This window comes from Chenggangzhangella methanolivorans (genome assembly GCF_042648545.1).
Classification (GTDB): domain Bacteria; phylum Pseudomonadota; class Alphaproteobacteria; order Rhizobiales; family Methylopilaceae; genus Methylopila; species Methylopila methanolivorans.
The window spans coordinates 774,237-827,363 of record NZ_JBHRXS010000003.1; the positions used below are offsets into that span (position 1 = coordinate 774,237).

59 protein-coding genes and 3 tRNA genes are annotated in these 53,127 nt (G+C 69.3%); 31 read left to right on the forward strand and 31 right to left on the reverse strand.

Going from position 1 to position 53,127, the window contains the following annotated elements; all coding sequences use genetic code 11:
- Positions 1 to 40: 40 nt before the first annotated feature.
- From ACFOWB_RS03960 to ACFOWB_RS03970, 3 genes are all read right to left on the reverse strand, one after another.
- Positions 41 to 520 (reverse strand): tellurite resistance TerB family protein, encoded by a 480-nt coding sequence (locus tag ACFOWB_RS03960; protein ID WP_261401230.1) that lies wholly within the window; start codon positions 518 to 520, stop codon positions 41 to 43.
- Between the two features lie 95 nt (positions 521 to 615).
- Positions 616 to 691 (reverse strand) — tRNA-Thr (locus ACFOWB_RS03965).
- A gap of 94 nt (positions 692 to 785) precedes the next feature.
- A complete protein-coding gene (locus ACFOWB_RS03970; RefSeq protein ID WP_261401229.1) occupies positions 786 to 1,064 on the reverse strand; it encodes a BolA family protein in 279 nt (92 codons plus the stop codon).
- Between the two features lie 134 nt (positions 1,065 to 1,198).
- Here ACFOWB_RS03970 and ACFOWB_RS03975 point away from each other — a divergent pair, with 134 nt between their 5' ends.
- The 5 genes from ACFOWB_RS03975 (at position 1,199) to ACFOWB_RS03995 (ending at position 6,562) form a co-directional block, all read left to right on the forward strand.
- Positions 1,199 to 1,834: a J domain-containing protein gene (locus ACFOWB_RS03975; RefSeq protein WP_261401228.1), complete on the forward strand. Its 636-nt coding sequence runs from the start codon at positions 1,199 to 1,201 to the stop codon at positions 1,832 to 1,834.
- Positions 1,835 to 1,913: 79 nt separating this feature from the next.
- Positions 1,914 to 2,909, forward strand: a complete 996-nt coding sequence (cobS, locus tag ACFOWB_RS03980) for a cobaltochelatase subunit CobS (protein ID WP_261401227.1) — start codon at positions 1,914 to 1,916, stop codon at positions 2,907 to 2,909.
- 12 nt (positions 2,910 to 2,921) lie between these two features.
- Positions 2,922 to 4,817, forward strand: coding sequence for a cobaltochelatase subunit CobT (cobT, locus tag ACFOWB_RS03985; protein ID WP_378145792.1), 1,896 nt, complete (start codon positions 2,922 to 2,924; stop codon positions 4,815 to 4,817).
- Entirely contained in the window at positions 4,814 to 5,782 is a 969-nt protein-coding gene (locus ACFOWB_RS03990) for an esterase-like activity of phytase family protein (protein ID WP_378145795.1), read from the forward strand. Before cobT ends, ACFOWB_RS03990 begins: the two co-directional genes overlap by 4 nt.
- A gap of 522 nt (positions 5,783 to 6,304) precedes the next feature.
- Entirely contained in the window at positions 6,305 to 6,562 is a 258-nt protein-coding gene (locus tag ACFOWB_RS03995; protein ID WP_261401224.1) for a hypothetical protein, read from the forward strand.
- 105 nt (positions 6,563 to 6,667) lie between these two features.
- Here the strand turns inward: ACFOWB_RS03995 and ACFOWB_RS04000 are convergent, their stop codons facing one another.
- The 4 genes from ACFOWB_RS04000 to ACFOWB_RS04015 form a co-directional block, all read right to left on the reverse strand.
- Complete coding sequence (locus tag ACFOWB_RS04000) at positions 6,668 to 7,210, reverse strand: DUF3617 domain-containing protein (RefSeq protein WP_261401223.1); 543 nt, start codon at positions 7,208 to 7,210, stop codon at positions 6,668 to 6,670.
- Positions 7,211 to 7,401: 191 nt separating this feature from the next.
- Positions 7,402 to 8,295 carry an SDR family oxidoreductase gene (locus ACFOWB_RS04005; RefSeq protein WP_261401222.1) on the reverse strand — a complete coding sequence of 298 codons (894 nt, stop codon included), beginning with the start codon at positions 8,293 to 8,295 and terminating at the stop codon, positions 7,402 to 7,404.
- The gene (queG, locus tag ACFOWB_RS04010; RefSeq protein ID WP_378145798.1) at positions 8,292 to 9,422 is read right to left on the reverse strand and encodes a tRNA epoxyqueuosine(34) reductase QueG; all 1,131 of its coding nucleotides are present in this window, start codon (positions 9,420 to 9,422) and stop codon (positions 8,292 to 8,294) included. Before queG ends, ACFOWB_RS04005 begins: the two co-directional genes overlap by 4 nt.
- 19 nt (positions 9,423 to 9,441) lie before the next feature.
- Positions 9,442 to 10,437: a complex I NDUFA9 subunit family protein gene (locus tag ACFOWB_RS04015; RefSeq protein ID WP_378145800.1), complete on the reverse strand. Its 996-nt coding sequence runs from the start codon at positions 10,435 to 10,437 to the stop codon at positions 9,442 to 9,444.
- A 130-nt stretch (positions 10,438 to 10,567) separates the two neighbouring features.
- Here ACFOWB_RS04015 and ACFOWB_RS04020 point away from each other — a divergent pair.
- From ACFOWB_RS04020 to ptsN, 7 genes are all read left to right on the forward strand, one after another.
- Positions 10,568 to 10,652, forward strand: a tRNA-Leu gene (locus ACFOWB_RS04020).
- 113 nt (positions 10,653 to 10,765) lie between these two features.
- Positions 10,766 to 11,380, forward strand: coding sequence for a ribonuclease D (locus ACFOWB_RS04025; RefSeq protein WP_261401221.1), 615 nt, complete (start codon positions 10,766 to 10,768; stop codon positions 11,378 to 11,380).
- A 64-nt stretch (positions 11,381 to 11,444) separates the two neighbouring features.
- Positions 11,445 to 12,032 (forward strand): LptA/OstA family protein, encoded by a 588-nt coding sequence (locus ACFOWB_RS04030; protein ID WP_261401220.1) that lies wholly within the window; start codon positions 11,445 to 11,447, stop codon positions 12,030 to 12,032.
- Positions 12,033 to 12,060: 28 nt separating this feature from the next.
- Positions 12,061 to 12,912, forward strand: a complete 852-nt coding sequence (gene lptB / locus ACFOWB_RS04035; RefSeq protein ID WP_378145803.1) for an LPS export ABC transporter ATP-binding protein — start codon at positions 12,061 to 12,063, stop codon at positions 12,910 to 12,912.
- Positions 12,913 to 13,026: 114 nt separating this feature from the next.
- The gene (rpoN, locus tag ACFOWB_RS04040) at positions 13,027 to 14,535 is read left to right on the forward strand and encodes an RNA polymerase factor sigma-54 (protein WP_261401218.1); all 1,509 of its coding nucleotides are present in this window, start codon (positions 13,027 to 13,029) and stop codon (positions 14,533 to 14,535) included.
- 148 nt (positions 14,536 to 14,683) lie between these two features.
- The gene (gene hpf / locus ACFOWB_RS04045; protein WP_378145806.1) at positions 14,684 to 15,265 is read left to right on the forward strand and encodes a ribosome hibernation-promoting factor, HPF/YfiA family; all 582 of its coding nucleotides are present in this window, start codon (positions 14,684 to 14,686) and stop codon (positions 15,263 to 15,265) included.
- An 86-nt stretch (positions 15,266 to 15,351) separates the two neighbouring features.
- Complete coding sequence (gene ptsN, locus ACFOWB_RS04050) at positions 15,352 to 15,816, forward strand: PTS IIA-like nitrogen regulatory protein PtsN (RefSeq protein ID WP_261401216.1); 465 nt, start codon at positions 15,352 to 15,354, stop codon at positions 15,814 to 15,816.
- A 75-nt stretch (positions 15,817 to 15,891) separates the two neighbouring features.
- On the opposite strand, the gene ACFOWB_RS04055 is transcribed toward ptsN, so the two are convergent.
- Both ACFOWB_RS04055 and ACFOWB_RS04060 read right to left on the reverse strand, forming a co-directional pair.
- On the reverse strand, positions 15,892 to 16,161 hold the full coding sequence (locus ACFOWB_RS04055; protein ID WP_261401215.1) for a BQ00720 family protein: 270 nt from the start codon (positions 16,159 to 16,161) through the stop codon (positions 15,892 to 15,894).
- Positions 16,162 to 16,164: 3 nt separating this feature from the next.
- Entirely contained in the window at positions 16,165 to 16,623 is a 459-nt protein-coding gene (locus ACFOWB_RS04060; protein ID WP_261401214.1) for an Hsp20 family protein, read from the reverse strand.
- A 290-nt stretch (positions 16,624 to 16,913) separates the two neighbouring features.
- On the opposite strand from ACFOWB_RS04060, the gene ykgO reads away from it, so the two are divergent.
- The 4 genes from ykgO to ACFOWB_RS04080 all read left to right on the forward strand — a co-directional run bounded on the left by ykgO (position 16,914) and on the right by ACFOWB_RS04080 (position 20,184).
- Positions 16,914 to 17,039, forward strand: coding sequence for a type B 50S ribosomal protein L36 (ykgO, locus tag ACFOWB_RS04065; RefSeq protein WP_020186918.1), 126 nt, complete (start codon positions 16,914 to 16,916; stop codon positions 17,037 to 17,039).
- 78 nt (positions 17,040 to 17,117) lie between these two features.
- The gene (locus ACFOWB_RS04070) at positions 17,118 to 17,780 is read left to right on the forward strand and encodes a tetratricopeptide repeat protein (RefSeq protein WP_378145810.1); all 663 of its coding nucleotides are present in this window, start codon (positions 17,118 to 17,120) and stop codon (positions 17,778 to 17,780) included.
- Positions 17,777 to 18,730 carry an alpha/beta fold hydrolase gene (locus tag ACFOWB_RS04075; protein WP_378145812.1) on the forward strand — a complete coding sequence of 318 codons (954 nt, stop codon included), beginning with the start codon at positions 17,777 to 17,779 and terminating at the stop codon, positions 18,728 to 18,730. Before ACFOWB_RS04070 ends, ACFOWB_RS04075 begins: the two co-directional genes overlap by 4 nt.
- A gap of 83 nt (positions 18,731 to 18,813) precedes the next feature.
- Complete coding sequence (locus ACFOWB_RS04080; protein ID WP_378145814.1) at positions 18,814 to 20,184, forward strand: anion transporter; 1,371 nt, start codon at positions 18,814 to 18,816, stop codon at positions 20,182 to 20,184.
- A gap of 10 nt (positions 20,185 to 20,194) precedes the next feature.
- Here the strand turns inward: ACFOWB_RS04080 and ACFOWB_RS04085 are convergent, their stop codons facing one another.
- A complete protein-coding gene (locus ACFOWB_RS04085) occupies positions 20,195 to 22,363 on the reverse strand; it encodes a S8 family peptidase (RefSeq protein ID WP_378145816.1) in 2,169 nt (722 codons plus the stop codon).
- A 205-nt stretch (positions 22,364 to 22,568) separates the two neighbouring features.
- Here ACFOWB_RS04085 and ACFOWB_RS04090 point away from each other — a divergent pair.
- Positions 22,569 to 22,644: transfer RNA gene (locus ACFOWB_RS04090), tRNA-Phe, on the forward strand.
- Positions 22,645 to 22,780: 136 nt separating this feature from the next.
- The gene (locus ACFOWB_RS04095) at positions 22,781 to 23,128 is read left to right on the forward strand and encodes a hypothetical protein (protein ID WP_261401206.1); all 348 of its coding nucleotides are present in this window, start codon (positions 22,781 to 22,783) and stop codon (positions 23,126 to 23,128) included.
- 5 nt (positions 23,129 to 23,133) lie between these two features.
- Here ACFOWB_RS04095 and ACFOWB_RS04100 read toward each other — a convergent pair whose 3' ends face one another.
- Together ACFOWB_RS04100 and ACFOWB_RS04105 are read right to left on the reverse strand one after the other, a co-directional pair.
- Positions 23,134 to 23,739 carry an alpha-ketoglutarate-dependent dioxygenase AlkB gene (locus tag ACFOWB_RS04100; protein WP_261405746.1) on the reverse strand — a complete coding sequence of 202 codons (606 nt, stop codon included), beginning with the start codon at positions 23,737 to 23,739 and terminating at the stop codon, positions 23,134 to 23,136.
- Between the two features lie 17 nt (positions 23,740 to 23,756).
- Positions 23,757 to 24,644: a methyltransferase domain-containing protein gene (locus tag ACFOWB_RS04105; RefSeq protein ID WP_261401205.1), complete on the reverse strand. Its 888-nt coding sequence runs from the start codon at positions 24,642 to 24,644 to the stop codon at positions 23,757 to 23,759.
- Positions 24,645 to 24,896: 252 nt separating this feature from the next.
- Here ACFOWB_RS04105 and ACFOWB_RS04110 point away from each other — a divergent pair, with 252 nt between their 5' ends.
- Positions 24,897 to 25,586, forward strand: a complete 690-nt coding sequence (locus ACFOWB_RS04110; protein WP_378145818.1) for a hypothetical protein — start codon at positions 24,897 to 24,899, stop codon at positions 25,584 to 25,586.
- Positions 25,587 to 25,594: 8 nt separating this feature from the next.
- Here ACFOWB_RS04110 and ACFOWB_RS04115 read toward each other — a convergent pair whose 3' ends face one another.
- On the reverse strand, positions 25,595 to 26,374 hold the full coding sequence (locus ACFOWB_RS04115; protein ID WP_378145820.1) for a hypothetical protein: 780 nt from the start codon (positions 26,372 to 26,374) through the stop codon (positions 25,595 to 25,597).
- Positions 26,375 to 26,661: 287 nt separating this feature from the next.
- Here ACFOWB_RS04115 and dnaK point away from each other — a divergent pair, with 287 nt between their 5' ends.
- From dnaK to ACFOWB_RS04130, 3 genes are all read left to right on the forward strand, one after another.
- The gene (gene dnaK, locus ACFOWB_RS04120) at positions 26,662 to 28,587 is read left to right on the forward strand and encodes a molecular chaperone DnaK (protein WP_378145822.1); all 1,926 of its coding nucleotides are present in this window, start codon (positions 26,662 to 26,664) and stop codon (positions 28,585 to 28,587) included.
- Positions 28,588 to 28,701: 114 nt separating this feature from the next.
- Positions 28,702 to 29,838, forward strand: coding sequence for a molecular chaperone DnaJ (dnaJ, locus tag ACFOWB_RS04125; protein ID WP_261401203.1), 1,137 nt, complete (start codon positions 28,702 to 28,704; stop codon positions 29,836 to 29,838).
- A gap of 101 nt (positions 29,839 to 29,939) precedes the next feature.
- Positions 29,940 to 30,563, forward strand: coding sequence for a class I SAM-dependent methyltransferase (locus ACFOWB_RS04130; protein WP_261401202.1), 624 nt, complete (start codon positions 29,940 to 29,942; stop codon positions 30,561 to 30,563).
- Positions 30,564 to 31,122: 559 nt separating this feature from the next.
- On the opposite strand, the gene ACFOWB_RS04135 is transcribed toward ACFOWB_RS04130, so the two are convergent.
- Complete coding sequence (locus tag ACFOWB_RS04135; RefSeq protein WP_378145826.1) at positions 31,123 to 31,695, reverse strand: ActR/PrrA/RegA family redox response regulator transcription factor; 573 nt, start codon at positions 31,693 to 31,695, stop codon at positions 31,123 to 31,125.
- Between the two features lie 174 nt (positions 31,696 to 31,869).
- Positions 31,870 to 32,409 (reverse strand): translation initiation factor IF-3, encoded by a 540-nt coding sequence (gene infC / locus ACFOWB_RS04140; RefSeq protein ID WP_261405745.1) that lies wholly within the window; start codon positions 32,407 to 32,409, stop codon positions 31,870 to 31,872.
- A 251-nt stretch (positions 32,410 to 32,660) separates the two neighbouring features.
- Here infC and ACFOWB_RS04145 point away from each other — a divergent pair, with 251 nt between their 5' ends.
- The 3 genes from ACFOWB_RS04145 to ACFOWB_RS04155 all read left to right on the forward strand — a co-directional run bounded on the left by ACFOWB_RS04145 (position 32,661) and on the right by ACFOWB_RS04155 (position 34,808).
- Positions 32,661 to 33,152: a YaiI/YqxD family protein gene (locus tag ACFOWB_RS04145; RefSeq protein ID WP_378145828.1), complete on the forward strand. Its 492-nt coding sequence runs from the start codon at positions 32,661 to 32,663 to the stop codon at positions 33,150 to 33,152.
- On the forward strand, positions 33,149 to 34,225 hold the full coding sequence (locus ACFOWB_RS04150; protein ID WP_378145830.1) for an MBL fold metallo-hydrolase: 1,077 nt from the start codon (positions 33,149 to 33,151) through the stop codon (positions 34,223 to 34,225). Before ACFOWB_RS04145 ends, ACFOWB_RS04150 begins: the two co-directional genes overlap by 4 nt.
- Positions 34,226 to 34,364: 139 nt before the next feature.
- Positions 34,365 to 34,808 (forward strand): hypothetical protein, encoded by a 444-nt coding sequence (locus ACFOWB_RS04155; protein WP_261401201.1) that lies wholly within the window; start codon positions 34,365 to 34,367, stop codon positions 34,806 to 34,808.
- Here the strand turns inward: ACFOWB_RS04155 and cysK are convergent.
- The 8 genes from cysK to ubiE form a co-directional block, all read right to left on the reverse strand.
- Positions 34,775 to 35,761 carry a cysteine synthase A gene (gene cysK, locus ACFOWB_RS04160; protein ID WP_378145833.1) on the reverse strand — a complete coding sequence of 329 codons (987 nt, stop codon included), beginning with the start codon at positions 35,759 to 35,761 and terminating at the stop codon, positions 34,775 to 34,777. The genes ACFOWB_RS04155 and cysK overlap by 34 nt on opposite strands.
- Positions 35,762 to 35,875: 114 nt before the next feature.
- On the reverse strand, positions 35,876 to 36,343 hold the full coding sequence (locus ACFOWB_RS04165; RefSeq protein WP_378145835.1) for an RrF2 family transcriptional regulator: 468 nt from the start codon (positions 36,341 to 36,343) through the stop codon (positions 35,876 to 35,878).
- 33 nt (positions 36,344 to 36,376) lie between these two features.
- Positions 36,377 to 36,841 carry a dUTP diphosphatase gene (gene dut / locus ACFOWB_RS04170; RefSeq protein WP_261401198.1) on the reverse strand — a complete coding sequence of 155 codons (465 nt, stop codon included), beginning with the start codon at positions 36,839 to 36,841 and terminating at the stop codon, positions 36,377 to 36,379.
- Positions 36,838 to 38,058: a bifunctional phosphopantothenoylcysteine decarboxylase/phosphopantothenate--cysteine ligase CoaBC gene (gene coaBC / locus ACFOWB_RS04175; RefSeq protein ID WP_378145837.1), complete on the reverse strand. Its 1,221-nt coding sequence runs from the start codon at positions 38,056 to 38,058 to the stop codon at positions 36,838 to 36,840. Before coaBC ends, dut begins: the two co-directional genes overlap by 4 nt.
- Positions 38,055 to 38,489, reverse strand: coding sequence for a type II toxin-antitoxin system VapC family toxin (locus ACFOWB_RS04180; protein WP_261401197.1), 435 nt, complete (start codon positions 38,487 to 38,489; stop codon positions 38,055 to 38,057). Before ACFOWB_RS04180 ends, coaBC begins: the two co-directional genes overlap by 4 nt.
- Positions 38,458 to 38,757: a FitA-like ribbon-helix-helix domain-containing protein gene (locus tag ACFOWB_RS04185; protein ID WP_261405744.1), complete on the reverse strand. Its 300-nt coding sequence runs from the start codon at positions 38,755 to 38,757 to the stop codon at positions 38,458 to 38,460. Before ACFOWB_RS04185 ends, ACFOWB_RS04180 begins: the two co-directional genes overlap by 32 nt.
- A gap of 61 nt (positions 38,758 to 38,818) precedes the next feature.
- On the reverse strand, positions 38,819 to 40,387 hold the full coding sequence (gene ubiB, locus ACFOWB_RS04190) for a 2-polyprenylphenol 6-hydroxylase (protein ID WP_261401196.1): 1,569 nt from the start codon (positions 40,385 to 40,387) through the stop codon (positions 38,819 to 38,821).
- A 193-nt stretch (positions 40,388 to 40,580) separates the two neighbouring features.
- A complete protein-coding gene (gene ubiE / locus ACFOWB_RS04195; protein WP_378145841.1) occupies positions 40,581 to 41,357 on the reverse strand; it encodes a bifunctional demethylmenaquinone methyltransferase/2-methoxy-6-polyprenyl-1,4-benzoquinol methylase UbiE in 777 nt (258 codons plus the stop codon).
- 101 nt (positions 41,358 to 41,458) lie between these two features.
- Here ubiE and mutM point away from each other — a divergent pair, with 101 nt between their 5' ends.
- Complete coding sequence (gene mutM, locus ACFOWB_RS04200; RefSeq protein ID WP_261401195.1) at positions 41,459 to 42,340, forward strand: bifunctional DNA-formamidopyrimidine glycosylase/DNA-(apurinic or apyrimidinic site) lyase; 882 nt, start codon at positions 41,459 to 41,461, stop codon at positions 42,338 to 42,340.
- A gap of 231 nt (positions 42,341 to 42,571) precedes the next feature.
- Here the strand turns inward: mutM and ACFOWB_RS04205 are convergent, their stop codons facing one another.
- Positions 42,572 to 43,024, reverse strand: a complete 453-nt coding sequence (locus ACFOWB_RS04205; protein ID WP_261401194.1) for a GFA family protein — start codon at positions 43,022 to 43,024, stop codon at positions 42,572 to 42,574.
- 113 nt (positions 43,025 to 43,137) lie between these two features.
- Here ACFOWB_RS04205 and ACFOWB_RS04210 point away from each other — a divergent pair, with 113 nt between their 5' ends.
- Positions 43,138 to 43,920: an enoyl-CoA hydratase gene (locus ACFOWB_RS04210; RefSeq protein ID WP_261401193.1), complete on the forward strand. Its 783-nt coding sequence runs from the start codon at positions 43,138 to 43,140 to the stop codon at positions 43,918 to 43,920.
- Positions 43,921 to 44,164: 244 nt separating this feature from the next.
- Here the strand turns inward: ACFOWB_RS04210 and coaA are convergent, their stop codons facing one another.
- The 7 genes from coaA to hisB all read right to left on the reverse strand — a co-directional run bounded on the left by coaA (position 44,165) and on the right by hisB (position 48,823).
- Complete coding sequence (gene coaA, locus ACFOWB_RS04215) at positions 44,165 to 45,121, reverse strand: type I pantothenate kinase (protein ID WP_261401192.1); 957 nt, start codon at positions 45,119 to 45,121, stop codon at positions 44,165 to 44,167.
- A complete protein-coding gene (locus ACFOWB_RS04220) occupies positions 45,121 to 45,441 on the reverse strand; it encodes a phosphoribosyl-ATP diphosphatase (protein WP_261401191.1) in 321 nt (106 codons plus the stop codon). The genes coaA and ACFOWB_RS04220 overlap by 1 nt, the downstream gene beginning before the upstream one ends.
- Positions 45,442 to 45,576: 135 nt before the next feature.
- Positions 45,577 to 46,359 (reverse strand): imidazole glycerol phosphate synthase subunit HisF, encoded by a 783-nt coding sequence (gene hisF, locus ACFOWB_RS04225; protein ID WP_261401190.1) that lies wholly within the window; start codon positions 46,357 to 46,359, stop codon positions 45,577 to 45,579.
- Positions 46,359 to 47,093, reverse strand: a complete 735-nt coding sequence (hisA, locus tag ACFOWB_RS04230) for a 1-(5-phosphoribosyl)-5-[(5-phosphoribosylamino)methylideneamino]imidazole-4-carboxamide isomerase (RefSeq protein WP_378145845.1) — start codon at positions 47,091 to 47,093, stop codon at positions 46,359 to 46,361. The genes hisF and hisA overlap by 1 nt, the downstream gene beginning before the upstream one ends.
- Positions 47,090 to 47,725: an imidazole glycerol phosphate synthase subunit HisH gene (hisH, locus tag ACFOWB_RS04235; RefSeq protein ID WP_261401189.1), complete on the reverse strand. Its 636-nt coding sequence runs from the start codon at positions 47,723 to 47,725 to the stop codon at positions 47,090 to 47,092. The genes hisA and hisH overlap by 4 nt, the downstream gene beginning before the upstream one ends.
- Positions 47,722 to 48,213: a DUF2628 domain-containing protein gene (locus tag ACFOWB_RS04240; protein WP_378145848.1), complete on the reverse strand. Its 492-nt coding sequence runs from the start codon at positions 48,211 to 48,213 to the stop codon at positions 47,722 to 47,724. The genes hisH and ACFOWB_RS04240 overlap by 4 nt, the downstream gene beginning before the upstream one ends.
- Before the next feature lie 16 nt (positions 48,214 to 48,229).
- Complete coding sequence (gene hisB, locus ACFOWB_RS04245) at positions 48,230 to 48,823, reverse strand: imidazoleglycerol-phosphate dehydratase HisB (protein WP_261401188.1); 594 nt, start codon at positions 48,821 to 48,823, stop codon at positions 48,230 to 48,232.
- 214 nt (positions 48,824 to 49,037) lie between these two features.
- Between hisB and ACFOWB_RS04250 the strand changes: the two genes are divergently transcribed.
- The 4 genes from ACFOWB_RS04250 to ACFOWB_RS04265 all read left to right on the forward strand — a co-directional run bounded on the left by ACFOWB_RS04250 (position 49,038) and on the right by ACFOWB_RS04265 (position 52,778).
- Positions 49,038 to 49,586, forward strand: coding sequence for a Dps family protein (locus ACFOWB_RS04250; protein WP_261401187.1), 549 nt, complete (start codon positions 49,038 to 49,040; stop codon positions 49,584 to 49,586).
- 220 nt (positions 49,587 to 49,806) lie between these two features.
- A complete protein-coding gene (gene hslV, locus ACFOWB_RS04255; protein WP_261401186.1) occupies positions 49,807 to 50,355 on the forward strand; it encodes an ATP-dependent protease subunit HslV in 549 nt (182 codons plus the stop codon).
- 203 nt (positions 50,356 to 50,558) lie between these two features.
- Complete coding sequence (hslU, locus tag ACFOWB_RS04260; protein WP_378145851.1) at positions 50,559 to 51,851, forward strand: ATP-dependent protease ATPase subunit HslU; 1,293 nt, start codon at positions 50,559 to 50,561, stop codon at positions 51,849 to 51,851.
- Positions 51,852 to 52,049: 198 nt separating this feature from the next.
- Positions 52,050 to 52,778 carry a hypothetical protein gene (locus ACFOWB_RS04265; RefSeq protein WP_378145853.1) on the forward strand — a complete coding sequence of 243 codons (729 nt, stop codon included), beginning with the start codon at positions 52,050 to 52,052 and terminating at the stop codon, positions 52,776 to 52,778.
- Positions 52,779 to 53,127 lie beyond the last annotated feature (349 nt).

Sequence of the window (53,127 nt, forward strand, 5' to 3'; positions counted from 1 at the left end):
CTTGCGAGAGACAGCCGTCCCGATACGGATCACCCGTCGTTCAGGCGGGCTCCGCGGCTCCGAGGGGCTTGGCGCGGGCGGCGATGCGGCGCTTGAGCTCCACGCGCTCGCGGTCCGAGACCCCGAGAAGGTCGGCGGCGCGCCAGACGATGTTGTCCTCGAGCTCGTGGGCGGCGCCGTCCGCGAACACGATCTCCCACATCATCTCGACCACGCCCGCGCGCCCTTGCGCGTCGAGCGAGCGCTTCAGCACGCTCGTGAAGCCATAGAGGTCGACGGCGTCGGCCTCGCGGCGACGGCCGGCCTCGATGAGCTCGGCGGTCTCGTGTTCGTCGAGCGCGAAGCGCGCCTTCAGGACGTCGTGCAGGGCGATTTTCTCGCTCTCGCTCGCGACGCCGTCGGCGGAGACGAGGTTGACGAGAAGCGCCGCGGCCGCGACCCGGTGATCGTCGAGCGCGAACTCGTCGTGCTCGGACGCGCCGGTGAGGTCGGAGAGGAGACGGCGAAGCTGATCGAGCATGGCTGGCGGTTCCGGAGGGCCGGCCTCCTAAACGCGCGCGGAGGCGCTTGGTTGCGCGAGCCCCAGGCCTAAGTTGTCGCAGCTGAAGAGGAATCTGGTGCCGCAAGAGGGACTCGAACCCCCGACCCCGTCATTACGAATGACGTGCTCTACCAGCTGAGCTATTGCGGCGCCGGCGCACGCTGTAGCGAAACCGCCGCCCGGACGCAAGAAGAGGAGACGGATCGGAAGATCTCTCGCCGCGAATTTTGCGGCCGCCGCCCGCTCAAGGCCGTCCCGGCTCCTCCGGAGCGCGCGCGTCGATCGCGAGCGCATGGACCGGGCCCTGGAGCTCGGCCGCCAGCAGCGCGTTGACCTGCCGGTGGCGGTCGACGCGGCTCATTCCCGAAAACGCGCCCGAAACGATGCGGACGCGGAAATGCGTCTCGCCCTCGGGGCGCGCGCCGGCGTGGCCGGCGTGGAGATGGCTCTCGTCCATCACTTCGAGCCGCTCGGGCTTCAGCGCTTCGGTCAGGGTCGCTTCGATGCGGGCGCGGACGCTCATCGGGATCTCCGGCTGTCGGGGCGTCGCGGACATGACGACGCCCGGGCGCGACGTCAAGACCGGCCTGCGCAAGCCCGTTCGGGCCGCCCGAATCCTTGTTCGGCATGCCAGGCGCGGCCATAATGAGCGTCGTGATGAAGCTCGATAGCCCATGGTTCGACCGGATCCGGGTTTCGCGTCCTTCCGAAGAGAAGCGCGCGGAGCCCGAGGTCGCGCAGTGCGACCATCCCGGCTGCCGTGCGGCCGGGCCCCACCGCGCGCCGAAGGGCCGCGGCCGCGAGAACGAGTACTGGCGGTTCTGCCTCGAGCATGTGCGCGCCTACAACCAGTCCTACAATTTCTTCCAGGGGATGTCGGACGACGACCTCAGGGCCTATGAGCGCGAGGCCCATGTCGGCCATCGCCCCACATGGCAGATGGGCCGGGGCGGCGCGTCGGCGGAGACGCGCAACCGCGCCGACCGCTCGCGCGGACGCAACCGCGGCTGGGCGAGCGGGTTCGAATTCGACGACGCCTTCCACATGTTCGACGAGGAGGGCGGCCCGCGCAGCCGTCCCGAACCCAAGCGCGAGCTGAAGAAGGTCGAGCTGAAGTCGCTCGAGGCCATGAACCTCTCCGCCGGCGCGAGCCCGGACGAGATCAAGGCGCGCTACAAGGAGCTCGTGAAGCGCCTCCACCCGGACGCCAATGGCGGCGACCGGAGCACGGAGGAGAAATTGCGCGAGATCATCCAAGCCTATAACTATCTGCGATCCGCCGGCCTTTGCTGACTGACGCACAACCGCGCGCTTCGACTGCGCGCCGCCGGGCCCCGCCGCGCGGGCCCTTTCGCCCGGCTTCGGAGGTCCAATGACTCTGCTCGACGCTCCCTCCGCCGAAGCGGCGCTCCCCGACATGAAGGTGTCGGCCCGCCAGGTCTTCGGGATCGACAGCGATCTCGAGATTCCGGCCTTCGGCGAGGCCCGCGGCGCGGTCCCGGACCTCGATCCCGACTACCTGTTCGACCACGACACCACGCTCGCGATCCTCGCCGGCTTCTCGCGCAATCGCCGCGTGATGGTCACCGGCTATCACGGCACCGGCAAGTCGACCCACATCGAGCAGGTGGCCGCGCGCCTCAACTGGCCCTGCATCCGCGTCAATCTCGACAGCCATGTCAGCCGCATCGACCTGATCGGCAAGGACGCGATCGTTTTGAAGGACGGCCAGCAGGTCACCGAATTCCGCGACGGCATCCTGCCCTGGGCGCTGCAGAACAACGTCGCGCTGGTGTTCGACGAATACGACGCCGGCCGCCCCGACGTGATGTTCGTGATCCAGCGCGTGCTGGAGCAGTCCGGCAAGCTCACGCTGCTCGACCAGCGCAAGGTCATCCGCCCGCATCCGGCGTTCCGCCTGTTCGCCACCGCCAACACGGTCGGCCTCGGCGACACCTCGGGCCTCTATCACGGCACCCAGCAGATCAATCAGGGCCAGATGGACCGCTGGTCGATCGTCACGACGCTGAACTATCTGGCGCACGACAAGGAAGTCGACATCGTGCTTGCGAAGTCGCCGCACCATCGCGACCAGCCGAACGGCCGCGACACGGTGTCCAAGATGGTGCGGCTCGCCGACCTCACGCGCCAGGCCTTCATCAACGGCGACCTGTCGACGGTGATGAGCCCGCGCACGGTGATCACCTGGGCCGAGAACGCCGACATCTTCGGCGACCTCGGCTTCGCGTTCCGCCTCACCTTCCTCAACAAGTGCGACGAACTCGAGCGCGGCCTCGTGGCCGAGTTCTACCAGCGCTGCTTCGGCAAGGAGCTGCCGGAAAGCGCGGTCAACGTCGTGATGAGCTGACGCCCGACCCCGGTGAGCATCTCCAACCGAAAGCCCGGCGAAAAGCTCGCGGCCCCGTCCGAACCGCTCAAGCGGTCGATCGGCGCGTGCCTGCGCGCCATCGCGGGCGATCCTGAAGTCGAGGTGACGTTCGCCTCCGAGCGTCCGGCGCTCATGGGCAACAAGGCGCGCCTGCCGGAGCCGCCGCGGCGGCTCGAGGGGCAGGACGTCGCGGTGCTGCGCGGCTACGCCGACAGCATGGCGCTGCGCCTGGCCTGCCACGACCAGACGACCCACGCCAAGCTCGCGCCGCAGGGCGCAGAGGCCCGCGCGGTGTTCGACGCCGTCGAGCAGGCGCGCGTCGAGGCGATCGGCTCGCGGCGGATGGAAGGCGCGGCCGACAATCTGACCGCGATGCTCGAGGACCGCTATCTGCGCGGGCCTTACGCCGAGATCACCGACCGCGCCGACGCGCCGCTGCAGGACGCCGTCGCGCTGATGGTCCGCGAGCGGCTAACCGGCCGCAAACCGCCGGAGGCCGCGCGCAAGATCGTGGAGCTCTGGCGCCCCGTCATCGAGGAGAAGGCCGGCGTCGATCTCTCGCGCCTCGACAAGCTGCTCGAGGACCAGAACGCCTACGCCCGCGCGATCCGCGACATGCTGTCCTCGCTCGACATGGGCGAGGAGCTCGCCTCCGAGCGCGAGCAGGGCGAGCAGGAGGGCGACGCCGACGGCGAGGAGCCGCCTCCCCAGGACGGCGAGGCCGCCGACGCCCCGCAGGACGCCGCCGACGGCGCGGACGAGGCCGAGACGGAAGCCTCCGCCGAGCAAGACGACGACGCCGAGCAGATGGAGGCGGCCGACGCGCCCCCGACCGACTCGCCCGACGACGACGAGCTCGGCGAGGCCGACGAGGCGACCGAGCCGTGGCGGCCGAAGGACGATCCGCGCAAGGATCGCGAGAAGCTCGAATATTCGGCCTTCACCACGAAATTCGACGAGGAGGCGCTCGCCGAGGATCTCTGCGATCCCGAAGAGCTCGCGCGGCTGCGCACCTATCTCGACAAGCAGCTCTCCGCGCTTCAGGGCGTGGTCGGGCGCCTCGCCAACCGGCTGCAGCGGCGCCTGCTCGCCCAGCAGAGCCGCGCCTGGGACTTCGATCTCGAAGAAGGCGTGCTCGACCCCTCGCGCCTCTCGCGCGTCATCACCGATCCGATGAGCGCGCTCTCCTTCATGCGCGAGCGCGACACCGACTTCCGCGACACGGTCGTCACCCTGCTGCTCGACAATTCCGGTTCGATGCGCGGGCGCCCGATCACGGTGGCTGCGACCTGCGCCGACATTCTGGCGCGCACGCTCGAGCGCTGCGGCGTGAAGGTCGAGATCCTCGGCTTCACCACCCGGGCCTGGAAGGGCGGACAGTCGCGCGAGCAATGGCTTGCGAGCGGCAAGCCGATGGCTCCGGGACGCCTCAACGACCTGCGCCACATCATCTACAAGGCGGCCGACGCGCCCTGGCGGCGCACGCGCAAGAACCTCGGCCTGATGATGCGAGAGGGGCTGCTGAAGGAGAACATCGACGGCGAGGCGCTCGAATGGGCGCACAAGCGCCTGCTCGGCCGGCCCGAACAGCGCAAGATCCTGATGGTGATCTCCGACGGCGCGCCGGTCGACGACTCCACGCTCTCGGTCAATCCCGGCAACTTCCTCGAAAAGCACCTGCGCCGGATGATCCATGAGATCGAGAACCGGTCTCCGGTCGAGCTGATCGCGATCGGCATCGGCCACGACGTCACGCGCTATTACAAGCGCGCCGTCACCATCGTGGACGCCGAGGAGCTCGGCGGCGTTATGACCGAGAAGCTCGCCGAGCTCTTCGACGAGGCCGCGCCCGCGCCGCGGCAGACGGACAGGCGGCGGCTCCATTGAGGCTGCTGGCCGTCGCCGCCCTCATCCTCGCGATCGGCGGCGCGGCCCAGGCCCAGAGCGCCGTCGAGGTGACGGCGACGCCGATCCCCGAATTCGATTTCCGCACCAAGGTCGGCGGCGCTTTCGGCTCGCTGGTCTATCTCGGCGGCGTGCAACTGAAATCCTCCGATCCCGACTTCGGCGGGTTGTCGGGCCTGAGGCTCTCGGCCGACGGCTCCCGTTTCACGGCGATCAGCGACCGCGGCAACTGGTTCACGGGCGCGATTGACTATGAGGGCTCGCGGCCGACCGGCGTCTCGAACGTCGAGATCGCTCCGACGCCGGGGCGCGACGGCAAACCCTTGCCGGACAGGCGCGGCTTCGACACCGAGGCGCTCGAGATCGAAGGTAGGACCGCCTGGGTCACGGCCGAGCGCGTCCACTGGCTGACGCGCTACGAGCTCGGCCCGGACGGGCGGCCGGAAGGGGCCGGAAAGGCGGTGGCGCTGCCGCCGGCCTCCGCCAAGGCGCCGTCGAACTCCGGCTACGAGGCGATGGCGCGGCTGGCTTCCGGCGAGATCGCGCTGATCGGAGAGAAGTTTCTCGACGACGACGGCGACAACCGCGGCTTCGTGGTCGGCGGCAAGAAGCCGTTCGAATTCTCGGTCGTGCGCTCGCTCGACTTCTCGCCCACCGACCTCGTCCGCCTGCCGGGCGGCGACCTCGTGCTGCTCGAGCGGCGCTACAAGCCGCCGTTCTCGCTCTCGATCCGGCTGCGGCGGCTGTCCGCCAAGGACATCGAACCCGGCGCGACGCTCGACGGCCCCGTGCTCATGGAGGCGAGCCTCGTTCAGCGCATCGACAATTTCGAGGCGCTCGGCGTTCACCGCTCGCCGGACGGGCGGACCGTGTTGACGCTTGTCTCCGACGACAATTTCTCGCCGCTGCAGAAGACCCTGCTGCTGCAGTTCGCGCTGCCTGACTGACGCGTCTGAAGGTCGGGCGAATTTCGTCCAGTTGATCGCCGATCGGATGAAGTCGCAGTGCCATATGCAAGAACTGCCTTCATCAATTTCATCCAAATTGTCACATATCCGGAACTATCCGCGCGCTCACGCGTTGTTTTGATGTTACAATTCGCGCCTCGTTTTCAGCGACCATGCGGGGACTCATGACTGGTGAAACGCACGGCGTCGGCCAACCGCCAAACGCGGCCGCGCCCTCGAAGTTTTTCTCATCGGATTCTGCAAGAGGCGTCAGCCGGCCTTGTAGGCTCGACCATGAGGTCGAACGACTTCGCGACGGCGTCCGGCCTGCATAACGCGTCGGGCCCGGCCGGGATTTCGCCTTGGGCGTGTTCGGCCCACATCTCGCTATCGCACCACTGAACCGCCGATCCGCGCAACGTCGCGGCGGCTCCAAACGCGCTTGCAGAAAGCCAAGCGTAAAACTCGCGCAAAATACTTTTGTGCAAAATTTGACCGGGGGCCAGAGTGTCGGAAAAGGATTTGCTGATCGCGATCGGGCAAGCGCTCTACGGGGTGTCGTTCTCATCCAACATGGCGCACGACACCCGATACTCGTCGCGCTCGATCCAACGATGGACTTCCGGACAACATCCGGTTCCCCAAGACATGTGGGTGGAGCTGGATCGGATCGCCGAATTCCGGCTCTTTCAGCTTGAAGGCCTGCGCGAGTTGCTGGCGCTCGAATGCGAAGCCGTGCGCGCCGACCGGCTCAAACGAAAAACATCCACGATGCACTGAGGGCGCGCGCGCCTCCCCCCGCTCCCATCCGGGAGCGACGCATGCGCTTGAGGTCGACGTCGGCTGCAAGCGGGGCAGGCAGGAGAGGCGTCGGCCGCCCCGCCCTCACTGCATCGGCTGCGGATCGGGCATGTCGCGCACGTTCATGATGCGACCGCCGCCAAGGTCGATGTCGCCGGGCTTCATGTCTCCAACGCACTCGCCGGCGTATTTCGCGCTGATCGTGGTCTGCTGGCTCGTGACGCCCTTCGGCGCGGCCGCCTGAACGCCGCGGGTGGCGTTCGATCCGCCCATCTGGACGTCGGACTTCATCGTGTAGGCGCTGTTGAAGTCGCCGGTGACGATGGTGCGCGACGTGGTCGTCATGTCGCCGACCCGGCAGTCGCTCTCCAGGATGATCGCGTCGCCGTCTTTCTTCTGCTCCTGGCGCGAGCACATCTGGCTCGCCATGCCGCCGAACTTGTTGTTCAGCATCTTGTCGGTGTCGGCGTCGAGGCACATGCGGATGACCTGCGGGGGCATCGCGGCGGTGTCGACCTGGATCGACATCTCCCACTGGCCGGGCTTGCGCGGCGGCAGGTCGAAGCCGGCCGAAAAGGCGGGCGTCGCGGCCGCAGCGAGGGCGGCGATCAGGACCGTGCGGAACATGGGCGTTTTCCTTGAAGGTCTTCTGTTTGCGCCCTCAAGATCACGTGAGGACGGCGCCCGCAAGACCTTATCGGTCTCTTAGGCGGTCGCCCTTCGGACGATCTCGGCGATCTTCTCGCGCACGCCCGCTTCGCCGTCCGCCGGTTTCTTCGTCCGCTTGAACGGAGCGCTGGTCGTGTGGGCTATCGCGCTCAGCCTTCCTCGACGGATCCACGGACGAGCGCCGCGATCCCCTCGCGATAGGTCGGGTAGCCGAGCGCGACGTCGAGCTCCCGTCGCAGCCTCGTGTTCGCGACCCGCTTGTTCGACGAGTAGAAGCTGCGCGCCATCGGCGAGAGCTCGGCGGTCTCGAACGGGATGTCGGGGGGCGTGGGCAGCCCCATCGACTCGGCGGCGTAAGCCACCACGTCCTGCGGGGCCGCCGGCTCGTCGTCGGTCACGTTGATCACCGGGCCGACGTCCGGCCGCTCCATTCCCGCCGCGACCGCGGCCGCGATGTCGTCGACATGGATGCGGTTGAACACCTGCCCGGGCTTCACGAGCCTCCGCGCGGTTCCGGCGCGCAGGTTCTCGACCGCGCTGCGGCCCGGGCCGTAGATGCCGGCGAGTCGGAAGATCTGCGCCGAAACGCCCTTGCGCCGGCCGAAGGCCAGCCAGTCGGACTCGGCCTCGACGCGGCGCAGTCCGCGCTCGTTCTCGGGCGCGGGGGGCGTGTCCTCCGAGACCCATCCGCCGCCCGCGTCGCCATAGACGCCGATGGTCGAGAGATAGCCGATCCATTCGAGAGTCTCGGCCGCCTCCAGCGCTGAACCTGCGCCGCGCAGCGTCGGGTCGCCGGCCTCTCCGGGCGCGGCCGAGACCAGCACATGGGTCGCCGTCGCGATCGCGGCGGCGAGCGCCGGAGACGTCTGCGTCCCGTCGAACACATGCGCCATGAGCCCGTCGGCGACGAGCGCCGCCGCGCCGTCGGCGGAGCGGCTCGTGGCGTCGATCGTCGCGAAGCGGGAGCCGAACAGCCCGACGAAGCGCCGCGCCGAATATCCGCAGCCGAAGATCACCAGGCGCCGTGCGTTCGCTTCCGTCATGCCGCCTCGAGGCTCAAGCCGCGGCTCCACTCGCGCCGCGCCGCCTCGTCGGTCTCGTGCGGCAGCCTCGTCTCGGCAAGGCGCGCAAGCGTCGCAGGCGCAAGCCGCGACAGCGCCCAGACCGCGGCCCCGCGCACCAGCGGCGAAGCGTCGTCGACGAGCGCCTCGGCGGCTTCGGCGGCCTCCGCCGTTCCTGCGTTGCCGAGCGCGATCGCGACATTGCGGATGAATCGGTCGCGGCCGATGCGCTTCACCGCCGACTTCGAGAACAGTTTTCGGAACGCCGCGTCGTCGAGCTTGGCGAGTTCCGCAAGCTCCGGGGCCTTGAGCGCGTCGCGGGCGGAGAGCCGCATCTCATGGGCGGCGCTTGCGAACTTGTTCCAGGGGCAGGCCGCCAGGCAATCGTCGCAGCCATAGATCCGGTTGCCGATCGCCGCGCGGAACTCCTCGGGAATCGGGTCCGCGAGCTCGATCGTGAGGTAGGAGACGCAGCGCCGCGCGTCGAGCCGGTACGGAGCCGGGAAGGCGTTGGTCGGGCAGGCGTCGAGGCAGGCCCGGCAGGAGCCGCAGAGGTCCTGCGCGGCGGCGTCGGGCGGCAGCTCCGCGGTCGTGAATATCGCGCCGAGGAACAGCCACGACCCGAACTCGCGCGAGACGAGATTGGTGTGCTTGCCCTGCCAGCCGAGCCCGGCGGCGGCGGCCAGCGGCTTCTCCATCACGGGCGCAGTGTCGACGAACACCTTTGCGGGCGCGCCGATCGAGGCGAAGGCGCCCGCCACCTGCTTCAGCCGGCCCTTGATGACCTCGTGATAGTCGTCGCCCTGCGCATAGACCGAGATCGCCGCACGCTCGGGCCGTTCGAGGATTTTTCGGGGGTCGTCATCGGGCCCGTAGTTGAGCGCGAGCATCACGACCGAGCGGGCCTCGGGCCAGAGCGCCGCGGGATCGCCGCGCCAAGCAGCGCGCTCGGCGAGCCACGCCATCGTTCCGTGGTGGCCGTCGTCGAGCGCCTGCGCGAGCCGCCCGGCGGCCTGCGGGATCGCGTCCGGCGTCGTCACCGCGACCGCGTCGAAGCCGAGCGCCTTCGCCCGGCGGGCGATCTCGGCCTTGAGCGCGGCGGCGTCCATCGCAGGCTTGGGTCGGCTCCTAGCCGACCTTCTCGGCGACGCGCGCCTTGCCGAACTGGCCGGTGCGACGGAAGCGCCAGAGATAGCTCGGCACGATCGCCGACGCAGAGGCCGGCTCGATCCCGAGGCCGGCGAGCGTGCGGCCGGCGTCGCGCGCGTCCTCGGAGACGACGTTGTCGGTCTCGAGCATCGCCACCTGGTCGACGGTGAGCGGCGCGTTCGGAAGCAGCTGCAGAATCTTGGCCTGAGCCTTGGCGAGTCCGAACGGCAGGTTGACCAGCAGGCGGTCCCGATTGGTCTCGTCGAGCACATATTCGAGGATCTGGCGGAAGGTCATGACGTCGGGGCCGCCGAGCTCGTAGACGCCGCCCTTGGTCTTTCCGGAGACCGCGAGCGCGACCGCGCGGGCGACGTCGCCGACGAAGACCGGCTGGAACCGCGTCTTGCCGCCGCCGATCAGCGGCAGCGCCGGCGACATGCGCGCCATCGCCGCGAACTTGTTGAAGAACTGGTCCTCGGGGCCGAACACGATCGAGGGGCGCAGGATCGTCGCGTCGGGATAGACGGCCTGCGCCGCCTCCTCGCCCGCAGCCTTGGTCTTGCCGTAGAGCGCCTTGCTCTGCCGGTCCGCGCCGATCGCCGACATCTGGACGAAGCGGGTCGCGCCGGCGGCCTTGGCGGCCTCGGCGACGATTCGCGGGCCTTCCGCCTGCACGGCCTCGAAGCGCTGCTTGCCGCTCTCCGCGAGAATGCCGACGAGGTTGACGACGACGTCGGACCCCTTGGCCGCCTGCGCCACCGATGCGGGGAAGCGCAGATTGGCCTGGGTCGCGACGATCTGTCCGACGCCGCCGAGCGGCTGGAGATGGCCGGCGAGATCGGGCCGGCGCACGGCGACGCGCACCCGCCAGCCGTCGCGCGCCAATGCGCGCACGACGTGGCGTCCGATGAAGCCGGAGCCGCCAAACACGGTCACCAGCTTGTCGCCCACCGGGCGGGGGCTGTCGGTAGCCATGGCGTGGTTTCTCCTGCCTTTCGCGGTCGCGAAACGGAGAGGTAAGCCACCGGCCGCGACAGGTAAAGCGAGCCAAGACGACGACACGCCATTGACGGCCGCCCAAGCGCTGCTTTATGACCCGCCTCAGGCCCAGGTGGCGGAACTGGTAGACGCGCACGGTTCAGGTCCGTGTGGGTAACACCGTGGAGGTTCGAGTCCTCTCCTGGGCACCATCTTTCCCGAAGTCCGGTCGGACGGAACGGGGTCCGCGCGCTAGTGGGGGAAGCGGCAGAACGCGCCGACAGCGCGCGCCTGGCCGCTGGCCCATCCACTGTCACGAGACCCCATGACGATCCGCCTCCATCGCGGCGACCTTCCCGACGGCTACGAGCCCGGCGCCGCGGTCGCGATCGACACCGAGACGCTCGGCCTCAACCCGAATCGCGATCGTCTCTGCCTCGTGCAGATCTCGACCGGAGACGGTTCGGCCGACCTCGTCCAGATCGCGCCCGGCCAGGGCCGCGCCCCCAATCTCGAAAAAGTGCTGCGCGACCGATCGGTCCAGAAGCTGTTCCACTTCGCGCGCTTCGACGTCGCCGCGCTCTACAAGGCCTTCGGCGTCATGACCGAGCCGGTCTACTGCACCAAGATCGCCTCGCGCCTCACCCGCACCTACACCGACCGTCACGGGCTCAAGGACATCTGCCGCGAGCTTCTCGGCGTCGAGATCTCGAAGCAGCAGCAGTCCTCCGACTGGGGCTCGGACCAATTGAGCGACGCGCAACTCGCTTATGCGGCCAGCGACGTCTTGTATCTGCACGCCCTGAGGGACAAGTTTGACGCGCTGCTGGCGCGCGAGGGCCGCTCGGCCTTCGCGGACGCCTGCTTCGCCTTCGTGCCGGTGCGCTCCGCCCTCGACCTCGCGGGCTGGGAGCACGATGATATCTTCGCCCACAGCTGACGGCGGGTCCCACGACGCCGTGCTTTCGCGAAACCAAGACGTTGGGACGCCTGGGAGGGCGCCGATGAGACTGACGCTTGCCGCTTTCGCCGCGCTGCTCGTCGCCGGCCCCGCCCTCGCCCAGCAGCCGCCGCAGAGCGGTTCGGTGACGAGCGCGTTTTCGGGCTTCTCCGCGAAGTCCAACGAGCCCGTCAACGTCGAGTCCGACAATCTCGAGGTGAAGGACCAGGAGCAGGCGGCCGTGTTCACCGGCAGCGTCGTGCTCACCCAGGGCGCCTCGATCGTGAAGGCGCGCAAGCTCACCATCTTCTATTACAAGAAGGGCGAAGGTCCGAAGACGGCCCAGAAGGGTCCGCAGCAGGGCGAGACCGCCGGAGCCAAGGCCGCGCCCGAAGCCGGCCGCGACATCCGCCGCATGGAGGCCGAGGGCGACGTCGTCGTCACCCAGCGCAACCAGCGGGCCACCGGCGCGCGCGGCACCTTCGACGTCGAGTCGAACAAGGTCGAGCTTTCGGGCGGCGTCGTGGTCAGCCAGGACGACAACGTCATCCGCGGCGAACGGCTTCGGGTCGACCTGACCACGCAGGTCTCGCGCCTCGAGGGCGGCGGCGGCTCCGGCCGCGTGCAGGGCGTGTTCAAGCCGCGCCAGTGACGGGGCCTTTCGGGCCTTCGAGGAGATCATGATCGTGAGGGGCATTCCGATCGGCTTCGCCGGCGCGGTCCGCGCGCCGGAAGGCGGCGGCTCGGCGAACGGCCGCGACCACCATCACCACGAGCACGCCGACTTCGCCCTCTCGCATGCGCGCGACGACGGCGCGCTGGTGGCGCGCAACCTCGCCAAGAGCTACGGCGCACGGCAGGTGGTCGAGGACGTCAGCCTGTCGGTCAAGCGCGGCGAGGCCGTCGGCCTGCTCGGGCCGAACGGCGCCGGCAAGACCACCGTGTTCTACATGATCACCGGCCTCGTCCCGGCCGATCGCGGCCGCATCGAGCTTGCGGGCGAGGACGTGACGCGCCTGCCGATGCACAAGCGCGCGCGGCTGGGCGTCGGCTACCTGCCGCAGGAAGCCTCGATTTTCCGGGGCCTCACCGTCGAGGACAACATCAAGGCGGTGCTGGAGGTGGTCGAGCCCGACCGCAAGAAGCGAGCCCACGACCTCGAGGCGCTGCTCGAGGAGTTCGGCATCGCGCGGCTTCGCAAGTCGCCCGCCATCGCGCTCTCGGGCGGCGAGCGGCGGCGCTGCGAGATCGCGCGGGCGCTCGCAAGCCGTCCGGCGTTCATGCTTCTGGACGAGCCCTTCGCGGGCATCGACCCGATCGCGGTCGGCGACATCCAGTCGCTCGTTCGGCATCTGACCGACCGCGGCATCGGCGTTCTGATCACCGACCACAACGTGCGCGAGACGCTCGGCCTCATCGACCGGGCCTACATCATCCACGCCGGCGGCGTGCTGATGGAGGGCGAACCCGACGACGTCGTGTCCCATCCCGACGTCAGGCGGCTTTACCTCGGCGAGGAATTCCGGCTTTAACAGACGCCGGACCGTTTCTTATGCAAGAATCGGCCCAATGGTCCCCGCCCGCCCCCCGGCGGTCGCGGGTCCGCCGCGTTCGCCGGAGTTCTCGCCGCCCATGGCCTGCGCACGATGGCCCTGACCCCGAAGCTCGTCCTTCGCCAGTCGCAGTCGCTGGTGATGACGCCGCAGCTGATGCAGGCCATCAAGCTGCTGCAGCTGTCGAGCCTCGACCTCGCCGCCTATGTCGACAAGGAGCTCGAGCAGAACCCGCTGCTCGAACGCCACGAGCAGGCCCCTGAGGCTCCCGTGCGCGGCGAGGAGGCCCCTGAGCCCGCCGCCTGGGAAGACCCTGCGCCGGGCTCCCGCGCGGAGATCGAGTCGCGGCTCGGCACCGATTTCGGAAACGTATTTCCCGACGACGCCCCGCAGGCGGCCGAGCGCGCGCCCGCGGCCGAACGGCCCGAACCCGGCGACTGGTCGGGCATGGGCGCGGGAAGCGCGTCTGCGGGCGAAGGCGCGGACCTCGAAGCCTATGTGGCGGAGCGGCCGACGCTCGGCGACCATCTCGAGCGCCAGCTCATGCTCGCGGTCGGCGACCCGACCGACCGGGCGATCGGCCAGCACCTCGTCGACCTGATCGACGCCGCCGGCTATCTGCGCGAGCCGCTGGACGACATCGCGGAGCGCCTCGGCGCCCCGCTCGACCGCGTCGAGCGGGTTCTCGGCGTGATCCAGACCTTCGAGCCGACCGGGATCGGCGCCCGGTCTCTGTCCGAATGCCTCGCGATCCAGCTGCGCGAGCTGAATCGCTTCGATCCCGCGATGCAGGCGCTGGTCGACAATCTCGAACTCGTCGCGCGGCGGGATCTTGCGAGCCTTCGCAAGCTCTGCGGCGTCGACGCCGAGGATCTCGCCGACATGCTCGACGAGATCCGCCGCCTCGATCCCAAGCCCGGCCACGCCTTCGGCTCCGAGGTGGTGCAGGCGGTCGCGCCGGACGTGACGGTGCGCGCCGCGCCCGACGGCTCCTGGATCGTCGAGCTCGTCGCCGACAGCCTGCCGCGCGTGCTCGTGAACCAGACCTACTACGCCAAGGTCGCGCGCTCGGCGAAGAGCGACACCGAGAAGACCTTCCTCACCGAGTGCCTCCAGACCGCCAACTGGCTGACCCGCAGCCTCGAGCAGCGGGCGCGCACGATCCTGAAGGTCGCCACCGAAATCGTGCGCCAGCAGGACGGGTTCCTCGCCTATGGCGTGGCGCATCTGAAGCCGCTGAACCTGCGGATGATCGCCGACGCGATCGGCATGCACGAATCGACGGTCTCGCGCGTGACCGCCAACAAATACGTCGCGACGCCCCGCGGCGTGTTCGAGCTCAAATACTTTTTCACGGCCGCGATCGCATCGGCCGACGGCGGCGACGCCCACTCGGCGGAGGCCGTGCGCCACCGCATCCGCGCGATGATCGACGCCGAGAGCCCCGACGACATCCTGTCCGACGACACCATCGTGAAGCGCCTCCACGACAGCGGCGTCGAGATCGCCCGCCGCACCGTCGCCAAATACCGCGAGGGCCTGCGAATCCCCTCCTCGGTGCAGCGCCGGCGGGAGAAGCAATCGGCCCATCGGCCGGCCTGAGGGGCGGGGGCGGGACCGCCCGCCCGACCCCGTTCCGTTGACTTCGGATACGCGCGACCCTACCACTCACCTCAATCCCTTCGAGGAACCGCGCCCCCCGATCCGTCGCGCGGCCGGTCTTTCCGAAACCAACTGCGGAGCGGACTTCATGGGCTTGCGCGTATCCGGCAAGAACCTCGACATCGGCGAAGCGCTTCGCGGACAGGTCGACGACCGGATCTCGGACGCCATGGCCAAATATTTCGGCGGCGGCTTTTCCGGACATGTCACCGTGTCGAAGGACGGCGCGGGCTTCCGCACCGAATGCTCGATCCATCTCGACAGCGGCATCGTGCTTCAGGCGGCGGGCGCGGCGGGCGACGCCTACGCCAGCTTCGATCAGGCGGCCGTGCGCATCGAGACCCGTCTCAAGCGTTACAAGAACAAGCTTCGCGACCATCATCACGGCGAAGGCGACGGCGACCCGCTGGCCTATTCGGTCATCGAGACGCCCGGCGACGACGAGGTCGAGGAGCCGGGCGGCTGGAGCCCGGCGATCGTGGCGGAGTCGACCAAGCCGCTGCGCACGATGACTGTGGGTTTCGCGGTGATGGAGCTCGACCTGACCGGGGCTCCCGTGGTGGTGTTCCGCCACGCGAGCCACGGCCGCGTGAACATCGTGTACAGGCGTTCGGACGGAAATGTCGGCTGGATAGACCCGCCCTCGCAGAGCGGCCAGAACGGCCACTGAGAACGAAACGCAGGGCCTTCGGGCCCTGACTTCGTACCAACGGCCGTTCGCCCCTCGGCGCGCGCTCACGAAGGTCTGAAAGACTGATGCCTCTCAGCGATCTGGTGGCTCCGAACGCCATTCTGCCGGCGCTCAAGGTCAATTCGAAGAAGCAGGCGATCCAGGAGCTCGCGGCCCGCGCCGCCGAGCTCACGGGCCTCGCCGAGCGCGACGTGTTCGACACGCTGCTGCAGCGTGAGCGGCTCGGCTCCACGGGCGTGGGCTCGGGGATCGCGATCCCGCACGGCAAGATGCCGAAGTTCGACCACCTGTTCGGATTGTTCGCGCGGCTCGACCGGCCGATCGATTTCGACGCGCTCGACGGCGAGCCGGTGGATCTCGTGTTCCTGCTGCTCGCGCCGGAAACGGCGGGCGCGGACCACCTCAAGGCGCTCGCGCGCGTCGCGCGCGTACTGCGCGATCCCCTGACGGCGCAGAAGCTGCGGACCTCGAGAGATGCGAGCGCGCTCTACGCGGTGCTCGCGCAACAGGCCGCGTCGACCGCGGCCTGACGCCGACGCCTCAAATTTCGGCGCCCAGGTTCAGGCACCCAAGCCGCGTGCAGGACGCGGCCCGGGACGTGTCCTTCAGTGGACGCTGACGGTGACGAGTTCGTGCTCGCGCGCGCTCTCGATCAGGGCCTCGCGGGTGTCCGCCACCACGATCGGGGAGCCGTCGGCGCCGAGCAGCGCGTAGAGCTCTAGCCCGGGCTCAAGCTCCGGCGCCTGCGGAAACAGGGCGTTGAGCTCATCCGACAGGATCGGCTTCACATAAGCGATGTGACCGTCGCCGATCGCCGCGAACTCGGCGGCGCTGAGGATCCGCCGCGTCGCACCTTCCAGATTTTCGCGCACCATGACTTACTCCTTCTCCGCCAGACGGCGGCTGTCGTCCCGCGCCTTTATTGCGATACGCCGAACCGACGACTTCGGTTCCGGCCGGACGAGATCGACGACCAGCAGGCCCATCGCAAGATCCGCGCCGAGAACCTCCATGCCCTCCGCGAGCACGAAGGCGCGCGTGAACTGGCGCGCCGCGATGCCGCGATGGAGGAAGATCCGGTCGTCGGATTGCTCGGCCTGCGGCCGGCCGCGGATGACGAGCTCGTTCTTTTCGAGCGTGACCTCGATCTGGTCGGGGGCGAACCCCGCGACCGCGAGCGTGATCCTGAGGCGTTCGGGCTCCCCGTCGACCGGCGCGAGCCGCTCGATGTTGTAGGGGGGATAGCCGTCGGCGCTCTTGGCCACGCGGTCGAGCGCACGCTCGAGGCCGTCGAAGCCCAGCAGGAACGGGCTCTGCAAACTTGTCAGACGCGACATCGTTCAAAGTCCTCGCCTTGAAGCGACTTTGACGGAGCCTCGTAAACAAAGCGCTCCGCTTGGGAGGCCGGACTCTCCGGCCGAGGCTTAAGATGGTCTGCGCCCACGCGTCCTTCAAGCGACACGGCGCATGGCAGTTGAGCGCTTGCGCCTTGCCAAATGGGCAAGCTTTGACTAGAAGGCGCACCGAACCGGCGGGCCAGCCGACAGCCGGGCTCGTTCACGACATTTCGAACAGGCGGAACGCGGGCCGCGCGCGATGCGCGGCGACGTTTCCGGGACGAAGACCGATGAAGATCCGCAACTCGCTGAAGTCGCTGCGCAACCGTCACCGCGACAACCGCATCGTGCGCCGCAAGGGCCGCGTCTACATCATCAACAAGACGCAGAAGCGCTACAAGGCCCGCCAGGGCTGAGCCGCGCGGGCCCCGGCCCACGTTCTGCAAGCCTGACCTGACGTCGCCGCCGGCGCTCCCCGCTCCGGCGGTTTTGTCATGCGCGCATTTGATCTCGGCGACCGCGGCGCTAAGCTCGCGTCCATGATCCGCGCCGTCTCCGCCGCCCTCGCGCTTCTCATGGCCTCCGCCGCCGCGGCGCAGACGCCGCCTGCGCCGCCGTCCGCCGACGTGACCGGCCCCTCCGCACCGGCGAAGTCGCTCGAGGATCCGGACACCCGCCGCAAGGCCGCCGACGATCTCCTTGGCCGCCTCGCCAAGACCGAGGACGCAACGTCGGCCAAACGCATCGCCGCCGCCGTGCAGGCGCTGTGGCTGCGCTCGGGCAGCGACACGGTCGACCTTCTGACGTCACGCGCGGGCGAAGCCCAGCGCGCCCAGAAGCTCGACGTCGCGATCAAGCTGATGGACGAGGTCGTGAGCCTGAGGCCCGATTTCGTCGAGGGCTGGAACCGGCGCGCGACGCTGCGCTACGTCGCCAAGGACTACGACGAGGCGATGGCCGACATCCACGAGGTGCTGATCCGCGAACCGCGCCATTTCGGCGCCTGGATCGGGCTCGGCCGCATCCTGTCAGACGCCGGCTTCGACGCAAAGGCGCTCGCGGCCTACCGCAAGGCGCTGGAGATCTACCCGGCGGTCGAGAACCTCAAGAAGCAGGTCGACGAGCTCGCGCTGAAGGTCGAAGGCCAGCCCATTTGATCCGCCTGGCCCTCGGCGCCTTCGCCGTGGCGGGACTGGTGCTCGGCGTCGCGGCGCTGGCCTCCGCCGCGCAGAAGCCCGCGGCTGCGCCCACGCGGACCGGCGGCGCCTATGTCGAGGTCCGCGGCGGCCGGCTCCACGTGGTGACGCTCGGGCCGCAGGGGAGCGGACCGCCGATTCTTCTGCTTCACGGCGCGAGCGGAAACCTGCGCGACATGGAGCTTTCGATCGGCCGGCGGCTCGCCCGCCGCCATCGGGTGATTCTCGTCGACCGCCCCGGCCATGGCGGCAGCGACAGGCTGGGCGGCCGCGCCATGGCCTCGCCCGCGCTTCAGGCCGACGCGATCGTCGAGGCGCTCGACCGTCTCGGCGTGGCGCGCGTGGTGGCGGTCGGCCATTCCTGGTCCGGCGCGCTCGCCACAAATCTCGCGCTCGATCATCCGACCCGCGTGGCGGGCCTCGTGACGCTGTCCGGCGCGACCCACCCCTATCCGGGCGGCGCCGCCTGGTACAACGAGATCGTGGCGACGCCGCTGATCGGCGACCTGTTCAACGCGACGCTCGTCGGGCCGGTCGGCCGCGGCAAGTTCGCCGAGGGCGTCGCCTCGACGTTCCGCCCCAAGACCCCGCCGCCCCGCTACATCGAGCGGACCGACGCGATGCTCCTGCTGCGCCCGGCCGAGTTCAAGGCGAACGCCGAGGATCTCGTCGACCTGAAGGCGTACTTGAAGCGCCAGGCCCCGCGCTACGGCGAGATCCGGGTTCCGACCACGATCGTCACGGCCGACAAGGACGACATCGTCTCGCCGGAGCTCCACTCGCGGGCCCTGCACCACCAGGTCCGCGGCTCGCGGCTCGTGGTTCTGAAGGACGCCGGCCACATGCCGCACTGGACCGCGACCGCCCGCGTCGTCGTCGAGATCGAGGCGGTGGCCCGGAAGGCGCGCTGAACGGCGCCCTCCCCAGCGCGCCCCGGCCGCGCTAAGACGCCGATCTTCGCGCGAAGCCCTCGCGCGCCGCCGGACGCGACGCCTTGAACCCCACTTTCGTCACCGTCGCCGCCGTCGCGGTCTTCGCCGCGACCTATCTCGTGATGGCGATCGGCCGCGCCCCGGGCCTGCGGATGGACCGGGCGGGCGCGGCTCTCGCCGGCGCGGCCTTCATGGCCGCGCTCGGCGTCCTCGACGCCGACGAGATCTTCGCGGCGATCGACCACCACACCATCGCGCTGCTGCTCGGCATGATGATCGTGGCGGCCAATCTCAAGCTCGCCGGCGCCTTCGACCTCGCGGGCGAGGCGCTGGCGCGGCGGGCCGCGCGGCCGTTGCCGCTGCTCGTCGCCGTCACGGTCTCGACCGGCGTCCTGTCGGCCTTTCTCGTCAACGACACGATCTGCCTCGTGATGACGCCGCTCGTCGTCACGCTCGCGCTGAAGCTCAGGCGGGATCCGGTTCCCTACGCGATCGCCGTCGCGACCGCCTCCAACGTCGGCAGCGTCGCGACGATCACGGGCAATCCGCAGAACATGATCATCGGCTCGCTGTCGAAGATCCCTTACGTCGACTTCGCCGCGACGCTCGCCCCCGTGGCTGCGATCGGCCTCGCGCTGGTGGTCGCCTTCGTGGCGCTCGCGTTCCGGCGCGAATTCTTCGGAAGCGCAGACACCCTCCCCTCCCCTTTGCGGGGAGGGGTTGGGGGTGGGGCTGGCTCCAGAAAAGGCTCCGTGGCTGACGTCGCTCTAAGCGCAAGCTTGGAGCTTCATTCTGGACCACCCTCACCCTCACCCTCCCCGCAAGGGGGAGGTGCTGGAAGCGTCCCGCTTGGCCGCAGACGCGCCCGCGTCCACAAGCCGCTCGTCGCAAAGACGCTCATCGTCACGGCCGCCATGATCGCGGCCTTCTTCGCGGGCGCGCCGGTCGCGGGCGCGGCGATCGTCGGCGCGGGCGTTCTCCTCGTCACGCGGCGCCTGAAGCCCGCGCGGATCTGGCGCGAGATCGACTTCCCGCTGCTCGTGATGTTCTGCGGCCTGTTCGTCGTCACCGCGGCGCTCCGCAAGATCGCGATGACGCCCGACGTCCTCGCCGTCGTCGACGGGCTTCCACTGGACGCCCCGGCGCCGCTCACGCTCGTCTCGGCCGCGCTGTCCAACATCGTCAGCAACGTGCCGGCGGTGCTGGTGCTCCAGCCGATCGTGGAGCGGCTCACCGACCCTGAGCGCGCCTGGCTCGTCGTCGCGATGTCGTCGACGCTCGCCGGCAACCTCACGCTGGTCGGGTCGGTCGCGAACCTGATCGTGGCCGAGCGCGCGCGGGCGCTCGGCGTCCATGTGGGGTTCTGGCCCTACCTCAAGGTCGGCGCGCCGCTCACCCTCGCCACGCTCGCGGTCGGCCTCGCCTTCGTCTGAGCCGCAGGGCTCACCGCGCGGCCATGGAGGCAACGGGATCCGGCCCGAAGAGCGACGCGCTCCCGGCCATGAGGTCGGGCGCGTAGGAGTCGGGCTCAGCCATCGCGCCGATCGACTCGACCGGCCCCTTGTCGTTCGAGCGGATCTTCACCTCGTCGACCCGGAACTCGCTGCCGGGCACGTTGCGGAACGACGCCAGGACGATCGACCCGGACGAATAGGTCGCGTCCTCGAAGGCGCAGACCTGCACGTCGTTCATGAAGACCCTGTGGCTGGAGCCGTTGGTCACGACCTTCAGCAGGTTGACCTTGTTGACGTTGACCTTGGCCTTGCGGATGCACACCGACGCGCCGGAGCCGCCGGTCCCGTCGAACTTGAAGTCGACCATCTTGGCGACGATCAGCTGGCCGGGCTTGTCCTCCGGATCGGTGGTGCAGGCGCCGGCGTCGTTGGTCGGGCATTTGTTGTAGGAGACGAAGTAGCCCGAGATGGCGTTGGTCGCGCGGTTGACCTTCGCCTTGAAGAACAGGCCGCTGCTCGCGAACCGGTCGACCTGCGGGTCGACGCGTCGCATGGCGGCCTCGACCGTGAACGAGCCGCTGCAGTTGGCGACCTCGGTCGCGGCCGCGCCCGGACCGGTGATGTCGAGCATGTAGGAGCCGCGCCGCACCTTCCAGTCCTGCAGCACGGGCGCCCAGTCGCCGGCGTCGTCGGCGCGCTCGAACAGCCATTCGCGCTTCGTGTTGGGCTTGCCACGCAGCCAGTCGCGCGCGCCCAGAACGTCGATCCGCGGCAGTTGCGGCGAGATCCCGATCGCGGCGCCGCCGCCCTGGTCGCGCTGGTGCAGCGTCTTGCCGCTGCATTCGAGCGCCGAGACGATGTCGTCGACGCTCGCCTCCGGCTGGGCGTCGCGCATCAGCGCGAAGGCGCCTGCGACATGGGGCGCCGCCATCGAGGTGCCGCTCAGCACCGCGAAGGCCTTCGGCGGGACCGCGGCCTCGATCTGGTCGCCCGGCGCCAGCAGCTTGACCAGCGGAGAATGATTGGAGGTGAACGCGATCACGTCCTTCTTGGTCGAGCTCCCGACCGCGATCGCGCTCGAGATGCAGGCCGGGAAGCCGATCCTGCCGGTCAGGCCGCCATTGCCGGACGAGATCACGGTGGCGATGCCGGCGCTGCGCAGATTGTCGATCGCGGTCTTGAGCGCGGGGCTCACGGCGTCGCAGCTCGCGGCGTGGGCGCCGTCGCTGACGCTCATGTTGACGACGTCGATGGTGAAGCGGTTGCGCAGCCTGAAGACGCGCTCCAGCGCCTTGATCTGGTCGGTCGTGTAGCTCGAGATGCAGGGGCTCGGGCCGCCGCCGCAGTCGGTGAAGCGGGAGAACATCTGGATCGGAATGAGGCTCGCGCCGCGCGCGACCCCGTCGAAGCGCGAACCGTCGCCGACCGCGATCGACGCCACATGGGTGCCGTGCTCGCAGCCGTCCGGCACGCTCGTGCAGGCGCGGCCCGAATTCTCGCCGGTGTCCTCAGGGTCGCCGCCGGGGCAGATCGAGGTCGCGGTCTCGGCCGGCTCGTTGGTTGAGTAGCAGGCCTGCGAGACGATCTTGCCCTCGAGCATCGGGTGCTTCAGCGCCACGCCGGTGTCGAGCACCGCGACCGTGCGCCCGAGCGCGTCGATGAACTTCTCGAACAGGTCGGTGGTGTGGATAATCTTGGTGCTGTCCTTCAGCGCCGGCGGAACGGGCCGGTCGTGCTGGACGCTGGCGACCTCCGGATCGGCGAGCAGGCGCTCCAGCTGGGCGGGCGTCGCCCAGGTCGAGAGATAGGGGATGTGATCGAAGCGCACGGCGCCGGCCGACGCCGCGGCCCCGAGCGCTCGGCCTGAGACGCGGTCCTGCGTCTCGCGGAGCCGCTTGCGCTGCGTCGCGATCTCGGGCTCGGACATCGCCGCCTCGAAGCGCATCGGCGTCCGGAGCCCGACGATCACCCGCACGAGGCCCTTGCGCCGCGCAAGCGACGTCAGCGCCTCCGCCGGCCCTCCGGACGACATCGCGCCGGGCGCGCCCGGAAACACCGCGGGCGGGCGTTCCTCGGCGGCGGCGGCCCCCGAAATCGCCATGGCGAAGACGAGCGAAGACGCGACGCCCGCCGCGCGCACGAATTGATCGATCGACATCTTTTTCGACAGCCCCCACTGCTTGGCCCAAGCAGTATCACCGGACGCGGAGAAGCTCGAACACGCCTTTGGGAGCGGTTTTCGGCGGCCCTACGGCCGGGCCCGCGCGATTGCGGCGCGTGCGGCGCCGAATGCCGCTGGACAGTGCGTGGGCCAGCCCCTATAAGCGGCCCGCTTCGGGCGGCCCCATGCGGCCGGCCCGCGCGCCCGGGTAGCTCAGTTGGTAGAGCAGCGGACTGAAAATCCGCGTGTCGGTGGTTCGAATCCGCCCCCGGGCACCATCGTCTCTTTTATCCCCAGATCCCGGCAGGTCCGCCGCGCATCGCGCGTGGCGCGGATTTCGCTTGGCGAGGCTGGTCACGCGCCCGCCAACGCCCCACCATCGCTCGGGGCCGACCGCCAGCAGGGGATGATCCGATGCGCCGCCCTTCGCCCGAAACCTTTGCTTTCGGCCTGACTGCCACTTTGGCCCTGCCGCTCGCCGCGCTCTTCGCGGCCTCCTCCGCGCTTGCCGAAGACTGCGACTGCTCGCGCCGGGTGGGGCTCTGCCAGGCCGCCGCCGCCTATGACGGCTCGAAGATCTCGTTCACGTCGCAGACCGAGCAGTGCTCGCGCATCTCGTTCACGATGGCGGAGCACTCGGCCGCCATCACGATCCAGCGCGGCGAGGGCGAGGCGAGGTTCGCCGCGCCAGGCGCTAGGCGCGACGCGGCGGTGTCGATCGACGGCTGCTACGTCTGCGACGTCCGCTCGACGCGGCGCTGACGGGGTCAGGACCGGCTCACCCGCCGCAGCGTGAGGTTGATCCGCCCGCCCTGCGGCAGCAGCGACGAGGTGCCGGAAAGGATCCGGTCGACGCCGTGGAAGGCGAGCCGCGCCGCGCCCGCGAGCGCCATCGCGTCGCCGGAGGCGAGGCGGAACGAGCGGGTCGGGTCGGAGCGCTTCACGCCGCCGATCCGGAACAGCGCCGTGTCGCCGAGCGAGAGCGAGACGACGGGCGCCTCGAGATCGTCTTCGTCGCGGTCCTGGTGCAGGCCCATGCGCGCGCCGGGCGCGTACCAGTTGAGGAGGCAGGCTTCGGGCGGACGCGCATAGCCGCCGATCTCCTCCCAGGCGCGCAGGAGCGTCTCGGGGATCGCGGGCCACGGACGGCCGGTCACGGGATGCGCAGGCTGATAGCGGTAGCCGCCGTCCTTGTCCGACACCCAGCCGAGCGGGCCGAAATTGGTCATGCGCACCGTAAACGGCTTTCCGGTGCGCGGCATTTCGGGCGTGAACAGCGGCGCCGCCTCGAGCGCCGCCCGAAGCTCGGCGAGGAGCGCGGCCTGGCGCTCGCCCGAGAGATAGCCGGGAGCCAGAAACGCTCCCTCGCCCAGATCGAGACGGTCCGCGCTCAGTTCGGCCGCCGGGCGAGGACGACGCCGTCGAGCATCGTCATGTCCATGTCGGGCGCGTCGAACGGCGCGGCGAGGCCGGTGGTCGAGGGCCCGACGAGTTCGGGCGCGACGACGCGCGACTTCGACACGTGGACGTCGCTCCAGCCGTTTGCGCGGAAGGCGCGCTCATAGTCCTTCGGGCGGCGCCGGTTCGGCTGGCCGGGGAAGAAGAACAGCCGGTAGAGGCTTTCGGGATAGCGGTAGATGTTGTTGGGGTCGTGCTCTCGGATCCAGCGCGAATGGGTCTGGAAGTCGACGATGTGGGCCGACTGGCAGCCGGGCCGGGCGACCTCGGTGCAGTCCGCGATGGTCTTCTCGATGTCGTCGTAATGCTCGAAGGCCGCGCAGCTCACGATGAGGTCGAAGCTGCGCCCGCCGGCGAGCCGCACGACGTCGAAGTCGCGGCCGGTCGCGTAGGTGAAGAGGTCCGAGCCGGGCGAGCGGACGATCTGCCGCGCGCGTTCGATGTCCTCCGGCCGGGCGTCGCCCTGGGGCAGGCAATCGAGCACGAGCTCGTGGAAGTCGGCGGTCTCGCGCGCGGCCAGCTGGAAGATGTCGACGGCGCGATAGGAGCGCGCGCCGTGGGCGAGGAACAGCACGCCCGCGCCGCGCGACGAGCCGGGGCAGAGCTCCAGCACGTCCTTGCCCCTCAGGTCGAAGTCGTCCGGCAGGAAGCGCCGCCAGCTGTCGAAGACGTCGTGCACATAGTCGATGCGGCCGCCGAGATCGTCGGACGCGACGGTGTTGGGGGTCGAATAGCCGGTCAGCTTGTCCTTCGACCAGGCGAGCGCCATGAACCCAAGTCCCAGGGCGTACATCGCCGTGTTGCGTAGATCGTGCGTCACGTCGGCCTCCTCCTCCGGTTGGTTTCGGGATGCGTTGGTCGGCCGAAAATTAGGATTTTAGGCAAGTTTGCAAAGCGGAAACGGCCCGAGGGGTAAACCAACCGGTAACGGATTTGGACAAAGGCCGACCTATCGTCGCGACGGCCTGGGGAGCGCGTTTCCGGATATCTCTTGAGCCTGACGGTGTTCGATCGATAAATAAGCGTCCCGTCTTCGCCCCGGAGATCAAAGCCCGTGTCGACAGAAGAGAAGATGTCCGGCTGGTTCGCGCTGAAGGCCGGAGCGATCGGGACCATCGCGGTCGGTATCGCGGGATATTTCGGCCATGCCGCGATCCAGATCGCGAGCGCGCCGCGCGACACCGTCGCCTACGACTTCATCCAGTCGGCCACCGGCCTCCTGAAGCGGGAGGAGGCGAAACCCGCGCCCGAGACCAGCCCGGAGCCGAGCGCCGAGCCGACGCGGCTGGCCGCAGCGCCCCGCGAGACGCCCGCGGCGCCGGCCTCCATGCAGGCCGAGCCGTCGCCGCCTCCGCTCGCCGAGCCCAAGAATGCTCCCATGGCCGCCGAGACCGCTCCTCAGGCCTCAGGGCCCTCGACCGCCGTCGCCCGTCCCGACCCGGCGCTCGACAAGGCGGCGCGCGGCGCCCGCGAGACCGCCGAGATGGCCGCCAGTCTCACCGCCAGGACCATGGCGACGCGCGGCGCGAAGCTCGTGGGCGTGCGCCACGACGAGACGGCTTCGCTCTGCGGCGGCCGCTACGGCGTCGAGGTCTATCCGGTGTCGCGCGCGGTGGTGCTGAAGCCCGACCAGAGCGCGACGTTCATCCGTCTCGGCGTCGGCCAGTCGCGCGACCTCGCGCCCGGCTGCCGGGTGGCGCTTAAGGCCACCAAGGAGACCGGCGTCGCTGAAGCCGATCTCGAGCAAACTGACGGTACGTGATGCGAAGGTCAGTCCGCGACGCGCACTGCGGGACTGGTCGCGAAGAAGGTCGTTTCTCGTTGAATCGGGTCGCGAAAGCCGGTCTCGCGTCGACATAAGGCGACGACGGCGAACCAAACGTCGTTCGGATGGCAGGACGCCTTCTCCGCCATAAGCCGATCGAACGAATGGCCGGCGGCCTCTTCGCATAAGTCGCCTACGGTCCGAATGCGTTCGGGTATCGTCCGGCGCGCAAATTTGAAGACTTCGCGACCGACCGTGAACAGAGCGAAGGCCACGATCCCGGCGACGATCGCGTAGCCCCCGCTCATCACCTGGCCAAAAAGCACTGTGACGCCGAGCGTTGGGACTCCAACTTGCATCCAGGAGATCCAAGGCGACCGGTTCGCTTCCGCAATCGAAGGTCGATCTCCGCCGGGCGCGCAGAGCTTCGGCAGTTCCAATTCCGAGCGTTCGCCCAGAGCCTTCCATCTGGCGCGGATTGCAGCCCGCGTTCCGCAATCTGAAAAGAACACGGATATCGGAGACTGCGGCGTCAGCCGTTCCGCCACGCCGAGATCCACCGCCGCGCGGCGAAGCCGGTGGAACGTGATTTGGCTAAAACAGGCCGTAGATCGGTCCGCGCTCGCCGACAGCTTGCCAGCGATGAGATCTGAGTATTCGCCGACTGTCTCGACGCTCCGCGCTTCGTCGTCCGAAACCCGGATAGCGAAGAAAGCCTCGGCCTCGGTCACAAGAAGAACGTCGTCGCCATCTCCTTCGAGATTGAGTGTGTCGAGGCGTCGCATTGGCTTTCGGGTCAAACGGAGCTGCTCACGAAGATTGCCGGTGCGCGCCTGCGGCTGTCAAAGAGCAGGCTCGTCTTCATGCGCGGATGGTGAACGGCGGATCCTCTCTCACGCCGGCGTCATCACCTGACTTGCGGCTGGAATTTGGCGTCCTTATATACCCGCCGAACCGCGGAAACCGCGGAGAATTCAAGGGACCGAAGGGTTGCGTGACGGGCAGTGAAGCCTTTGCGCATGGCCGCTTCGGGGCCATCCGGTCCGCTTCATCGACTTAAGGGTATGGGCTAATGGGAAAAGTCATCGGGATCGACCTCGGAACCACCAACTCCTGCGTCGCCGTCATGGACGGCTCGACGCCCAAGGTCATCGAAAACTCTGAAGGCGCGCGCACGACGCCGTCGATCGTCGCCTTCGCGGACGGCGGCGAGCGCCTCGTCGGCCAGCCGGCCAAGCGCCAGGCGGTGACCAATCCCGACAAGACCTTCTTCGCGGTGAAGCGCCTCATCGGCCGCCGCTTCGACGACCCGATGGTCGAGAAGGACAAGAAGCTCGTCCCGTACAAGATCGTGAAGGGCGACAACGGCGACGCCTGGCTCGAGGCCGACGGCAAGACCTATTCGCCGAGCCAGATCTCCGCCTTCACGCTGCAGAAGATGAAGGAGACGGCCGAGGCCCATCTCGGCCAGAAGGTCGACCAGGCGGTCATCACCGTCCCGGCCTACTTCAACGACAGCCAGCGCCAGGCCACCAAGGACGCGGGCAAGATCGCGGGCCTCGAGGTCCTGCGCATCATCAACGAGCCGACCGCGGCCGCGCTCGCCTACGGCCTCGACAAGAAGTCCTCGGGCGTCATCGCGGTCTACGACCTCGGCGGCGGCACGTTCGACGTGTCGATCCTCGAGATCGGCGACGGCGTGTTCGAGGTGAAGTCGACCAACGGCGACACGTTCCTCGGCGGCGAAGACTTCGACATGCGCCTCGTCAGCTACTTCGCCGACGAGTTCAAGCGCGACCAGGGCATTGATCTGCGCAACGACAAGCTCGCGCTGCAGCGCCTGAAGGAAGCGGCCGAGAAGGCCAAGATCGAGCTGTCCTCCGCGACCCAGACCGACATCAACCTGCCCTACATCACGGCCGACGCCTCCGGTCCGAAGCATCTCACGCTCAAGCTCACCCGGGCGAAGTTCGAGAGCCTCGTCGACGACCTGATCCAGCGCACCATCGAGCCCTGCAAGGCGGCCCTGAAGGACGCCGGCGTCTCGGCCGGCCAGATCGACGAGGTCGTGCTCGTCGGCGGCATGACGCGCATGCCGAAGGTCACCGAGGCCGTGAAGCAGTTCTTCGGCAAGGAGCCGCACAAGGGCGTCAACCCGGACGAGGTCGTGGCGATCGGCGCGGCGATCCAGGCCGGCGTGCTGCAGGGCGACGTCAAGGACGTGCTGCTGCTCGACGTGACCCCGCTCTCGCTCGGCATCGAGACGCTCGGCGGCGTGTTCACGCGCCTCATCGACCGCAACACCACGATCCCGACCAAGAAGAGCCAGACCTTCTCGACCGCCGAGGACAGCCAGAACGCGGTGACCATCCGCGTGTTCCAGGGCGAGCGCGAAATGGCGGCCGACAACAAGATGCTCGGCCAGTTCGACCTCGTCGGCATTCCGGCCGCGCCGCGCGGCGTGCCGCAGATCGAGGTGACGTTCGACATCGACGCCAACGGCATCGTCAACGTGACGGCCAAGGACAAGGCGACCAACAAGGAGCAGCAGATCCGGATCCAGGCGTCCGGCGGCCTCTCCGACGCCGACATCGAGAAGATGGTGAAGGACGCCGAGGCCAACGCCGAGGCCGACAAGAAGCGCCGCGCGCTGGTCGACGCCAAGAACCACGGCGAGGCGCTGATCCACACCTCCGAGAAGTCGCTCGCCGATCTCGGCGACAAGGCCCCGGCGGGCGACAAGGCCGCCATCGAGGCCGCTGTCGTCGAGCTCAAGGAGGCGCTCTCCGGCGAGGACGTCGAGGCCATCCAGGCCAAGACCAACGCGCTGGCCCAGGCCTCGATGAAGCTCGGCGAGGCGATGTACAGCCAGGGCGCCGGAGCCGGCGAAGGCCCCACGGGCCAGAACGACGCCGGCGCGGCTCAGGGCGAGGCCCAGAAGGACGACGTCGTCGACGCCGACTTCGAGGAAGTCGACGACAAGAAGAAGTCGGCCTGACGCAGCCGCGTCACAGACCACGCCCCCGCGACGCAGTAGAATGGCGATGCGGGGGCGTTTCGTTCCCGGACGAGACGTTCGGGCTTGGCGCCCGAAGACAATCTTTGATCGGCTATGTCCCGCACCTGCTTCTACGAAACCCTTGAAGTCGAGCGCACCGTCTCGGACGGCGAGCTCAAGGCCGCCTATCGGAAGGCTGCGATGCGGTGGCATCCGGACCGCAACCCGGGCGACGCCGGCGCCGAGGCGCGCTTCAAGGAGCTGAACGCCGCCTACGACACGCTCAAGGATCCGCAGAAGCGCGCGGCCTATGACCGCTTCGGCCACGCCGCCTTCGAGAACGGCGGCATGGGCGGCGGGCGCGGCCCCGGCGGCGGGCCCGACATGTCGGACTTCATGTCCGACATCTTCGAGAGCTTCTTCGGCGACGGGCGCGGGCGCGGCGGACAGCGCCAGTCCGGCGGCCGCGAGCGCGGCGCGGACCTGCGCTACAACATGGAGATCACGCTCGAGGACGCGTTTTCGGGCAAGACCGCCCAGATCCGCATCCCGACCAGCATCATGTGCGAGGCCTGCTCGGGCGCCGGCGCCAAGGCCGGCTCCAAGCCCCGCCAGTGCCCGACCTGCGGCGGCGCCGGCAAGGTGCGCTCGTCCCAGGGCTTCTTCCTGATGGAGCGCACCTGCCCGGCTTGCCACGGCCGCGGCGAGATCATCGACGATCCCTGCACGGACTGTTCGGGGGCCGGACGCGTCACCCGCGAGCGCACGCTCGAGGTCGCGATCCCGGCCGGCGTCGAGGACGGCACCCGCATCCGCCTCGCCGGCGAGGGCGAAGCGGGCCTGCGCGGTGGGCCGACGGGCGACCTCTACATCTTCCTGTCGATCGCCCCCCACCCGCTGTTCCAGCGCGACGGCGCCGACCTCTACTGCCGCGCCCCGATCCCGATGACGACCGCCGCGCTCGGCGGCTCGTTCGAGGCGCCGACGATCGACGGCGGCCGGACGCGCGTGAAGATCCCCGAGGGCGCACAGACCGGCATGCAGTTCCGCCTCAAGGGCAAGGGCATGCCGATCCTGCGCACCAAGGACTTCGGCGACATGTACATCCAGGCGACGGTGGAGATCCCCCAGCGCCTCACCGCGCGCCAGCGGCAGCTGCTCGAGGAGTTCGCGCAGGAGTCGTCGGAGGCCAACCATCCCGAGACCAGCGGATTCTTCAGCCGCGTGAAAGAGTTCTTCGGCGGCGTCTGAGGACGTTCGGCCGCACGAAGTGTTGCCGCGCGGTCATCGCCATGACGCAAGCGCCGCGCTAGATGTCATAGCCCCGCCGGTTGGATTTCTCTGAACCGCCCATGCTCGAGCACGCACGACGCAACGTCCGGCGGACCCCCGGTCAGGCCAAGCGCATCGACTTCACGGACGAGGCGCGTTTTCTAAAATCCTGGTTCGACAAGCCGCTGGTCACGGGCGCCGTCAGCCCCTCGGGCAAGGCGCTGGCGCGCATGATGGCGCGCTATGTCGACCCGGCCGAGCCCGGTTACGTGCTCGAGATCGGCCCCGGCACCGGGCCCGTCACCGAGGCGCTGCTCGAGCGCGGCGTCGCGCCCGAGCGCCTCGTGCTGATCGAGTTCAACGACGGGTTCGCGGACTTGCTGGAGAAGCGCTTTCCCGGCGTCACGGTCCATCGCGGCGACGCCTATGCGGTCGCAAAGACGCTTGCGGGCAAGCTCGACCAGCCGCTGACCGCCACCGTCTGCAGCCTGCCGCTGCTGACCAAGCCCGTGCGCCAGCGCGTGAGCCTGCTCGACCAGTGTTTCGGGATGTCGAGGCCGGGGGCCCCGTTCATCCAGTTCACCTACGGCCTCACGCCGCCGATCCCGCGCGAGGCCATCGGCGAGACGACGACCGCGGGCTCGCCGCGCGTGTGGATGAACCTGCCCCCGGCCCGCGTCTGGATCTACCGCCGCCCGGCCTGAGGGCGCTGCCCGCCGGACCCGACGCTTCAGCGCGAGACGCCGTCTCAGCGCGCATGCGTGAACCACCGTCCGTCATCCCGGCCGAAGAGCCGGGATCCAGAGCCGACGCCCTGCGCGAGCCTGTCGAACCGGATCGGTTCTGGATCCCGGGTCAGGCCCGGGATGACCCGGAGAGGATCGCGCGCCCGCTCCGGAGAGGCGGCCTCAGCGCGGCGCGTTCTCGGCGTAGCCCGCGCGAACCTCAGCCGTCATCCCGGCCGAGGAGCCGGGATCCAGAACCGACGTCCTGCGCAAACCTGTCGAACCGGATCGGTTCTGGATCCCGGGTCAGGCCCGGGATGACCGTGGGCGGGCCCCGCGCCCGCTCCGAAGAGGCCGCCGCCTCAGCGAGGCGCGCTCTCGGCGCAGCGCACGCGAACCTCAGCCGTCATCCCGGCCGAAGAGCCGGGATCGAGAACCGACGTCCTGCGCAAACCTGTCGAACCGGATCGGTTCTGGATCCCGGGTCAAGCCCGGGACGACCCGGAGAGGATCGCGCGCCCGCTCCGGAGAGGCGGCCTCAGCGCGGCGCGCGTTTCGCCAGGATGCGCTGGAGCGTGCGGCGGTGCATGTTGAGGCGCCGCGCGGTCTCCGAGACGTTCCGTCCGCAGAGCTCGTAGACCCGCTGGATGTGCTCCCAGCGCACCCGGTCGGCCGACATCGGATTCTCGGGCGGCTCGGGCTTGTGGTCGCCGGCGATCAGCGCGTTGTGTATCTCGTCGGCGTCGGCGGGTTTGGCGAGATAGTCGACCGCGCCGAGCTTCACGGCCGTCACCGCGGTCGCGATGTTGCCGTAGCCCGTCAGCACGATCCCGCGCGCGTCGGGCCGGCGGCCCTTCAGCGCCTGGATGACGTCGAGGCCCGACCCGTCGCCGAGCCGCATGTCGACCACGGCGAAGGCCGGCGGAGAGCGGTCGACCGCTTCAAGCCCCTCGCGAACGCTCTCGGCCACGGTGACCGCGTAGCCGCGGGCCTCCATGGCGCGACCGAGGCGCTGCACGAAGGCCCGGTCGTCGTCCACGATAAGAAGGGTCATGTCCCCGGTCGGCGCGGGGGCTTCGATCCCCGGCGTGGCGTCGGCGTTCAACTGCATCCTCGTCTCTGACGTCCCCGCGCGGCGAATACACGAACGGCGCCGCGACCAATCGAAGCACTATACCGGAGCCCGCGGCCGATCAATGGCCGAAGGCGCCGACGAGGCTCGACGCCTTCGCGGGGCTGCCGAAAGGGTTAAGGCGCGGGCGGAATTGGGAAAGCCCGTGAAGCGTCAGCGAGGGGCCAGCACCATGGTCATCTGACGGCCCTCGAGCGACGGCGAGCTCTCCTCCTTGGCGATCTCGGTGACCTCTTCGCGCACCTTCATGAGGAGCCTCAGCCCGAGATCCTGATGGGCCATCTCACGGCCGCGGAACCTCAGCGTCACCTTGACCTTGTCGCCTTCGTCGAAGAACCGGCGCATCGCCTTCATCTTCACGTCGTAGTCGTGATCATCGATGTTCGGACGCATCTTGATCTCTTTGACTTCGACGATCTTCTGGTTCTTACGCGCCTCGGCGGCCTTCTTCTGGTTCTGGTACTTGTATTTGCCGTAGTCGAGCAGCTTGCAGACCGGCGGGACCGAGTTCGGCGCGATCTCGACAAGGTCGAGGCCTGCGTCCTCGGCCGCCTGCAGCGCGTCGTTGATCTTGGTCGGACCGAGATTCTGCCCATCAGCATTGATGAGCTGGACTTCCAGGACGCGGATCTCCTTGTTGACCCGGGGTCCATCTTTCTGGACCGGGGCGACAGGCCTCATAGGACGACGAATGGCTGCTCTCTCCTCTAGACGACTTTGGGGCGACGGCCGGCGTCAACGCAAAAAACCCCGTGAGCGAACACGAGGCGCACATCGCGTCGACGGTGTGAACCGGCGGCGTCGGTCCCAAAGATCGTGACAAAGCCGTGAGAAGTCAATCTCCGGCGTGCGTTTTGCGGCACCTGCGGCGGCGCTTCGCCTCGCCATCGCCTGTCCGGCGCCCCATGACTGGGGCGGAAAACACCAGGAAAGACCGCCGTCTCGTGAGCCTTCCTCCCTCTCCGCATCTTTATGTCGACGCCGACGCATGCCCCGTGAAGGACGAGGTCTATCGCGTCGCCGAGCGTCATGGACTGGCCGTCACGCTTGTCGCGAACCGGTTCATGGCGACGCCGCGCGGCGGCCAGGTGCGGCTGCAGCTGGTGCCGGAGGGGCCCGACGCCGCCGACGACTGGATCGCCGAGCATATCGGCGCGCACGACGTCGTGGTGACGGCCGACATTCCGCTCGCCGCCCGCGCGCTCGCCAAGGGAGCGGCGGCGATCGGGACGACGGGCCGCCCCTTCACGGAGAACTCGATCGGCGCCGCGCTTGCGAGCCGCGAGCTGATGTCCCACCTGCGCGAGACCGGCGAGATCACCGGAGGCCCGCGGGCCTTCGGGCCGAAGGACCGGTCGCGCTTCCTTCAGGAGCTCGAACACGCCGTCACGCGCGCCAAGCGCGCGCTCGCCGCCGCCCCGGAGCCCCGCCCATGACCCGCCGCAAGTTCCTCGGACTCGTCGCGCTACCGAGCCTTGCGGGCCTCGGCGGGTCGGCCTGGTGGAGCTGGTCGAAGGATCGCAATCCCTATTACGGCGGCCCGGTCTCCGACCACTTCGACGGCGTGCGCTTCTTCAATCCCGATCATCGCTGGTCGAAAAGCTTCGACGACATGATGCGCGGCGTCTGGTTCTCCAAGAAAGCCGAATGGCCGAAGAGCCGCCCCGGGACGCTCGACCGCCCGCCGCAGCGGGTCGAGGGCGCGGCGCTGCGGGTCTCGGCCGTCGGCCACGCCACCCACCTGATCCAGGCCGCGGGGCTCAACATCCTTACCGACCCGGTCTGGTCGGAGCGCTGTTCGCCGGTCTCCTTCGCCGGTCCGAAGCGCGTGACGGCGCCCGGGATCGCGTTCGACGAGCTGCCGAAGATCGACGTCGTGCTGCTTAGCCACAACCACTACGACCACATGGACGTCGACACGCTCTCGCGGCTCGCGGCCCGCGACGCGCCCCGCGTCGTCGTCCCGCTCGGCAACGACGCCATCCTGAAGGCCCACGACGCGGCGATCCGCGCCGAAGCCCATGACTGGGGCGCGCGCGTCGAGCTCGCGCCGGGCGTCTCGGCGACGCTTGCGCCGGCCTATCACTGGTCGGCCCGCGGGGTGACGGACCGGCGCAAGGCGCTCTGGTGCGCCTACGCGCTCGATCTCGGGCCGGCGGGGCGGGTCTATTTCGCCGGCGACACCGCGCTCGCCAAGGGCGCGACCTTCCGCGCCGCGCGCGCCGAGCACGGGCCGTTCCGGCTCGCGATCCTGCCGATCGGCGCCTACGAGCCGCGCTGGTTCATGCGCGACCAGCACATGAACGCAGAGGAAGCCGTCATCGCGCTCGAACTGCTCGGCGTGGAAGCCGCGATCGGCTGCCACTGGGGCGTGTTCCAGCTCACCGCCGAGGCGATCGACGCCCCCGCCGAGCAGCTCGCCGCGACGCTTGCGGCGAAACGCATGGCGCCGGAGCGGTTTCGCGCCCTGAAGCCCGGCGAGGTCTGGGAAAGCCAGCCGACGGCCTGACGGACCGTTCACCACCTGCGCGCCCGCCGATTGCGCCTCGCCCATGGGCGTCGCAGCATGCCGCGGCATGGTCGCAGACGAAAACAGGAACAGGCGGCCGCGCCGAGGCTAAGGCGTCGCGGCGATCGCACTGGGCGTCGTGCTCGGCCCGCCGATCGGCGGTCTGGCGCTGGGATTGATGGTCGGCCTCTCCGCCATCGGGCCGGACAATCCGTTGCCGAGCGCGCTCGCGTCCGGCCTCTCGGGCGGAATGACGTTCGCCGCCTTCGCGCACATCCCGGGACTGGTCCCGGAGCTTCTGGCCAGCCTCGGAATGATCGTCGCGACGCGGCGCGTCGCCAGCCTTCTGGGCCGGCTCGCCGTCGCGGCCTTCCTCGGCGCCGCGACCACGGGTCTGTTCCTGATCCCGCTCATCCACGCGAACGCGCCCAGAGGGACGCCGATCGCGGAGGCCGTCGTCTACGCGGCCCCCGCGATGCTGGCTGGCGCGATCGCGGCCCTCATCCTGACGGCGCTGGTCGAACGCATCCGGCCTCGCGCCGAAGGGCCTTACAGCCCCTCGAACAGCGCGGTCGAGAGATAGCGCTCGGCGAAGCTCGGGATGATGACCACGATGGTCTTGCCGGCGGCTTCTGGACGGGCCGCGACCTCGAGCGCCGCCGCCACCGCAGCCCCCGACGAGATGCCGACCGGGATGCCCTCGAGGCGCGCGACGAGACGCGCGGTCTCGAACGCGGTCTGGTTGCCGACGGTGACGACGTCGTCGATCACCTCGCGGTCGAGCACGCCCGGCACGAAGCCGGCGCCGATGCCCTGGATCTTATGCGGGCCGGGCTGGCCGCCCGACAGCACGGGAGAATCCTCCGGCTCCACCGCGACGATCTTCACCGAGGCCTTCTTGGCTTTCAGCACCTGGCCGACGCCCGTGATGGTGCCGCCGGTGCCGACGCCCGAGATCACGTAGTCGACCGCCCCTTGCGTGTCGTTCCAGATCTCCTCCGCGGTGGTGCGGCGGTGGATGTCCGGGTTCGCCGGGTTCTCGAACTGCTGCGGGATGACGGCGTTCGGGATCTCCTTCACGAGCTCCTGCGCGCGCGCCACGGCGCCCTTCATGCCCTTCGGGCCTTCGGTGAGCACGAGCTCGGCGCCGAGCAGCGCCAGCATCTTGCGGCGCTCCATCGACATGGTCTCGGGCATCACCAGGATGAGGCGATAGCCGCGCGCCGCCGCCACGAAGGCGAGCGCGATGCCGGTGTTGCCCGAGGTCGGCTCGACCAGGACGCTGTCGGGCTTCAGCACGCCGTCGCGCTCGAGCGCGTCGATCATGGCGACGCCGATGCGGTCCTTCACCGACGAGATCGGGTTGAAGAATTCGAGCTTGGCCAGGATGCTGGCCTTCACGCCCTTGTGGGCCGCCAGCCGGTCGAGCCGCACCAGCGGGGTGTCGCCGATCGTGTCGGTGATCGAGTCGTAGACCTTGCCGCGGCCCGGCGCGCGGGCGGCGTCCTCGGACGGCTTGAGTGCGGGCTGGCTCATGGCGAAGCTCCTTGCGCTCCGGTCGTCGCGCGACGCCGGGCGATCGTTCGGTTTTCCGGCCCCGAGGCTAACAAACCCACAGGGGACTGTCGATAAATTCAATGTAATACGTGGTCAGATCGTAAAATCGTAGGTCGGCCGCGCGTCCCCGAACACGGAGCGGCGCTCGGCCTCGCCGCAGAGATCGTCGACGGAGATATCGTCGAGGCGCTCGAGAAACGCCTCCGAGGCCGATCGGATCATCGGCGTCACCACGTCGGAGACGAGCGGGGAGACCTGCCGGTCCGACCGCTCCCTGAGATCGTCCCGGCCGTCGTCGCCCTCGCCGAGGGCGGCGCGGACGATGTCGGCGATCGAGATGCGGCGGCGCTCTCGGGCGAGCTCGTAGCCGCCGCGCGGACCGCGCACGCCCCTGAGAATGTTGGCGCGCACCAGCACCTGCAGCAGCGTCTCCAGATGGCGCGGCGGCAGGCCGTGGCGGGCGGCCAGCGTCTTCGCCGCGATCGGCGTCGGCCGGGCGTGGTAGGCGATGTCGACGACGGCCGCCACAGCGAGAAGGCTGCGGCGAGGAAGCAGGTTCATCTCCGGATCATCCCGCGATCGCGGTCCTCAACATTACGTCCCCGTCGATCCGAACCCGCCTGCCCCTCTGCGACTGGGATCGAGCGTCGTGACTTCGACGATCTCGGCGCGCGCGACCGCCGCCATGACGAGCTGGGCGATGCGCGCGCCGCGCTCGACGACGAAGGGTTCGTCGCCGAGATTGACGAGAACGACCTTGACCTCGCCGCGATAGTCGGCGTCGACGGTTCCCGGCGAGTTGAGCACGGTGACGCCATGACGGAGCGCAAGCCCTGAACGAGGCCGGACCTGGGCCTCGTAGCCATAAGGGAACTGGAGCGACAACCCGGTCGGGACAAGGGCGCGCCCGCCCGGCGCGATCATGATCGGGTGATCTTCGGGAACGGCGGCCCGGAGATCCATTCCGGCGGCGCCGTCGGACTCGTAGGACGGGACGGCGAGGCCCTCGGCGTGCGGAAGCCGGAGAACGTTGAGCGGCACGACGGACGGACCGCTCATGAGCGCGTCTCCAGCATGTCGGCGAAGCGCGCGGCGAGCGCCTCGGCGACCGCCTCCTTGTCCATCGGCTCCCAGGATTCGACGCCCGCGGAGGTCACGAGATGGACGGCGTTCCGAACGCCGCCCATGACGCCGCTTTCCGGCGACACGTCGTTGGCGACGATGACGTCGCAGCCCTTGCGCGCGAGCTTGGCCTTGGCGTGCTCGATCACGTTCTCGGTCTCGGCCGCAAAGCCCACCAGCAGCTTCGGCCGCAGCGGCCCCTTCGCCACGCTCGCGAGGATGTCGGGGTTCTCGACGAGCGCGAGCGCCGGCGGACCGCCCGCGCCCTTCTTGATCTTCTGGGCCGCGCCCTCGACCCGCCAGTCGGCGACGGCTGCGGCGAAGACGCCGAGATCGACCGGCGGGCCGTCCGACAAGGCCGCCTCCACCGCCGCCAGCATCTCGCGCGCGCTCTCGACCTTCACGACGCTGACCCCCTTGGGATCGGCGATCGCCACCGGTCCGGAGACGAGCGTCACCTGCGCCCCCGCGCGCGCCGCCGCGGCCGCGATCGCGTGGCCCTGGCGGCCCGACGAGCGGTTGGCCAGCACCCGCACTGGGTCGATCGGCTCGTGGGTCGGGCCCGAGGTGACGAGGACGCGCCTGCCCGCGAGGAGGCCGGAGGCCGCCGCCGCGCCAAGCGCCGCCTCGACCGCCGCCACGATCTCGAGCGGCTCGCTCATGCGCCCGAGGCCGCTTTCGCCGCGCTCGGCCATCAGCCCTTCGCCCGGCCCCACGAAGGCGACACCGTCGGCCGTGAGGCGCTCGACGTTGCGGCGGGTCGCGGGCGCGGCCCACATGGTCGGGTTCATGGCGGGCGCCGCGAGGACGGGCGCGGTCGTGGCGAGCAGCGCCGTGGAGGCGAGGTCGTTGGCGAGCCCGTTGGCCATCTTGGCGAGGAGATCTGCGGTCGCCGGCGCCACCACCACGAGGTCGGCGTCGCGGGCGAGCCGGATGTGGCCGACGTCGTGCTCGTCGGTGAGGTCGAACAGCTCCTCGAAGCAGCGCTCTCCGGTGAGCGTCGCGACCGAGAGCGGCGTCACGAACTCGGCCGCGGCCTTGGTGAGGATCGCGCGAACGGAATGGCCGCGCTCCTTCAGGCGCCGGATCAGGTCCAGCGACTTGTAGGCCGCGATGCCGCCGCCGATGACGAGAAGGATACGCTTTTGGGTCATGCGGCCGGGTGATCCCAGGGGTTGATCAACGCGACGCCGACTTGATCGAAGTCCCGCGTGTTCCGCGTCGCCACGGCGCAGCCCCGACTGGCCGCGATCGCCAGGATCTGAAAGTCGAACGCGTGGAAGTGCCGGCCTTTCCTGCGCCGCTCCGCGAGCAGCGGGCCGAACCGCTCCGCCGCTGGCACGTCGAACGAGAAAATCCGGTCGCTGAAGAAGGTCGAAAACAGACGTCTTGCGCCCGTCTCCAATTCGGCGCGCCTCCGACCCGAGGGCATCTTGTGCACGCCCACGGCGATCTCGGCCACGGAGATCGACGTGGTGGCCAGGTCAGCGAGATTTCGCGCTCTCATCCACTCGAAGACCGCCGATGACCGCTCGCCCGGCGGCCTCATGATCTCAGACAGAACGTTCGTGTCGAGGATGATCATCGAGATCGTGTTCAGGGCCGCTGAAATCGGGCGGCTCCCTCATGGGTTCGCGCGGAGGAATATCGAGATTGACGCCCCCGAGCGGGTCGAAGATCGAAGCGATCGCGTCGGCGAGATTTCCGGGAAGAGGCTCGTCGGAAACCTTTTCGACGGACGCGTCCAACACCCGCCGCGCCTCGTCCTCCATCGACCTGCCGAGACTGGCGGCGCGGATCCGAAGCGCGGTCTTGGTCGAATCCTTGAGATTGCGGATCGTCAGGCTGGCCATCCGGCGCGCTCCCCTGCAGAGGCCCGAATGTAAGCAGCGATTGCAACGCAATCAAATTGGCTCACCTGAACAGATAGACGATCACGCCGACGGCGATCGCGATCAGCGCGATGTTGCTGAGCAGGCTCGCGCTGCGCACGCCCTTCACGATCGCCTGGATGCTGTCGTCGGAATAGCTGAGTCCGCCATGGACGACCTCCTCCAGGTCGACCGAGATGCGTTCGAGCCGCAGCAGCAGCTCCGGCGCAGCCGCGATCCCGCGCATGAGCTGGCGCAGCTCCGCGCCCGCCTCCTCGGCGATCCCGAGCGGCCCGAGGTTCCGCTCGATCCATTCGCGCACCACGGGCTCCGCCGTGCGCCACATGTCGAGGCGGGTGTCGAGCGAGCGCGCGACGCCTTCGACCACCACCATGGTCTTCTGCAGCATCAGCAGCTCGGGCCGGGTCTGCATCTGGAAGATCTCGGTGACCTCGAACAGCAGCGTCAGCAGCCGCGCCATCGAGATCTGGTCGGCGGTGCGGCTGTGGATCGGCTCGCCGATGGCGCGCAGGGCGCGCGCGAACTCCTCCACCGACTGGTCCTGCGGCACGTAGCCCGCCTCGAAATGCACCGCGGCGATGCGGTCGTAGTCGCGCACGATGAAGCCGTGGAGGATCTCGGCGAGAAAGCGCCGCTCCTTCTTGCCGAGCCGGCCCGTGATGCCGAAGTCGACCGCGACGATCGCGCCGGAGGCGTCGACGAAGAGGTTTCCGGGATGCATGTCGGCGTGGAAGAAGCCGTCGCGCATCGCGTGGCGCAGGAAGGTCTGCATCAGGTGGCGGCCGAGCGCCGGCAGGTCGTGGCCCGCGGCTTCGAGCCCCGCCCGGTCGGAGAGCTTCACCCCGTCCACCCAGTCGATCGTCAGCACGGCGCGGGCGGTGCGGTCCCAGTCGACCGCGGGCACGCGGAAGCCGGGATCGGCGCGGGTGTTGTCGGCGATCTCGGAGAGCGCCGCGGCCTCGAGCCGAAGGTCCATCTCGATCGAGACCGAGCGGGCGAGCGTCTCGACCACCATCACGGGCTTCAGGCGCCTGGCCTTCGGCACGCTGCGCTCGATCGCGCGGGCGATGGCGAAGAACGCACGAAGGTCGCTCGCGAAGCGCCGCGCGACGCCCGGACGCGTCACCTTCACCGCGACCGTGCGCCGCGTCCCGTCGGGGTCCACGACGACGGCCTTGTGCACCTGCGCGATGGACGCTGCGGCGAGCGCCGGGCCGAATTCGACGAAGAGCGACGACACCGGCGCCCCGAGCGCCTCGGCGACAGCCGCCTCGGCGATCTCCTGCGGAAACGGCTCGACCCGGTCGTGCAGGCGCTCGAGGTCCTTCGCCACCCTCATGCCCACGACGTCGGGCCGCGTGGCGAGGAACTGGCCGAGCTTGACGTAGGACGGCCCGAGCCGCTGCAGCGCGCGGGCTAGCCCCTCGGCTCCGTCGCCCGCCGAGCGCTTCTCGATCAGCCGGCCGAGCGTGATGAGCGTGCGCGCGAAGGCCGGCAGCTCGATGCCGTCGGCGAGGCGCAGCGCGCCCTCGCGCGCCATGACGAAGCCGGCGCGCGCGAGCCGCAGAAGGTTCGGGAGCGCCCTCAGCATGGGAGGATCTTCGAGTCGGAAGCGCCACGGCCTTGTCCCGGCCTTGAGCCGGGACCCAGAACCGATGTGCCGGAAACATGGCCCGCGACCGCCCCGCCTGACCTCGAAAGCTCGACGGTTCTGGGTCCCGGCTCAAGGCCGGGACAAGAGGGCGTCGGCTCGAGCGCCCCAACATCGCTCCGGCGAGTCACTCTCAAATCCGGAAACCCACATGCAGCGCCGCGACGCCGCCGGTCATGGGCGTCGCGCTCACTTCGTCGAAGCCGGCGTCGCGCATCATGGCCGCGAAGGTCTCGGCGTCGGGGAACTTGCGGATCGACTCGACGAGATAGCGATAGGGCTCCCCGTCGCCGGCCACCATCTGGCCGATGCGCGGGATGAGGTTGAACGAGAAGGCGTCGTAGACGCGGTCGAGGCCTGGCACGTCGACCTTCGAGAACTCGAGCACAAGCGCCTTGCCGCCGGTCTTCAGCACCCGGCGCATCTCGGAGAGCGCCTTCGGGATGCGCGGCACGTTGCGGATGCCGAAGGCGATCGTCACGGCGTCGAAGGAGCGGTCGGGGAACGGCAGATCCTCGGCGTTGCCCTGCACGAACTCCATGCGATGGGCGAGCTTTCGCTCGGCCGCGCGCTCGCGTCCGACCGCGAGCATCGCGCCGTTGATGTCGAGCTCTGTGACGCTCACCCCCTCGCCGCCGCGCTTCAGCGCGCGGAACGCGATGTCGCCGGTGCCGCCCGCGACGTCCAGCAGCTTGAAGGTCCGGGCGCCGCGCGGCAGGCCGAGCGAGGTCACCATCGCGGATTTCCAGGCGCGGTGCAGGCCGCCGGACATCAGGTCGTTCATGAGGTCGTAGCGCGAGGCGACCTTGTGGAAGACATCGTCGACCAGCCCCTGCTTTTCGCCGGGCTTCACGTCGGCGAAGCCGAAATGTCCCTCGTTGTCGAAGCGGGTCTCGTCAGGGAAAGCCATGGCGTCCATACGGTTTTCGCGAAGCGGGCGGACCCTAGCCCGCCGCCCCCTGCGACGCTAGGGTCCGCCGCCGCCGTCCGGCCTCAAGGTGAAGCGAGCCGATGCCCGAACTGCCCGAAGTCGAGACCGTCCGCCGCGGGCTCGCGCCCGTGATGGAGGGGCGCGTGATCGAGGAGGTCGAGGCGCGGCGGCCCGACCTGCGCTTTCCCTTCCCCGAGCGCTTCGCCGAACGCCTGAGGGGCCGCACCGTCGTCTCGCTCGGGCGTCGGGCGAAGTACCTCGTCGCGGATCTCGACGACGGCGAGACGCTCGTGATGCATCTCGGCATGTCGGGTTCGTTCCGGATCGACCTCGGCGCGGACGAGGCGGCGCCCGGCGCCTTCCATCATCCGCGCTCGAAGTCCGCGACCCACGACCACGTCGCCTTCCGCCTCTCGGGCGGCGCCTCGATCACTTACAACGATCCCCGCCGCTTCGGCTTCATGGCGCTGATCCCGCGCGCAGGTCTCGAGGCCCATCCGCTGTTCCGGCATGTCGGGGTCGAGCCGCTCGGAAACCAGCTCGACGCAGGGCTGCTGGCGCGCTTGTTCGCCGGCAAACAAACGTCGTTGAAGGCGGCGCTGCTCGACCAGCGGCTGATCGCGGGCCTCGGCAACATCTATGTGTGCGAGGCGCTGCATCGCTCGAAGCTCTCGCCGATCCGCGCCGCGGGCACGATCGCGAAGAAGGACGGCGGGCCGACCGAGCGGGCGAAGCTATTGGCGCCCGCCATCCGCGCGACGCTGGAGGAGGCGATCGCGGCCGGCGGCTCGACGCTTCGGGATTTCTCCCATGCCGACGGGGCGCTCGGCTATTTCCAGCACTCGTTCCGCGTCTATGACCGCGAGGACGAGCCCTGCCCCACGCCCGGCTGCCGCGGCGTGGTGAAGCGCATCGTGCAGACGGGACGCTCGACCTTCTTCTGCCCGGAATGCCAGAAGTAGGCGAACGGCGTCATCCCGGACGGCCGAGGGCGGAGCCGGGATCGTTCTCCCAACTGTTCGCTCGAACCTCAGTCGTCATCCCCCGGCTTGTCAGGGGGATCCAGGCTCGATCGCAGGGCGCGGAGCTACGGAAGGCTGGATGCCCCGGACAGGCCGGGGCATGACGAGGTTCTGAGGCCCCACCCGGCGCGTGATCCCGGCCCTTCGCTCCGCTGCGGCCGGGACGGCGCTCTAGGCCTTTTCCGCATACGCCTTCATCAGCGGCTCGAAATCCTCCATCGGCGGGAAGCCCGGATAGCTCTTTTCAGCTCCCGTCTGCGCGAATGGCAGTCTCTCCGCGGTCCACGTCTCCACGAACGGCGCGAAGCGTTCGGGTTCCTCGAGCATCGTCGGCCGGACATTGGTGAACCACTCGAACCCCTCCATGCGCGAGAACAGCCAGCTCATGCAGGACGGGCAGAAATAGTGCCTGATCTCGCGCTTCAGCCCGCCGAGCGCGGGCTCGCCCGAGACCACCTCGAAGGCGTCGGTGGGGAAGGCGGCGCTCAGCGAAAAGGCGCTGGAGCTCATCTTCTGGCAGCCCGCGCAGTGGCACGCCATGGCGATCATCGGCGGCGCGCCGATCCGCAGCCGCACCTCGCCGCAGCGGCACGAGCCTTCGATCGGCAGCTTCCAGTCGGTCATCGGCGTCTCCTGAAGCGCTTGAGATCCGGCGCTTTGAAATCCGGCCCCGCCGCGTCACTTATGCCGGCGAACCGCCCTGTCACCCCATCCTGCACCCCTCCTCGCGAGACCCGATGACCGACGCCGCCTTCGAAACCCTTCTCGTCGAGACCCGCGGGGCCGTGGGCCTCGTCACGCTGAACCGCCCGAAGGCGCTCAACGCCTTGAACGCCGCGCTGATCGAGGAGCTCGGCCGCGCGCTCGAGGCGTTCGAGGCGGACGAGGCCGTCGGCGCGGTGGTGATCACGGGATCCGAAAAGGCCTTCGCGGCCGGCGCCGACATTCGCGAGATGGCGCAAATGAGCTTCGCCGACGTCTATCTCGCCGATCTCGGCGGGGCCTGGGCGCGGGTCGTCGCGTGCCGCAAGCCCCGCATCGCCGCGGTCTCGGGCTATGCGCTCGGCGGCGGCGCCGAGCTCGCCCAGATGTGCGACATCGTCATCGCGTCGACGACCGCGAAGTTCGGCCAGCCGGAGATCACGCTCGGCATCATTCCGGGCTTCGGCGGCACCCAGCGCCTGGCGCGGGCCGTCGGCAAGGCCAAGGCCATGGACCTCATCCTCACCGGGCGGATGATGGACGTCGAGGAAGCCGAGCGCTGCGGCCTCGTCTCGCGCGTCGTCGCGCCGGAGCGGCTTCTGGACGAGGCGATCGAGGCGGCGGAGAAGATCGCGGGTTTCTCGCGCGTCGCCGTGCTGGCGGCCAAGGAGGCGGTCGACGTCGCGCAGGAGGCGGGGCTCACCGAGGGCATGCGCTTCGAGCGGCGGACCTTCCAGTCGCTGTTTGCGACCGACGACCAGTCGGAGGGCATGGCGGCCTTCCTCGAGAAGCGGAAGCCGTCGTTCCGGAACAGGTAGGGGAGCGGCGTCATCCCGGACGGCCGTCAGGCCGAGCCGGGACCGCTCTCAAGGCGTCGCGCTTTGAGCCGCCATCGTCATCCCCCGGCTTGTCCGGGGGATCCACGCCAGATCAGCGAGCGCACAGCGTGGCGGATGAGTGGATGCCCCGGACGAACCGGGGCATGACGAGGTTCACGCGGTCTTTTCGGAAGACGATCCCGGCTCTCCGCTCGCGCTTCGGCCGGGACGACGGCCCGGCGTCTCAAATCTTCCGGAGCCGCACTTCCTCGATGCGGTGGCTGCGGCCCTTGCGCAGGATGAGATCGGCGCGCGGGCGCGTCGGGCGGATGTTTTCGCGCAGGTTCGGCAGGTTGATGTCGTTCCACAGCGTCTCGGCGGTGGCGAGCGCCTCCTCCTCCGACACCTCGGCGTATTTGCGGAAATAGGACTGCGGGTCGCGGAACGCGGTGTTGCGAAGCCGCATGAAGCGCTCGACGTACCAGCGGTGCAGCAGCGGCTCGTCGGCGTCGAGATAGATGCCGAAGTCGATGAAGTCCGAGACATGCGGCATGACGCGCCCGTTCTTCGGCCGCTCGCCGATCTGGAGCACGTTGAGGCCTTCGAGGATCACGATGTCGGCCTGCTCGATGGTCTCGCGCTCGTTCGGCAGCACGTCATAGACGAGGTGGCTGTAGACCGGCGCGGTGACATGGGCCTTGCCGGCCTTGATGTCGGAGACGAAGCGCAGCAGCGCCTGCACGTCGTAGCTCTCGGGAAACCCCTTGCGCTGCATCAGCCCTTCGCGCTTCAGGATCGCGTTCGGCAGCAGGAAGCCGTCGGTGGTGACGAGCTGCACCTTCGGCATGTCGGGCCAGCGGGCGAGCAGCGCGCGCAGCACGCGGGCGGTGGTCGACTTGCCGACCGCGACCGAGCCCGCCACCGCGACGACGTAAGGCACGCGCGTCTCCGAATGGCCGAGGAAGCGCTGGGTCGCGCGGAACAGCTGCTGGCGGGCCGCGACGTAGAAGGCCAGGAGACGCGCGATCGGCAGGTAGATCTGCTCGACCTCGGAAATGTCGATCGGGTCGTTGAGCGAGGCGAGACGCGCGAGGTCGGCGTCGTCAAGCGTCATCGGCGTGTCGGCGCGCAGCGCCGCCCACTCCTTGCGCGAAAAGGTGGTGTAGGGCGAGAGGCTCGGAAGCTTCGGCCGGTCGTCCATCACTTCGCCTTTCGGGAGGCCTTTTCGGCGAGGCCCGACTGCTCGGTGCGCTTCTCGAGCACCGACATGACGTCCGACAGCGGCACCCCGCGCGACCTCAGCGCGACGAGCAGATGGTAGAGCACGTCCGCGGCCTCGGCCGCGAGCTCGACCTTGGTGCCGCCCGCGCAGGCGAGCGCCGCCTCGACGCCCTCCTCGCCCAGTTTCTTGGCGCAGCGCGTCGGGCCGCCCTCGATGAGGGAGCGGGTGTAGGATTCGTCGGCCTGCGCGGACGATCGCGCGGCCACGATGGCGTCCAGCGTGTCGAGCGTGAAGGTCATGGCGGCGGGAAAATCATCGCGTTGCCTCGATACCGTTCGCCGCATCCATTGCACGGCGGCGCCGACGCGCCAAGCGTCGCGCGACATGTGGCGCACTCGTCTTAATGACGAGAGAATGACGCGAAAGAGCCCGGATCAGGCGCCCGGATCGAGCCGCACCGCGACGCCTGCGGCGGCCATGCGGGCCTTGGCCTCGCCGATGGTGAACTCGCCGAAATGGAAGATCGAGGCCGCCAGCACCGCGCTCGCGCCGCCGATGATCACGCCTTCGACCATGTGCTCGGGCGCGCCGACGCCGCCCGAGGCGACGACCGGCACCGGCACCGCGTCGACGACCGCGCGGGTGAGCGCGAGGTCGTAGCCGTCCTTGGCGCCGTCGCGGTCCATCGAGGTCAGCAGGATCTCGCCCGCCCCGAGGCTCGCGACTTCCGCCGCATACTCGACGGCGTCGATCCCGGTGGGCCGGCGCCCGCCATGGGTGAACACCTCCCAGCGGTCGGCTTCGCCTGGCCCCGACACCTTCTTGGCGTCGACCGCGACCACGATGGCCTGCGCCCCGAATTTCTCCGCCGCGCGCGCCACCACCGAGCGGTCGTTCACCGCCGCCGACATGATCGAGACCTTGTCGGCGCCGGCGAGCATCAGCGCGCGCACGTCCTCGACCGAGCGCACGCCGCCGCCGACGGTGACCGGCATGAAGCAGTTTTCCGCCGTGCGGGCCACGACGTCCAGGAGGATCGCCCGCTCCTCGTGGCTTGCGGTGATGTCGAGGAAGCAGAGCTCGTCGGCGCCGGCCGCGTCATAGGCGATGGCTGCCTCGACCGGATCGCCCGCGTCGCGCAGATTCACGAACTGCACGCCCTTCACGACGCGGCCGTCCTTGACGTCGAGGCAGGGGATGACGCGGGTCTTCAGCATCAGGCCTCCTTCCTTCCCGCCACCGCGATCGCCTCGCGCGGATCGAGCCGCCCGTCATAGAGCGCGCGGCCCGTGATGGCGCCCGCGATCGCGGCGTTTTCGGGTGACACGAGCCGCTTCACGTCCTCGATGTCGGCGAGGCCGCCGGAGGCGATCACCGGGATCGAGACAGCCTCGGCGAGCTCCCGGGTCGATTCGAGATTGAGGCCCGACAGCAGGCCGTCGCGCGAGATGTCGGTGTAGATGATGGCGCAGACCCCGGCGTCCTCGAAGCGGCGGGCGAGGTCGAGAGCGGTCATGTCGGAGACCTCGGCCCAGCCCTGGACCGCCACGAGCCCGTCCTTGGCGTCGATGCCGACGGCGACCTTGCCGGGATGTTCCTTGGCCGCCGCCTTCACGAAGTCCGGGTCGCGCACGGCCGCCGTGCCGAGGATGACGCGCGAGAGGCCGCGGGAGAGCCACGCCTCGACCTGACCCATCGAGCGGATGCCGCCGCCGAGCTGGACGGGCACGTCGACGCGCTTGAGCACGCCTTCCACCGCTTCTGCGTTGCGGCTCTCGCCCGCGAAGGCGCCGTCGAGATCGACCACGTGGATCCACTCGAAGCCGGCCTCGGCGAAGCTCGCGGCCTGCGCGGCTGGATCGGCGCCGTAGACGGTGGCGCTGTCCATCAGGCCCTGGCGAAGGCGCACGACCTCGCCGCCCTTCAGGTCGATCGCGGGATAGAGGATCACGGGCGCCACCGCACGAAATTGGCGAGAAGCTCCAGCCCCAGGCGCTGGCTCTTCTCGGGATGGAACTGGACGCCCGCGACGTTGCCGCGCGCCACGAGCGCCGTGACCTCGCCGCCATAGTCGGCCGAGGCCACGACGTCGGACTGGTCGTCGGCGCTCAGGTGAAAGGCGTGCAGGAAATAGGCGTGGAGGCCGTGCGGCCCAAGGTCGAGGCCGGCGGTCAGCACGTGCGGGCGGTGGGCGCGCAGCGTGTTCCAGCCCATATGGGGAACCTTCAGCCCCGCTTCGCCGGGCTGGATGCGCACGACCCGTCCCGGGATCCAGTCGAGCCCCGGGGTCGGTTCGTATTCCTCGCCCTGCGTGGCGAGAAGCTGCATGCCGATGCAGATGCCCAGAAACGCCGCGCCGCGGCGCTTCACCGCCTCGTCGAGCGCCTCGCCGAGGCCCGAGGCCGCGCCGAGCGCCGCCCGGCAGTCGGGAAAGGCGCCGTCGCCCGGCAGCACGACATGATCGGCGCCCGCGACGACCTGCGGATCGGACGTCACGACGACGCCCTGCCCGCCGGCCTTCACCAGTGCCTTCTCGACCGAGCGGAGATTGCCCGCCCCGTAGTCGACGACCGCGATCGTCACCTCTGGGCGCCCGGCGAGGGGAAGAGCCCGAGCACGCCGGCGGGCGCGGGACGGAAGGGCGCGGCGGAGACCGCGGCGCGCGGCGCCTCGAGCGCCTCCCGGGCGTCCTCGATCCAGTCGACGAAGAACAGCGCTTCGGCCTCCTCGCGCGACCGCGCCAGGGCGGAGCCTGCGAGCGCGTAGCCGCGCCGCTCGAGCGCGCGAGCGCGGATCCAGGCGGCCTCGAAGCCGACCGCGACGCTCGGCAGAGCGATGAGCGCCGTGGCGGCCCCGTCCTTCAGGTCGAGCAGCGCGATCAGCAGCGCCGCCCCGAGCACGGCCGCGACCCAGACGCCGAGCGCATGCCAGCAGCGCCGCCAGGCGAGCCAGAACGGCGCGAACAGGAAGGCGGCCTTGGAGAAGCCCTCCCGGACGGTGACGAAGCCTTCCGCGTCCTCGAGCGTCGCGCGGGCGCCGCCCGGGGGCTCGTAGATCAGCCAGTTGCGCATGAGTTCTTCAGTCCTGTCAGTCGCCGATGCGCTCTTTGGTCGAGGGCAGGCGGTCGCCGGCCCGCGGGTCGAGCGCGAACGCCGCCTTCAGGCAGCGCGCCAGCCCCTTGAAGCAGCTTTCGGCGATGTGGTGCGAATTGGCCCCGTAGAGCGTCTCGACATGCAGCGTCACGGCGGCGTGGGTCGAAAACCCCTGGAAGAACTCGCGCACCAGCTCGGTGTCGAACTCGCCGACCTTCGGCGTCGGGAACGCCGTGCGCCAGACGAGGAACGGCCGGCCCGAGACGTCGATCGCGACGCGGGTGAGGGTCTCGTCCATCGGCATGTAGGCGTCGGCGTAGCGGGTCAGGCCCTTCATGTCGCCGAGCGCCTTGCGGCAGGCCTGGCCGAGCGCGATGCCGACGTCTTCGGTGACGTGGTGGAAGTCGACATGGGTGTCGCCCTTGGCCGTGACGGCCAGGTCGATCATCGCGTGGCGCGAGAGCAGTTCGAGCATGTGGTCGAGGAAGCCGACGCCGGTCGAGATCTTCGACGCGCCGGTCCCGTCGAGGTCCACGGACAGCATGATGTCGGTCTCGGCGGTCTTACGGACCACTTCGGCTTTTCGCATGAACCGTCTCCGCGGCCGACGTCCGTCGTGCGCATGTCATGGAATTTGCGGGTCACTAGCACGCAGACCGCGAGAAGGCCAACGCGTCGCCCTGTCCCCGCCGCATGGCTCATGCGCGGCCGGACGGGGAGCCGGCGCCGCCCGAACCCGGCTCTGGAACAAGGTCGCGTCCTGCGGACTTGTTACGCATCAACGCCGCACCAGGAATACGGACATGGCCAAGACCCCTGCCGCTCAAGGCGCCAAGAAAACCCCCTCGCGCGCCAAGGCCCGCCGCAAGGCGGCGCTCGCGACGCCCACGAGCCTGCCGACCAACGCCGTCACCGACATCGCGGGCGCGATGAACGCGCTGCTCGCCGACACCTTCGCGCTTTACCTTAAGACGAAGAATTTTCACTGGCACATGAGCGGACCGCACTTCCGCGACTATCACCTGCTGCTCGACGAGCAGGCCGACCAGATCCTCGCCACCACCGACGACATGGCCGAGCGCGTCCGCAAGATCGGCGGCACGACGCTGCGCTCGATCGGGCACATCGCGCGGCTCCAGCGTGTCGCCGACAACGACGCGGACTTCGTGACGCCGCACTCGATGCTGGCGGAGCTCCGGCAGGACACGCTCGACTACGTCGTGCGGCTGCGCGAGGTCCACGACCTCTGCGACGACCATGACGACGTCGCGACCGAGAGCCTGATCGAGAACTGGATCGACGAGGCCGAACGGCGCGCCTGGTTCCTGTTCGAGGCCTCGCGCGGGACCTGAACGCCGGCGGGTTTAGACGGACCCGCCGCCGTCATGCCCGCGCCTTCGCGCGGGTATCCACGACTTGGAGCCGACGCGCTCGACAAGCGAAGTCGTGGATACCCGGCTTCGCCGGGCATGACGGCGCGCTCGTCAGAGATCTCGCGCATGGCCGGCCCGCCAGTTGCGAACGGGTCGCGAATGCTTACCTGAGGCTCCGGAATTTCGACCCGGAGCCTCCATGTCCGACATCATTCTCCACGGCACCACGATCCTGCTGGTCAAGAAGGGCGGCCTCGTCGTCATCGGCGGCGACGGCCAGGTGAGCCTCGGCCAGACCGTGATGAAGGCGACCGCCAAGAAGGTGCGGCGCATCGCCAAGGGCGAGGTGATCGCGGGCTTCGCCGGCGCCACCGCCGACGCCTTCACGCTGTTCGAGCGGCTCGAGGCCAAGCTCGAGCAGCATCCCGGCCAGCTGCTGCGCGCCGCCGTCGAGCTCGCCAAGGACTGGCGCACCGACCGTTACCTGCGGCGCCTCGAAGCCATGATGCTGGTGGCCGACAAAAAGTCCGCGCTCGTCATCACCGGCACCGGCGACGTGCTGGAGCCCGAGGACGGGGTGGCGGCGATCGGCTCGGGCGGCAACTACGCGCTCTCGGCCGCCCGCGCGCTCGTCGACATGGACCTCGACGCCGAGGCGATCGTGCGCAAGTCGATGAAGATCGCGGCCGACATCTGCGTCTACACGAATGAGAACCTCACCGTCGAAAGCATGGAGACGGAGGGGTGATCCGAAATGTCTTGCGTGCTTCGAGACGCTTGGCTGTCGCCAAGCTCCTCAGCATGAGGACCGTTGCGTAGCTGAGTCCTTCCTCATGGCTCGAGGAGCGGCCGCAAGGCCGCGTCTCGAAGCACGCACTCCGTTTCCGCATCAGCCGGCGCTTCGGGCCGGCGCATTGGGCCGCTGGGCGGCGCCGCCGACACGAGAAAACAATGACCGACCTCTCCCCCCGCGAAATCGTCTCCGAGCTCGACCGGCACATCGTCGGACAGCGCGACGCCAAGCGCGCGGTCGCCATCGCGCTCCGGAACCGCTGGAGGCGCCTGCAGCTCACCGGCCACCTGCGCGAGGAGGTTCTGCCGAAGAACATCCTGATGATCGGGCCGACGGGCGTCGGCAAGACCGAGATCTCGCGCCGCCTCGCCAAGCTCGCCAACGCGCCGTTCCTGAAAGTGGAGGCGACCAAGTTCACCGAGGTCGGCTATGTGGGCCGCGACGTCGAGCAGATCGTCCGCGACCTGCTCGAAGCCGCGATTGGCCTCGTGCGGACCGCCAAGCGCAAGGACGTGCAGGCCAAAGCCCATATGGCGGCCGAGGAGCGCGTGCTGACGGCGCTCGTCGGCGCCACCGCCAGCCCCGCCACCCGCGAGAGCTTCCGCAAGAAGCTGCGCGACGGCGACATGGACGAGAAGGAGATCGAGATCGAGGTCGCGGCCTCCGGCCCGCCCATGATGGAGATCCCGGGCATGCCCGGCCAGGTCGGGATGATCTCGCTCGGCGACATGTTCAAGGGGATGGGCGGGCAGAAGAAGACCCGGCGCGTCACCGTGAAGGACAGCTACGAAGGCCTCATCGCCGAGGAGAGCGACAAGCTGCTCGACCAGGAGAGCCTCGTCACGGAAGCGATTAAGACGGTCGAGAACGCCGGCATAGTGTTCCTCGACGAGATCGACAAGATCTGCGCCCGCGAGGGCCGGGCGGGCGACGTCTCCCGAGAGGGCGTGCAGCGCGATCTGCTGCCGTTGATCGAGGGCACCACCGTCGCGACCAAGCACGGGCCGGTGAAGACCGACCACATCCTGTTCATCGCGTCCGGCGCATTCCATGTGGCCAAGCCCTCCGACTTGCTGCCGGAGCTTCAGGGCCGGTTGCCCATTCGCGTCGAGCTCAGCGCGCTCACCCGCGAGGACTTCGTGCGCATCCTCACCGACACTGAGGCCAGCCTCGTCAAGCAGTACGTGGCGCTGATGGCGACGGAAGGCGTGACGCTCGAGATCACCGAGGACGGCGTCGCGGCGCTCGCCGACGTCGCGGTCGAGGTGAACTCCACCGTCGAGAACATCGGCGCGCGTCGCCTGCAGACCGTGATGGAGCGCGTGCTCGACGAGATCAGTTTTTCCGCGACCGACCGCAACGGCGAGACCGTCGTCGTGAACGGCGACTACGTGCGCAAGTTCGTCGGCGATCTCGCCAAGAACGCGGATCTGAGCCGCTTCATTCTGTGACGGGCGCTCCTCCCTCCTCTGTCCCAAGGGGGAGGGAGGCAGGGTGCTCGCCGCGCTTTCCGGCGATCCGACGGCCCGTCCCGATGACGCAGGCGTCAACGGCCCGCGCCGCCTTTCTCCTTGCGCGCAGAACCCTCACGGGCGAGACCACCTTGCCGTGACCAGCCCGTGACGGCGGCGATCAACCGAGAGGCGCGAATGGCGAGGGACCCGTTCAGCAGCCCGGACGCGCTCGAGCGGCATTTTCGCGAGCGCGGCTTCATCGACCAGTATGGCGGCGCGCCGTCGGCCACCCGCGATCACTACAGCCGGGTGCTGGTCCCGGGCGGCGAGCCGAATTTTCTGCTGAGCGCCCACGTCATGTCGGGCAGGAACAGCGGCGACCTCCAGGTCGGCCATCAGGCGATCTTCCACGAGAGCCAGGGCGCCGAGGTCATGGTCGAGCTCATCCATGTGGTCAACGAGCTGTTCGCGGCGGCGGGTCGGGGCGATCCCACCGGCTTCCTCGCCGAGGCGCTTCAGGGCGGCGAGGACCGCGAGCAGGATTTCGGCGACGTGCGGCTTCTGGTGTGCTTCCCCGAGCGCGAGCCCGACCAGGACTTCGAGAACATCTATGTTCAGGCCTCCCGCCAGCTGCGGGCGGGCGAGTGGGACGCCTGGATCGGCGAGAACCCTCTGCGCGCGGCCGTGACGGCCGACGAGGACAGCGCCGCCGCGGCGCAGGCGGCCTGCCGCGCCATTCTCGAGGCCCGCGGACATCCGCTCGCCGGCGGCGATCTCAAAGTCTCGATGTCGAGCGCCATGGGCGAGGACCGCCTCGACGTGCTCCGCAGCCGCGACGGCGCGAGCCTGTGGCTCACGACGACGCCCTCGGGGGCCCGCCGCCTCTCGATCGTCCATGGCGACGGCCGCCGCGAGGATTTTTAGGACGCCGGACCGTCGTCCCGGCGCAAGCGCAGCCGTAAGGTCGGGATCGTTCTCCGGAAATACGGAAAAGCCACCGTCGTCATCCCCCGGCTTGTCCGGGGGATCCACGCACGACCACTGGACGCTACGGCTTGCAAACGGTGGATGCCCCGGACAAGCCGGGGCATGACGAGGTTCTGAACCTCATCCCGATCACGATCCCGGACCGGCCTCGCCGCCCGGACGACGCCTCTCCCGGCCCCTGCAAAAAAATCTTCGATCCGTTTTGAACCTCCGCCCCGGCTCCCGCGACTGACAGTCATCGGGGCCGCGATCGGCGCGGCTCCTCCGGAAGATCCAAGGGGACCGC

What these genes read in the sequence shown, in the direction of transcription:
- ACFOWB_RS03960 (WP_261401230.1), bottom strand. Translation starts at nt 520, where the DNA reads ATGCTCGATCAGCTTCGCCGTCTCCTCTCCGACCTCACCGGCGCGTCC.
- ACFOWB_RS03970 (WP_261401229.1), bottom strand. Translation starts at nt 1,064, where the DNA reads ATGAGCGTCCGCGCCCGCATCGAAGCGACCCTGACCGAAGCGCTGAAG.
- ACFOWB_RS03975 (WP_261401228.1), top strand. Translation starts at nt 1,199, where the DNA reads ATGAAGCTCGATAGCCCATGGTTCGACCGGATCCGGGTTTCGCGTCCT.
- cobS (WP_261401227.1), top strand. Translation starts at nt 1,914, where the DNA reads ATGACTCTGCTCGACGCTCCCTCCGCCGAAGCGGCGCTCCCCGACATG.
- ACFOWB_RS04000 (WP_261401223.1), bottom strand. Translation starts at nt 7,210, where the DNA reads ATGTTCCGCACGGTCCTGATCGCCGCCCTCGCTGCGGCCGCGACGCCC.
- ACFOWB_RS04005 (WP_261401222.1), bottom strand. Translation starts at nt 8,295, where the DNA reads ATGACGGAAGCGAACGCACGGCGCCTGGTGATCTTCGGCTGCGGATAT.
- queG (WP_378145798.1), bottom strand. Translation starts at nt 9,422, where the DNA reads ATGGACGCCGCCGCGCTCAAGGCCGAGATCGCCCGCCGGGCGAAGGCG.
- ACFOWB_RS04015 (WP_378145800.1), bottom strand. Translation starts at nt 10,437, where the DNA reads ATGGCTACCGACAGCCCCCGCCCGGTGGGCGACAAGCTGGTGACCGTG.
- ACFOWB_RS04025 (WP_261401221.1), top strand. Translation starts at nt 10,766, where the DNA reads ATGACGATCCGCCTCCATCGCGGCGACCTTCCCGACGGCTACGAGCCC.
- ACFOWB_RS04030 (WP_261401220.1), top strand. Translation starts at nt 11,445, where the DNA reads ATGAGACTGACGCTTGCCGCTTTCGCCGCGCTGCTCGTCGCCGGCCCC.
- lptB (WP_378145803.1), top strand. Translation starts at nt 12,061, where the DNA reads ATGATCGTGAGGGGCATTCCGATCGGCTTCGCCGGCGCGGTCCGCGCG.
- rpoN (WP_261401218.1), top strand. Translation starts at nt 13,027, where the DNA reads ATGGCCCTGACCCCGAAGCTCGTCCTTCGCCAGTCGCAGTCGCTGGTG.
- hpf (WP_378145806.1), top strand. Translation starts at nt 14,684, where the DNA reads ATGGGCTTGCGCGTATCCGGCAAGAACCTCGACATCGGCGAAGCGCTT.
- ptsN (WP_261401216.1), top strand. Translation starts at nt 15,352, where the DNA reads ATGCCTCTCAGCGATCTGGTGGCTCCGAACGCCATTCTGCCGGCGCTC.
- ACFOWB_RS04055 (WP_261401215.1), bottom strand. Translation starts at nt 16,161, where the DNA reads ATGGTGCGCGAAAATCTGGAAGGTGCGACGCGGCGGATCCTCAGCGCC.
- ACFOWB_RS04060 (WP_261401214.1), bottom strand. Translation starts at nt 16,623, where the DNA reads ATGTCGCGTCTGACAAGTTTGCAGAGCCCGTTCCTGCTGGGCTTCGAC.
- ykgO (WP_020186918.1), top strand. Translation starts at nt 16,914, where the DNA reads ATGAAGATCCGCAACTCGCTGAAGTCGCTGCGCAACCGTCACCGCGAC.
- ACFOWB_RS04070 (WP_378145810.1), top strand. Translation starts at nt 17,118, where the DNA reads ATGCGCGCATTTGATCTCGGCGACCGCGGCGCTAAGCTCGCGTCCATG.
- ACFOWB_RS04085 (WP_378145816.1), bottom strand. Translation starts at nt 22,363, where the DNA reads ATGTCGATCGATCAATTCGTGCGCGCGGCGGGCGTCGCGTCTTCGCTC.
- ACFOWB_RS04095 (WP_261401206.1), top strand. Translation starts at nt 22,781, where the DNA reads ATGCGCCGCCCTTCGCCCGAAACCTTTGCTTTCGGCCTGACTGCCACT.
- ACFOWB_RS04110 (WP_378145818.1), top strand. Translation starts at nt 24,897, where the DNA reads ATGTCCGGCTGGTTCGCGCTGAAGGCCGGAGCGATCGGGACCATCGCG.
- ACFOWB_RS04115 (WP_378145820.1), bottom strand. Translation starts at nt 26,374, where the DNA reads ATGCGACGCCTCGACACACTCAATCTCGAAGGAGATGGCGACGACGTT.
- dnaK (WP_378145822.1), top strand. Translation starts at nt 26,662, where the DNA reads ATGGGAAAAGTCATCGGGATCGACCTCGGAACCACCAACTCCTGCGTC.
- dnaJ (WP_261401203.1), top strand. Translation starts at nt 28,702, where the DNA reads ATGTCCCGCACCTGCTTCTACGAAACCCTTGAAGTCGAGCGCACCGTC.
- ACFOWB_RS04130 (WP_261401202.1), top strand. Translation starts at nt 29,940, where the DNA reads ATGCTCGAGCACGCACGACGCAACGTCCGGCGGACCCCCGGTCAGGCC.
- ACFOWB_RS04135 (WP_378145826.1), bottom strand. Translation starts at nt 31,695, where the DNA reads ATGCAGTTGAACGCCGACGCCACGCCGGGGATCGAAGCCCCCGCGCCG.
- ACFOWB_RS04150 (WP_378145830.1), top strand. Translation starts at nt 33,149, where the DNA reads ATGACCCGCCGCAAGTTCCTCGGACTCGTCGCGCTACCGAGCCTTGCG.
- cysK (WP_378145833.1), bottom strand. Translation starts at nt 35,761, where the DNA reads ATGAGCCAGCCCGCACTCAAGCCGTCCGAGGACGCCGCCCGCGCGCCG.
- ACFOWB_RS04165 (WP_378145835.1), bottom strand. Translation starts at nt 36,343, where the DNA reads ATGAACCTGCTTCCTCGCCGCAGCCTTCTCGCTGTGGCGGCCGTCGTC.
- dut (WP_261401198.1), bottom strand. Translation starts at nt 36,841, where the DNA reads ATGAGCGGTCCGTCCGTCGTGCCGCTCAACGTTCTCCGGCTTCCGCAC.
- coaBC (WP_378145837.1), bottom strand. Translation starts at nt 38,058, where the DNA reads ATGACCCAAAAGCGTATCCTTCTCGTCATCGGCGGCGGCATCGCGGCC.
- ACFOWB_RS04180 (WP_261401197.1), bottom strand. Translation starts at nt 38,489, where the DNA reads ATGATCATCCTCGACACGAACGTTCTGTCTGAGATCATGAGGCCGCCG.
- ACFOWB_RS04185 (WP_261405744.1), bottom strand. Translation starts at nt 38,757, where the DNA reads ATGGCCAGCCTGACGATCCGCAATCTCAAGGATTCGACCAAGACCGCG.
- ubiB (WP_261401196.1), bottom strand. Translation starts at nt 40,387, where the DNA reads ATGCTGAGGGCGCTCCCGAACCTTCTGCGGCTCGCGCGCGCCGGCTTC.
- ubiE (WP_378145841.1), bottom strand. Translation starts at nt 41,357, where the DNA reads ATGGCTTTCCCTGACGAGACCCGCTTCGACAACGAGGGACATTTCGGC.
- mutM (WP_261401195.1), top strand. Translation starts at nt 41,459, where the DNA reads ATGCCCGAACTGCCCGAAGTCGAGACCGTCCGCCGCGGGCTCGCGCCC.
- ACFOWB_RS04205 (WP_261401194.1), bottom strand. Translation starts at nt 43,024, where the DNA reads ATGACCGACTGGAAGCTGCCGATCGAAGGCTCGTGCCGCTGCGGCGAG.
- ACFOWB_RS04210 (WP_261401193.1), top strand. Translation starts at nt 43,138, where the DNA reads ATGACCGACGCCGCCTTCGAAACCCTTCTCGTCGAGACCCGCGGGGCC.
- coaA (WP_261401192.1), bottom strand. Translation starts at nt 45,121, where the DNA reads ATGGACGACCGGCCGAAGCTTCCGAGCCTCTCGCCCTACACCACCTTT.
- ACFOWB_RS04220 (WP_261401191.1), bottom strand. Translation starts at nt 45,441, where the DNA reads ATGACCTTCACGCTCGACACGCTGGACGCCATCGTGGCCGCGCGATCG.
- hisF (WP_261401190.1), bottom strand. Translation starts at nt 46,359, where the DNA reads ATGCTGAAGACCCGCGTCATCCCCTGCCTCGACGTCAAGGACGGCCGC.
- ACFOWB_RS04240 (WP_378145848.1), bottom strand. Translation starts at nt 48,213, where the DNA reads ATGCGCAACTGGCTGATCTACGAGCCCCCGGGCGGCGCCCGCGCGACG.
- hisB (WP_261401188.1), bottom strand. Translation starts at nt 48,823, where the DNA reads ATGCGAAAAGCCGAAGTGGTCCGTAAGACCGCCGAGACCGACATCATG.
- ACFOWB_RS04250 (WP_261401187.1), top strand. Translation starts at nt 49,038, where the DNA reads ATGGCCAAGACCCCTGCCGCTCAAGGCGCCAAGAAAACCCCCTCGCGC.
- hslV (WP_261401186.1), top strand. Translation starts at nt 49,807, where the DNA reads ATGTCCGACATCATTCTCCACGGCACCACGATCCTGCTGGTCAAGAAG.
- hslU (WP_378145851.1), top strand. Translation starts at nt 50,559, where the DNA reads ATGACCGACCTCTCCCCCCGCGAAATCGTCTCCGAGCTCGACCGGCAC.
- ACFOWB_RS04265 (WP_378145853.1), top strand. Translation starts at nt 52,050, where the DNA reads ATGGCGAGGGACCCGTTCAGCAGCCCGGACGCGCTCGAGCGGCATTTT.